General features: G+C 63.8%; 45 protein-coding genes and 2 tRNA genes (2 of these 47 only partly in view). 25 read left to right on the forward strand and 22 right to left on the reverse strand.

Annotated features, from left to right (window positions below):
- Window positions 1–765 carry the 3' portion of a phosphoribosylaminoimidazolesuccinocarboxamide synthase gene (locus tag KVO92_RS18120; RefSeq protein ID WP_217476915.1) on the forward strand. The gene continues 105 nt to the left of window position 1, outside the view, so the window shows 765 of its 870 coding nt (coding positions 106–870); the start codon falls outside the window, past its left edge; its stop codon occupies window positions 763–765.
- A 112-nt stretch (window positions 766–877) separates the two neighbouring features.
- A tRNA-Ser gene (locus tag KVO92_RS18125) sits at window positions 878–967 on the forward strand.
- Here the strand turns inward: KVO92_RS18125 and KVO92_RS18130 are convergent.
- Window positions 893–994: transfer RNA gene (locus KVO92_RS18130), tRNA-Gln, on the reverse strand. The two genes, KVO92_RS18125 and KVO92_RS18130, sit on opposite strands and share 75 nt — an antisense overlap.
- A 530-nt stretch (window positions 995–1524) precedes the next feature.
- Between KVO92_RS18130 and KVO92_RS18135 the strand changes: the two genes are divergently transcribed.
- The 5 genes from KVO92_RS18135 (at window position 1525) to KVO92_RS18155 (ending at window position 9526) form a co-directional block, all read left to right on the forward strand.
- Window positions 1525–2862, forward strand: a complete 1338-nt coding sequence (locus KVO92_RS18135; RefSeq protein ID WP_254621470.1) for a serine hydrolase domain-containing protein — start codon at window positions 1525–1527, stop codon at window positions 2860–2862.
- Between the two features lie 101 nt (window positions 2863–2963).
- Window positions 2964–4832 carry a DUF1302 domain-containing protein gene (locus KVO92_RS18140; RefSeq protein WP_217476916.1) on the forward strand — a complete coding sequence of 623 codons (1869 nt, stop codon included), beginning with the start codon at window positions 2964–2966 and terminating at the stop codon, window positions 4830–4832.
- A 2-nt stretch (window positions 4833–4834) separates the two neighbouring features.
- Entirely contained in the window at window positions 4835–6178 is a 1344-nt protein-coding gene (locus tag KVO92_RS18145) for a DUF1329 domain-containing protein (protein ID WP_217476917.1), read from the forward strand.
- Between the two features lie 100 nt (window positions 6179–6278).
- Complete coding sequence (locus KVO92_RS18150) at window positions 6279–8246, forward strand: alkyl/aryl-sulfatase (protein ID WP_217476918.1); 1968 nt, start codon at window positions 6279–6281, stop codon at window positions 8244–8246.
- Between the two features lie 308 nt (window positions 8247–8554).
- Complete coding sequence (locus KVO92_RS18155) at window positions 8555–9526, forward strand: LysR family transcriptional regulator (RefSeq protein WP_217476919.1); 972 nt, start codon at window positions 8555–8557, stop codon at window positions 9524–9526.
- On the opposite strand, the gene KVO92_RS18160 is transcribed toward KVO92_RS18155, so the two are convergent.
- From KVO92_RS18160 to KVO92_RS18210, 11 genes are all read right to left on the reverse strand, one after another.
- Window positions 9490–10788 (reverse strand): MFS transporter, encoded by a 1299-nt coding sequence (locus tag KVO92_RS18160; RefSeq protein ID WP_217476920.1) that lies wholly within the window; start codon window positions 10786–10788, stop codon window positions 9490–9492. The two genes, KVO92_RS18155 and KVO92_RS18160, sit on opposite strands and share 37 nt — an antisense overlap.
- 69 nt (window positions 10789–10857) lie before the next feature.
- Window positions 10858–12021, reverse strand: coding sequence for an acyl-CoA dehydrogenase family protein (locus KVO92_RS18165; RefSeq protein ID WP_217476921.1), 1164 nt, complete (start codon window positions 12019–12021; stop codon window positions 10858–10860).
- A 10-nt stretch (window positions 12022–12031) separates the two neighbouring features.
- Window positions 12032–13579: a class I adenylate-forming enzyme family protein gene (locus KVO92_RS18170; protein ID WP_217476922.1), complete on the reverse strand. Its 1548-nt coding sequence runs from the start codon at window positions 13577–13579 to the stop codon at window positions 12032–12034.
- A gap of 323 nt (window positions 13580–13902) precedes the next feature.
- Window positions 13903–14706 carry an outer membrane protein OmpK gene (locus tag KVO92_RS18175; protein WP_217476923.1) on the reverse strand — a complete coding sequence of 268 codons (804 nt, stop codon included), beginning with the start codon at window positions 14704–14706 and terminating at the stop codon, window positions 13903–13905.
- 135 nt (window positions 14707–14841) lie between these two features.
- Complete coding sequence (locus KVO92_RS18180; protein ID WP_217476924.1) at window positions 14842–16236, reverse strand: amidohydrolase family protein; 1395 nt, start codon at window positions 16234–16236, stop codon at window positions 14842–14844.
- A gap of 29 nt (window positions 16237–16265) precedes the next feature.
- Window positions 16266–17606 carry a nucleobase:cation symporter-2 family protein gene (locus KVO92_RS18185; RefSeq protein WP_217476925.1) on the reverse strand — a complete coding sequence of 447 codons (1341 nt, stop codon included), beginning with the start codon at window positions 17604–17606 and terminating at the stop codon, window positions 16266–16268.
- 210 nt (window positions 17607–17816) lie between these two features.
- A complete protein-coding gene (locus tag KVO92_RS18190) occupies window positions 17817–18884 on the reverse strand; it encodes a CobW family GTP-binding protein (protein WP_217476926.1) in 1068 nt (355 codons plus the stop codon).
- Window positions 18881–19504 carry a UbiX family flavin prenyltransferase gene (locus KVO92_RS18195; protein ID WP_217476927.1) on the reverse strand — a complete coding sequence of 208 codons (624 nt, stop codon included), beginning with the start codon at window positions 19502–19504 and terminating at the stop codon, window positions 18881–18883. The genes KVO92_RS18190 and KVO92_RS18195 overlap by 4 nt, the downstream gene beginning before the upstream one ends.
- Window positions 19501–20898: a UbiD family decarboxylase gene (locus KVO92_RS18200; protein ID WP_217476928.1), complete on the reverse strand. Its 1398-nt coding sequence runs from the start codon at window positions 20896–20898 to the stop codon at window positions 19501–19503. The genes KVO92_RS18195 and KVO92_RS18200 overlap by 4 nt, the downstream gene beginning before the upstream one ends.
- A gap of 179 nt (window positions 20899–21077) precedes the next feature.
- Window positions 21078–21986, reverse strand: a complete 909-nt coding sequence (locus KVO92_RS18205) for an amidohydrolase family protein (RefSeq protein WP_217476929.1) — start codon at window positions 21984–21986, stop codon at window positions 21078–21080.
- 19 nt (window positions 21987–22005) lie between these two features.
- On the reverse strand, window positions 22006–22920 hold the full coding sequence (locus KVO92_RS18210) for an amidohydrolase family protein (protein ID WP_217476930.1): 915 nt from the start codon (window positions 22918–22920) through the stop codon (window positions 22006–22008).
- Window positions 22921–23240: 320 nt separating this feature from the next.
- Between KVO92_RS18210 and KVO92_RS18215 the strand changes: the two genes are divergently transcribed.
- Complete coding sequence (locus KVO92_RS18215) at window positions 23241–24134, forward strand: LysR substrate-binding domain-containing protein (RefSeq protein WP_217476931.1); 894 nt, start codon at window positions 23241–23243, stop codon at window positions 24132–24134.
- 30 nt (window positions 24135–24164) lie between these two features.
- On the opposite strand, the gene KVO92_RS18220 is transcribed toward KVO92_RS18215, so the two are convergent.
- Entirely contained in the window at window positions 24165–25019 is an 855-nt protein-coding gene (locus KVO92_RS18220) for a helix-turn-helix domain-containing protein (RefSeq protein ID WP_217476932.1), read from the reverse strand.
- A 566-nt stretch (window positions 25020–25585) separates the two neighbouring features.
- Here KVO92_RS18220 and KVO92_RS18225 point away from each other — a divergent pair.
- Together KVO92_RS18225 and ggt are read left to right on the forward strand one after the other, a co-directional pair.
- Entirely contained in the window at window positions 25586–26482 is an 897-nt protein-coding gene (locus tag KVO92_RS18225) for an alpha/beta hydrolase family protein (RefSeq protein WP_217476933.1), read from the forward strand.
- Between the two features lie 243 nt (window positions 26483–26725).
- Window positions 26726–28393: a gamma-glutamyltransferase gene (gene ggt, locus KVO92_RS18230; protein ID WP_217476934.1), complete on the forward strand. Its 1668-nt coding sequence runs from the start codon at window positions 26726–26728 to the stop codon at window positions 28391–28393.
- 104 nt (window positions 28394–28497) lie between these two features.
- Here the strand turns inward: ggt and KVO92_RS18235 are convergent, their stop codons facing one another.
- Window positions 28498–28770, reverse strand: a complete 273-nt coding sequence (locus KVO92_RS18235) for a hypothetical protein (RefSeq protein WP_217476935.1) — start codon at window positions 28768–28770, stop codon at window positions 28498–28500.
- A 154-nt stretch (window positions 28771–28924) separates the two neighbouring features.
- On the opposite strand from KVO92_RS18235, the gene KVO92_RS18240 reads away from it, so the two are divergent.
- From KVO92_RS18240 to KVO92_RS18250, 3 genes are all read left to right on the forward strand, one after another.
- Window positions 28925–29575, forward strand: coding sequence for a hypothetical protein (locus KVO92_RS18240; RefSeq protein ID WP_217476936.1), 651 nt, complete (start codon window positions 28925–28927; stop codon window positions 29573–29575).
- An 852-nt stretch (window positions 29576–30427) separates the two neighbouring features.
- Window positions 30428–30637 (forward strand): hypothetical protein, encoded by a 210-nt coding sequence (locus KVO92_RS18245; protein ID WP_217476937.1) that lies wholly within the window; start codon window positions 30428–30430, stop codon window positions 30635–30637.
- A gap of 81 nt (window positions 30638–30718) precedes the next feature.
- A complete protein-coding gene (locus tag KVO92_RS18250) occupies window positions 30719–31720 on the forward strand; it encodes a 2-hydroxyacid dehydrogenase (RefSeq protein WP_217476938.1) in 1002 nt (333 codons plus the stop codon).
- Between the two features lie 85 nt (window positions 31721–31805).
- On the opposite strand, the gene KVO92_RS18255 is transcribed toward KVO92_RS18250, so the two are convergent.
- The 3 genes from KVO92_RS18255 to KVO92_RS18265 form a co-directional block, all read right to left on the reverse strand.
- Window positions 31806–31970, reverse strand: a complete 165-nt coding sequence (locus KVO92_RS18255; protein ID WP_217477318.1) for a hypothetical protein — start codon at window positions 31968–31970, stop codon at window positions 31806–31808.
- A 371-nt stretch (window positions 31971–32341) separates the two neighbouring features.
- Window positions 32342–33367, reverse strand: a complete 1026-nt coding sequence (locus tag KVO92_RS18260; RefSeq protein ID WP_217476939.1) for an AraC family transcriptional regulator — start codon at window positions 33365–33367, stop codon at window positions 32342–32344.
- A gap of 9 nt (window positions 33368–33376) precedes the next feature.
- On the reverse strand, window positions 33377–34291 hold the full coding sequence (locus KVO92_RS18265; RefSeq protein ID WP_217476940.1) for a GGDEF domain-containing protein: 915 nt from the start codon (window positions 34289–34291) through the stop codon (window positions 33377–33379).
- A 1019-nt stretch (window positions 34292–35310) separates the two neighbouring features.
- Here KVO92_RS18265 and KVO92_RS18270 point away from each other — a divergent pair.
- From KVO92_RS18270 to KVO92_RS18315, 10 genes are all read left to right on the forward strand, one after another.
- Complete coding sequence (locus KVO92_RS18270) at window positions 35311–37791, forward strand: TonB-dependent receptor (RefSeq protein WP_217476941.1); 2481 nt, start codon at window positions 35311–35313, stop codon at window positions 37789–37791.
- Between the two features lie 92 nt (window positions 37792–37883).
- Window positions 37884–39812 (forward strand): phytase, encoded by a 1929-nt coding sequence (locus KVO92_RS18275; RefSeq protein ID WP_217476942.1) that lies wholly within the window; start codon window positions 37884–37886, stop codon window positions 39810–39812.
- Window positions 39813–39906: 94 nt separating this feature from the next.
- A complete protein-coding gene (tolQ, locus tag KVO92_RS18280; protein ID WP_217477298.1) occupies window positions 39907–40620 on the forward strand; it encodes a protein TolQ in 714 nt (237 codons plus the stop codon).
- A 13-nt stretch (window positions 40621–40633) separates the two neighbouring features.
- On the forward strand, window positions 40634–41095 hold the full coding sequence (tolR, locus tag KVO92_RS18285; RefSeq protein WP_217476943.1) for a protein TolR: 462 nt from the start codon (window positions 40634–40636) through the stop codon (window positions 41093–41095).
- Window positions 41092–41925, forward strand: coding sequence for an energy transducer TonB (locus KVO92_RS18290; RefSeq protein WP_217476944.1), 834 nt, complete (start codon window positions 41092–41094; stop codon window positions 41923–41925). The genes tolR and KVO92_RS18290 overlap by 4 nt, the downstream gene beginning before the upstream one ends.
- Window positions 41926–41960: 35 nt before the next feature.
- Complete coding sequence (locus tag KVO92_RS18295; protein ID WP_217476945.1) at window positions 41961–43922, forward strand: PhoX family protein; 1962 nt, start codon at window positions 41961–41963, stop codon at window positions 43920–43922.
- Between the two features lie 129 nt (window positions 43923–44051).
- Window positions 44052–45038, forward strand: coding sequence for a lipid A deacylase LpxR family protein (locus KVO92_RS18300; RefSeq protein WP_217476946.1), 987 nt, complete (start codon window positions 44052–44054; stop codon window positions 45036–45038).
- Window positions 45039–45230: 192 nt separating this feature from the next.
- The gene (locus KVO92_RS18305; RefSeq protein ID WP_217476947.1) at window positions 45231–45986 is read left to right on the forward strand and encodes a gluconate 2-dehydrogenase subunit 3 family protein; all 756 of its coding nucleotides are present in this window, start codon (window positions 45231–45233) and stop codon (window positions 45984–45986) included.
- A complete protein-coding gene (locus tag KVO92_RS18310) occupies window positions 45983–47749 on the forward strand; it encodes a GMC family oxidoreductase (RefSeq protein ID WP_217476948.1) in 1767 nt (588 codons plus the stop codon). Before KVO92_RS18305 ends, KVO92_RS18310 begins: the two co-directional genes overlap by 4 nt.
- The gene (locus KVO92_RS18315) at window positions 47746–48972 is read left to right on the forward strand and encodes a c-type cytochrome (protein ID WP_217476949.1); all 1227 of its coding nucleotides are present in this window, start codon (window positions 47746–47748) and stop codon (window positions 48970–48972) included. The genes KVO92_RS18310 and KVO92_RS18315 overlap by 4 nt, the downstream gene beginning before the upstream one ends.
- Window positions 48973–49012: 40 nt before the next feature.
- Here KVO92_RS18315 and KVO92_RS18320 read toward each other — a convergent pair whose 3' ends face one another.
- From KVO92_RS18320 to KVO92_RS18330, 3 genes are read right to left on the reverse strand one after another with little or no spacing between them, the layout of a single operon-like run.
- Window positions 49013–49357: a YdbL family protein gene (locus KVO92_RS18320; protein WP_217476950.1), complete on the reverse strand. Its 345-nt coding sequence runs from the start codon at window positions 49355–49357 to the stop codon at window positions 49013–49015.
- A gap of 8 nt (window positions 49358–49365) precedes the next feature.
- A complete protein-coding gene (locus KVO92_RS18325; protein WP_217476951.1) occupies window positions 49366–49557 on the reverse strand; it encodes a YnbE family lipoprotein in 192 nt (63 codons plus the stop codon).
- Window positions 49558–49573: 16 nt separating this feature from the next.
- Complete coding sequence (locus tag KVO92_RS18330) at window positions 49574–52156, reverse strand: YdbH domain-containing protein (RefSeq protein ID WP_217476952.1); 2583 nt, start codon at window positions 52154–52156, stop codon at window positions 49574–49576.
- A 555-nt stretch (window positions 52157–52711) separates the two neighbouring features.
- Between KVO92_RS18330 and KVO92_RS18335 the strand changes: the two genes are divergently transcribed.
- Both KVO92_RS18335 and rmuC read left to right on the forward strand, forming a co-directional pair.
- Window positions 52712–53083, forward strand: a complete 372-nt coding sequence (locus tag KVO92_RS18335; protein ID WP_217477299.1) for a tetratricopeptide repeat protein — start codon at window positions 52712–52714, stop codon at window positions 53081–53083.
- A gap of 96 nt (window positions 53084–53179) precedes the next feature.
- A complete protein-coding gene (rmuC, locus tag KVO92_RS18340) occupies window positions 53180–54655 on the forward strand; it encodes a DNA recombination protein RmuC (RefSeq protein WP_217476953.1) in 1476 nt (491 codons plus the stop codon).
- 12 nt (window positions 54656–54667) lie between these two features.
- Here the strand turns inward: rmuC and KVO92_RS18345 are convergent, their stop codons facing one another.
- Together KVO92_RS18345 and KVO92_RS18350 are read right to left on the reverse strand one after the other, a co-directional pair.
- Window positions 54668–55912, reverse strand: a complete 1245-nt coding sequence (locus KVO92_RS18345) for an MgtC/SapB family protein (RefSeq protein ID WP_217476954.1) — start codon at window positions 55910–55912, stop codon at window positions 54668–54670.
- Window positions 55913–55994: 82 nt separating this feature from the next.
- A protein-coding gene (locus KVO92_RS18350; RefSeq protein WP_217476955.1) for a hybrid sensor histidine kinase/response regulator crosses the window boundary here: on the reverse strand, window positions 55995–57671 show its end. Its footprint extends 1794 nt past the window's final position; only the last 1677 of its 3471 coding nucleotides appear in the window; its start codon lies beyond the right edge, outside the window; its stop codon occupies window positions 55995–55997.

Raw genomic sequence — 57671 nt, forward strand, 5'->3', positions numbered from 1 at the left:
CTCTCGGCATTCGATGTCATCCTTGCCGAGCCGATTCCGGAAAAGGGCAAGATCCTCACGGCCATTTCCAACTTCTGGTTCGACAAGCTCGCCCATCTGGTGCCCAACCACTTCACCGGCGACAAGGTCGAGGACGTGGTCCCGGCCGATGAACTGCCGCTGGTAGAGGGCCGTGCGGTGGTGGCCAAGCGCCTCAAGCCGGTGGCGGTTGAAGCCATCGTCCGTGGCTACATCGTTGGTTCCGGCTGGAAGGAATATCAGAAGACCGGAACCGTCTGCGGAATTGCGCTGCCGGCGGGCTTGAAAGAGGCGGCCAAGCTGCCGCAACCCATCTTTACCCCGTCGACCAAGGCTGCCGTTGGCGACCACGACGAGAACATCTCCTTCGAGCAATGCGAGGCGATCATCGGCAAGGAGTTGGCCGCTCAGGTGCGCGATACATCGATCGCGCTGTATACAGCCGCGGTTGAATACGCGGCGACCCGGGGCATCATCATCGCCGACACCAAATTCGAGTTCGGGCTCGATGAAGAGGGGCGCCTGACCCTCATGGACGAAGTGCTGACGCCCGACTCCAGCCGTTTCTGGCCTGCGGACAGCTACCAGGAAGGCCGCAATCCGCCGAGCTTCGACAAGCAGTTCGTCCGCGACTGGCTGGAATCCACCGGCTGGAACAAGGAGCCGCCCGCGCCGCCGGTGCCCGCCGACGTCGCGCAGAAAACCGCCGACAAGTATCGCGAGGCCTTGACGCGCCTGACGGCTTGAGCAAGCACGCCGCCAATATTGGCGTATGGTCAACGCAACATGCTGAATAACGAGAAAAAAGCGCCCTGTGGGGTTCGACAATCGCTCGCGAACTGCTATGATGCGCGCCGCTGGAGAGATGCCGGAGTGGCCGAACGGGACGGATTCGAAATCCGTTGTACCCTCGCGGGTACCTAGGGTTCAAATCCCTATCTCTCCGCCACTATTCGAAACACTGGAAGCCCCGCCGCACTAAGCCTGCAGCGGGGCTTCTTTGTTTCCGGGGGTTTAATTTGGGGTAAATGTATCGGCAGATACAGCCCGCTCGACGCCACCTCGCTCCGGCCTGAACCGCTCATACGGGATACGATTGCGGCCATGCTTTTGGTATTGCCCGGTGTCCGTTGTCGTTGGTGATCGACCAGCTCACCGCCTGCCGTTCCATATGACGCTGCGCCCCGAGCTCCTGACAGCGTAATCGCCTCTTCTTGCTCTTACCTGTCCTGCTGTGTCACCTCAATTATTTTCCTTCGGACCGTGCGGTTCTTGCCTAGTCCTGCGCACCACCGCACCACCCGAGCGGTCCATGCCAATCCCGCGGCCGTCTTGCACAGATCCACCGTTCTGCAATCAGACCGACGCCTGCTGTCTCCCCCGCATTAGGCGGCCATTCCAAAACGGCATATCCCGCATCGCACAGTTCTATTAGTTATAGGGGAAAACGCTTGGATAGCATCATTCGAAAGCCCTTCGGGAAACTTCGCCAAAGGAACAAGAATAATGAAACCAAGCGTAGCCTTATCCCTCACCATGCCTCCATTCGGCTTGCGGAGCCTGGGACTGGGCGCGGCAATTTCTTTCATGGGCGTGCTGCAGCCTGCGCTGGCCGCGAGCCCGACCAGCGCGGGTGTCATGGAAGGTTTTCCGCCGGCCGTTGAGATGCGCGTGAACCAGGGAAATGCCTTTACGCTACCCTTTCTGCGCTGGTCCATGCGCCACGCCCGCGAAGTGTCACCGACTCGCACTATCGCTCGCTCCGAACGTCCGCTGACGATTACCGAAGGGGCGCACAAAGGCTTCGGTTCGCTGACCTTCGCGGCGGGGCAGCAGCGGATATCGCTCGATGGCTATCTAGGCGAGACCGCCACCGACGGCCTGATCGTATTGCACAAAGGCGAAATCGTGTTTGAGCGGTACTTCGAGGGGTTCGACGCGCGGCAGCCGCACGTCTGGGCATCCATGACCAAGTCGGTGACCGGATTGCTTGCCGCGCAGTTCATCGCCGAAGGCAAACTGGACCCGAACGCCAAGCTTGTGCAATACGTGCCCGAGCTGGGTGGCACAGCGTTCGGTGAGAGCACCGTGCAACAGAATCTGGACATGCAGGTGGCGGTGGCCTATCCGGAGCACGTGCCGCCAGATCTGGGGCTGTTCGCCGCGACGGGGCTGATTCCGCGAAAACCGGACATGCCCGGCGATATCTATTCGTTTCTGCAAGTCGCCAAAGCGGACGAACAAACCGCCTCGTCGCCGGTGTTCTTCTACCAGAACGGCTCGCCCGAAGCGGTGGCTTGGGCGTTGCGCCGCATCTCCGCACAGAGTTGGGCCGAACTGGTGTCCGAGCGAATCTGGTCACGCTTTGCGCAAGAGGACGCCTATGTCCAGGTCGACGCACTGGGCACCGAGATGGCCAGCGGTGGTATCAGCTGCAATCTGCGCGATACCGCGCGCTTTGCCGAGTTGGTGCGCCGTGAGCTTACTCGTGACAGGGCCGATGACAGCTTCAACCAGGCCGCCCGCAGTCTGCTGAACAGCGGCGATGCGGCGCTGTTCGCCAAAGGCAATCTGGGGCCGGGACGGCCCGGCTACGCCTACCGTAATTACTGGCTGCAGAAGAATGACGGTGACGGGTCGCTGGAGGCCAGCGGCCGTTTCGGCCAGAAAATCTACATCAACCCGACGCGTGAGCTGGTCATCGTCAAGCTGTCGGCGACGCCCGACCTGGCGCGCCGCGCGACCAGCGCGGACGGACCGGCCAAGGTGGCGTCCCGGGCGATCGACTCGCCCGCCACCTTCAACAACATGGTCAGCGCGGTACTGGACGACTTGCCGCACTGAGCCACACCTCGCACCCACCCGCAAACGAACCGCGCAGGCCACTGCGCTTCAGCGGGCTGTTGCCCGCGTAACGGACCCGACAAAAACAACGAGAGGGTTGTATGAGCTACTTCATCACGCGTCACCGACATCGTTTCGCCCCTGCCGCGCTGGCGTCGGGAATCGCGCTGGCCTGCCAGTCATCGCTGCTGCAGGCCGCCACCTGGCAGCTCGATGACGACTGGAGCCTGACTACCCACAGCACCCTGTCGCTGGGCACCAGTTGGTCCCTGCAGAACGCCGACAAAGGGCTGCTGAACAAGGCGGATGCCGCCAGCATCGGCAAGGAGGGCAGGGGCATCAATTACAACGGCGACGACGGCAAGCTCAACTTCGACAAGGGCGACACCATTTCGACGCTGTTCAAGGGCCTGACCGAGTTCGACCTGAACGGCGGGTCCCAAGGCGCGTTTATCCGCTTCAAATACTGGTATGACCATGCCATGGCGACCGGCAACGGCGACTTCCGGCGCTTCGACGATGCCGGCTGGCAGCGCCTGGCCCGTTTCAAGGGTTTCGAGGTGCTCGATGCCTACCTGTGGAAGGACTTCGAACTGGCCGATCGCCCGCTCAGCGTGAAGGTCGGCAAGCAGGTACTCAGCTGGGGCGAAGCGCTGTTCATGCAGAACGGCGTCAACGCCATCAACCCGCTGGATGTCTCGGCGTTCAACCGCCCCGGCACCGAGCTCAAGGAAGGCCTGCTGCCGGTGGAGATGGTGTCGTTCAACTACGACCTGGCTGACCGCCTCAGCGTCGAGGGCTTCTGGCAGTACAACTTCCGCCCGTCGGTGCTGGAGGGCTGTGGCACCTTCTTCAGTACCAATGATGCTCTGCAGGAAGGCTGTCAGTACAACAAGCTCATCGCCGGCGGCATTGCGACCACCGATATTTCCAGCATCGAAAACGCCGTCGACGCGCCGCCCGGGATGGCACCGGCTGCCGAGCGCTACCTGCGTCGTACATCCACCGACTGGGCGCGCGACACCGGTCAGTACGGCCTGGCCATGCACTACCTGGTCGAGCCGCTCAACGATGCTGACCTCGGCCTGTATTACCTCAACTACCACAGCCGTACACCGCTGCTGTCCGGGGTGATTGCACGTCAGGCGCCCGGCGCCGGCGGCAATCCGGGAGCCAACCTCAACACGGGTGATTACTCCACCGTCTACCCGGAAGACATCCGCCTGTTCGGTGCCAGCATCAGCACCGTGGTGGGCAGCACGGCGGTGTTCGGCGAGCTGACCTATCGCCCCAACATGCCGCTGAGCTACAACTCCGCGGACCTGATCAACCTGCTTGCCGGCCAGCGCAATAGCTGGATCATGCCGATGACCCCCGCTGAGCTGGCCGCGGCCCGTGGCAGCCGGGTGGACGGCTACACGCGCAAGGAGGTGTGGCAGTTCAGCCTGGGGGCCGCCGACAGCCTGTCCAATGTGCTCGGGGCGCAACGCCTCGCTTGGGCTGCGGAGCTGGGGGGCAACTGGATAGGCGGGCTCGATCCGCAGGACCAGCGGCTCGGACGTCCCGGCTCCTTCGGTCGTACCCCGACGTCCGACGGTAGCCCTTGCTCGACACCCTCGGCTCAGAACCCCGCCGGACTGACCGACGCTGAACTCGCCGCTGCCACCAACTGCAACACCCACGGGGTGATGACCGCGTTCTCCTGGGGCTATCGCGTGCGCATGGGGTTGAGCTACGAGGATTGGCTGCCGGCCACGGTGGTGACCCCTTCGATCAACTGGCGCCACGACGTCGAGGGTTACGGCCCCAACTTCCAGGAAGGACAGCAGGCCCTGGGCCTTGCCTTGAACTTCGACTATCGCAACGAGTACTCGCTCGAGCTGGCTTACAACAGCTTCTTCGGCACGAACGAGTTTTCCCTCATCGATGACCGCGACTATGCCTCGGTCACTGTCAAAGCGAGCTTCTGACCATGACTGCCTTCAAGACCCTCTCTTTTTCCCTCAGTCTGCTGGCCGCCTGCACCCTGGTACAGGCCAAGGAAAACGATCCGGCGCATCTGGATAACGTGCTCACGCCGGTGGGAGCCGAGCGCGCCGGCAATGCCGATGGCAGCATCCCGGCCTGGGATGGCGGTATGAAGCCGGGTGCCGCGGCCATCGGCGCCAACGGCGATTACAGCGATCCGTTCGCCAACGAGCAGCCGCTCTTCGTGATTACCCACGACAACGTGGGCCAGTACAAGGACCAACTGAGCCCCGGTCAGCAAGAAATGTTCGCCCGCTATGCGGACTACCGCATGCCGGTCTATCCGACCCACCGCAGCGCCACGCTACCCCAGGCCTACCTCGACAAGAGCCGGGAGAACCTTGGCCAGGTGTCGCTGAGCGACAACGGTAACGGTCTGAAAGGCTATGAGTTCGGCGTTCCGTTTCCACAGCCGACCGCGGGCCTGGAAGTCATGTGGAACCACCTGACGCGCTATCGCGGAGGGTCGATTCGGCGGCAGTTCGCATCGGCTACCGTTCAGGAGAAAGGTGACTACACGCTGGTCAGTTCGGACGGCCTGACCGTCTTTCGCGAAAACATCAGCGATCTCGGCCCAAACGAAAACCTGTTGTTGCTCAACCGTGTACGCACCACCGCGCCATCACGCTATGCCGGTGAGGTCACGCTGGTGCACGAGCCGCTCAATCTGGTCGAAGGCTCGCGCTCGGCCTGGCAATACAACCCCGGGCAGCGACGTGTGCGCAGGGCGCCGACGGTCGCCTATGACAGCAGTGCGCGGTACAGCTTTGGTCAGGTGATCGCCGACAGCGTCGACGGTTACAACGGCGCCCCTGATCGCTACGACTGGACGCTGCAGGGCAAGAAGGAAATGCTGATTCCCTACAACGCCTACCGGGTGGCCAGCAAGCAGATCAAGTACAGCGACCTGTTGACGCCGAACTACCTCAACCCTGCCTATACCCGTTATGAGAAACACCGCGTGTGGGTCGTCGAGGCGAATCTCAAAGAGGGGGTTCGGCACGTATACGCCAAACGCCGCTTCTATCTCGATGAAGACACCTGGCAGATCGTGGCGTCGGACATCTATGACAGCCGTGGTGAGTTGTGGCGCAACTATGAATCGCATATCGCCATGCTGCATGACGTCCAGCTGCCGATCACCGTGGCCGAGGCGACCTACGATCTGATCTCCGGCCGCTACGCGGTCAACTATCTGACCAACGAGGCGCCCAGCAAGGCGCGCTACGGCGAGACCCTGTCGAAATCGGAGTTCACGCCAGCGCAGTTGAAGCGCCTGGGCAAATAGCGGCTTGCACAGTCTGGTCAGCCGGTTGGTTGGCCAGCGCTCGCGAAGACGGCGCCCTGACCGGCGCCGACGTTGCATTCATTCATCGACGGACAAGATCATGCCCATTTTTCGCCTCAGCGCCTTGGCCCTGGCGGTTATCGCCTTGGGGGCCCACGCCGAGCAGCAGCCGATCGCTGCCAAACCCGCCACCGAGATCACCACGCAGCGCAATCAGGCGTGGCTCGAGCAACTGCCCTTCGCTGACCAGGCCGATTTCGAGAGTGCCCGCAGGGGGCTTATCGAACCATTCGACGGTGTGATCAAGCGCGCCGATGGCAAGCCAGTCTGGAACCGCGTGGCTTACAACTTCCTCGATGGCAAGGATGCGCCGTCGAGCGTCAACCCGAGCCTCTGGCGGATCGCCCAGCTCAACAACATCGCCGGCTTGTTCGAAGTACGCGAGCGCGTCTATCAGATCCGCGGTATGGACCTGTCGAACATGACCATCATCGAAGGCGACAGCGGTGTGATCATCATCGATCCGTTGATCAGCACCGAGACAGCGCGCGCCGGCCTCGAGCTGTATTACAAGCATCGCCCGCGCCGCCCGGTGGTCGCGGTGATCTACAGCCATTCTCATGTCGACCATTTCGGCGGCGTGCGTGGCGTCATCGACGAAGCCGATGTGAAGGCCGGCAACGTCATGGTGATCGCGCCGCAAGGTTTCTACGAACACGCCGTCAGCGAGAACGTACTGGCCGGACCGGCGATGATGCGCCGCGCACAGTACATGTACGGCGCGCTGCTGCCGCGCGGCGAGCGAGGGCAGGTGGATGCCGGCCTCGGCAAGGGCACGCCGATCAATGCAACGGTGACATTGATCGCACCGACCGACCTGATTGTCGAGCCGCTGGAGACGCACAAGGTCGATGGCGTGGAGATCGAATTTCAGCTCACGCCGGGCAGCGAGGCACCGGCGGAAATGAACATGTACTTTCCGCAGTTCAAGACCTTGTGCATGGCCGAGAATGCTACCCACACCCAGCACAACGTGCTGACGCTGCGCGGCGCCCTGGTGCGTGACGCCAAGGTATGGGCCCAGTACCTGGACGAGTCGCTGGTGCGCTACGGCGACAAGGCCGAAGTGTTGTTCGCTCAACATCATTGGCCAACCTGGGGTGGCGGTGAGATTCGTGACTATCTGGCCGACCAGCGAGACATGTACGCCTTCCTCGACAGTCAGACGTTGCGCCTGATCAACCAGGGACTGACCTCCACCGAGATCGCGGCCAAGCTGCAGTCGTTGCCGCCGCGGCTGGCCAGCAAGTGGTACAGCCGTGACTACTACGGGTCGCTCAGCCACAACGTGCGGGCTGTCTACCAGCGGTACATGGGGTTCTACGACGGCAATCCGGCCAATCTCGACCCGTTGCCGCCGGTGGAGGCGGGTAGCCGCTACGTCGCCGCCATGGGCGGCGCCGACGCGGTGCTGAACGGTGCCCGCCAGGCCTTTGCTGAAGGTGACTACCGCTGGGCGGCGCAACTGCTCAACCATCTGGTCTTCGCCGAACCTGACAACGCGGCGGCGCGCAACCTGCAGGCCGATACCCTGGAGCAGCTCGGCTACCAGAGTGAGAACGCGACCTGGCGCAACGTCTACCTCAGCGGTGCTCATGAGCTGCGCGCAGGTGTAGCCGAGGCCCGTGCGCGCAATGGCTCGCCAGACATGGTACGGGCGCTGACGCCCAGCATGTTCTTCGACTACCTGGCCGTTCGTATCGACGCCATGAAGGAGGCCGAGCGGGACCTGTTGATCAATTGGCGTTTTACCGACCTCGACGAGCAATACGCGCTGACCCTGCGTAACGGAGTGCTGACCCAGCGCAAGGGTTCGCGCCACGCCGAAGCCGACATCGACGTGAGCATGAGCAAGGCATTGCTCGACCGCATCGCCCTCAAGGAAACCAGTTTCCTGAAGGAAGCCACGAGCGGTGGAATCGACATCGACCGCGGGCGTATGCAACTGCTCAAGCTGCTCGGCGGCCTGGACGAGGCGAACCCGCAGTTCAACCTGGTCACGCCCTGAGTCGCGAACGAACGCCCCGCGCGGCGCTGGCCGGGCGGGGCGTTTTTGTCCGCGTCCGCATCGGCCACCGTGGCCTGCGCTGCATGCATTCCGGAGGCCACCGGCAACGCCGTCCGGATGCGTCCGATAGCGCACCTGGCGTCCAGCCTGCCGCAATGGCCGGCGGGTGAACGCCATCCTCTGTCATCCGGGCTGCCAAGGCTCCCGTGGTGTCGGTGATTCAGCGATACTAGGGCGGCGCGCAGCCCCCCGCAGATAACCGCTTCTGGGGGGCGACAACGCGCCGGCACGATCCTAGAGAGAACCGCATGACCCTCAAGCAGCTCCGTTACCTGATTGCCATCGCCGAGGCCGGGAGCTTTTCCGCTGCCGCCCGGCGGGCCTACATTGCGCAGCCGGCGTTGAGTCGGCAGATCAGCCTGCTGGAAAGCGAATTGCGCATCCAGTTGCTGGAGCGTCAGCACGATGGTGTGGCGTTGACCGATGCGGGCCGGCAGCTGTACGAGGTCGCGCGTTCGGTGGTGCAGAAGCTCGATTCGGTAAAGGACGAACTGACCTCCACCCGGGGCGATCCCAAGGGCCACGTGTCCATCTCGATTCCGGCCACCGCCTCCGCATTGCTGTTGCCGGCGATCATCGCGCGGGCGACGGAAAAATTCCCCAGCATCAGCCTGACGGTCTGCGACGGCCTGACGCGCGAGGGTGGTCAGGCCATCGAGTTGGGCAAGGTCGATTTCGGTGTGGTGCCCAACGCCGAGGAACTGGAGCACGTGACCGCCGAGCCGATTTTCACTGAAGACCTTTATTGGGTGGGGAACTCGGCCGCCGATCGCGACACCTCGCCTATCACCCTGGCCGAGGCGGGTGCAACTCGTCTGGTCATGGCGCCGCGGGCGTTGCACCTGCGCCGACGCATCGAGCAGGCGGCGATGGAAGCGGGCGTGGTGCTCAATGTCGTCTATGAACAGCAATCGGCACCGGGAATCGCCAGCCTGGTGCGCTCCGGGCTGGCGGCGACCATCTGCAACTGGCCACCCCTGGAAGAACTCTACGAGGCGACCGCCGCGCGGCTGATCGTCGAACCGCGCATTACCCGTACCGTGTCCATCGCCTACTCGGTGCACAAGCCGCTGTCGTTCGCGGCCTCCTGTATGCGAGACCTGGTGCGCGCCATCCTGCTGGAGGCGGTGCGCACCGGCCGATGGCGTGGCAGCCTGATCGAGCGTGACATCGATGACGGGTCTCAGGCCCTTGAGAGGACGGCAGGCGTTTCTTCCTGAGCTAAACGCTGCCGCGAACGCTGCGGATTCATGCTGACAAGACCGATCAGGCCCGCTGCGATCATGACCAGGCCACAGACGAGGAAACCCTGGGCGTAGCCTCCCGGATGCCCCGCACCGGCGCCTTGCACCAGCAGGCCGGTGATCACGGGCGCTGACAGACCGGCCAGCGAAGCCACCGCATTACCGATGGCGAGAATGCCGCCTCGCTGACCGCTGGGGGTGAACTCGGCGAGCATGGCCGGGCCTACCGAGTACATCACCAGCGCCAGGCCGCCGCTGAGGGTGAGGGCGATGATACGGATGCTCACCGACAGTTCGGTCAGCATCAGCGAGGCGGAGAACAGCCCTCCTGTCATGAGGCACACCGACACGAAGGCTCCTCGCGCCAGACGTGAAGGCACCCCGCGGCGCATCAGGCGCTGCGACAGCCAGGCCATGAACAGACTCAGCGGCGTCGTGATGACGACGAACAGCACGAACATGTGGCCGGTCTTCAGCGGGTCGACGCCGAGGCCGATTTCCAGGTAGCTCGGCACCCAGGTCAGGGTCAGCGCCAGCGACCAGTTAGCCGCAAAGTGACAGGCGTAGTTACCGAGCACACTGCTGTCGCTCAGCAACCGGCGATAGGGCACGGCGTGGTTGTCCTGCGCCACTTGACCGGCACGTAGACTGTCCAGCGTCCCTTCGCGTCCCAGTGCCAGCCACAACGCGCACCAGATCAGGCCGATCGCGGCGAGCACCGCGAAGTTGATGCGCCACCCGTAATTAAGACTGATCCAGGGAATCATCGCCCCGGCTACCAGCAGGCCCATGGCGCTGCCGGAATGGAGCATGGCAACCGGCAGGCTGCGACGATCATCGGGAAACCATTTGTACAACGCGTGGGTGGCCACTGGCGAGGCAGGCCCTTCACCGATGCCGAGCAGGACCCGGCAGGCCACGATCATCCATAGCGAGCTGACGAACAACATGGGGAGCTGGATCAGTGCCCAGAACAAGCCCATGCCGAGCAGCAGCGTGCGGGTGGGCCTGCGATTGGCGAGAAAACCACCGACCACCGCGGAAACAGCGAAAAGCCAGTGCAGGGCGCCACCGATCAGGCCGAACTCGGTTGGCGTCAGGCCAAGTTCCTTGGTCATCGGCACGCCGACCAGGCCAATCACGACCTTGTCGAGAAAGTTGACCAGCATCATAAAGGCCAGCAGGCAGGCGATTGTCCAGGCTTTGCGCGGATTGAAGCCCGTTTCTTCTCGGCTCATGGGATTGCTCTCTTGTTGTTCTTGAGTGCCCCGCCCGGCTTCACAGGCGGACGGGGTAAGGCGCCGCCCTTAATTGGGCATCAGGATGCCCTTGGCGATGGTATTGCGCTGGATCTCGCTGGTGCCGGTAAGCACACGCATCATGCGCGTCGCGCGGAAAAACCACTCGACGGGGTGCCCCTTGATCAAGCCGGCGCCGCCGTGAATCTGCACCGCCTTGTCGGCGATGCGGAAAGCGGTTTCGGAGGCGAACAACTTGCACATCGGCGCCTGCAGCTTGATATCCCCGCCGGCGTCGTTGTTCGCCGCCGTGGCGTACATCATGCTGCGCGCCGCGTACAACTCGGTGGCCATGTCGGCGAGCATGTGGTTGATCGCCTGGAACATGGCGATAGGCTGACCGAACTGCTTGCGCGTGCGGGCGTGCTCCAGCGAAAGGTTGAGGGCCAGACCGGCCATGCCGAGCATGGTTGGGCAATGCAGCAGACGGTTGAGGGTAATCCTGCCCATGGCCAATTTGAAGCCGGCCCCTTCGTCGCCGATGCGGTTCTCGACCGGGACGCGGACGTCCTCGAGGAGAATGTTGCCGTGGGCGCCGCCGCCGGACATCACCGAGTAATCGCTGTCGATGCTGACGCCGTCTGCGTGCAGGTCGACAAAGAAGGCTGAGATGCCCTGGGGGCCGCGGCCTGGGCCCGTGACGGCGAGCAGCACGGCGAGATCCGCATAGGGCGCACCGGATATGTAGCGCTTGGCGCCATGCAGAACGTAGTGGTCACCGTCGCGGCGTGCCACCGTGCCAATGGCGGTGGCATCGGATCCGGCCTCGGCCTCGGTGAGCGCGAAACAGATGGCCTTGTCGGCCCGGCAGATCGGGCCCAGGAAGGCTTCTATCTGGTGCTCGCTGGCGACTTTGAACAGGTGGCCGACGCGTGGCGGGCCGGACAGCTCGCCCAGTATGTGTGGCGCGAGGGGAGAGCCGGTCAGTACCGCTGCCTCCTTCACTGCACAGAGGTCGGCCACGTTCAGCCCGGCGCCGCCTAGCGCCTCGGGCAGCATGGCGTTATAGAAACCGAGTTCGCAGGAGCGACGCCAGATGTCGTTCAGCAGAGGTCTGGGCACCGGCTCGCCCCAGACGATATGTTCGCGCTGCGCCAGGGGCGCCAGTTCGTCACGCGCAAACCTGTTGATGCCGTCGATGAGGCGAGCGGCTTTTTCGCTTGGCTTGATCATGGGCGTTTCCTCAGATCCGTCTTTCGCTGTTATGCCAGTACGCTTCACGAATCAGGCGGCGCACGACCTTTCCGTTGGGGTTCTTGGGCAACTCGGTGACGAAATCCACCGCGCGGGGCTTCTTGAAGCCCGCCAGGGTGCGGCCACAGTGATCGATGATGGCTTCGGCGCTGAGTGTCTCGCCCGGCTTGAGTACGACTACCGCTCGCACCGCCTCGCCCCATTGCTCGTCGGGTACGCCGACCACCGCGGCCTCGAAGACCTGCGGCAGGGCGTAGAGCACCTGCTCGACTTCGGTGGGGTAGATGTTGAAGCCGCCGGAAATGATCATTTCCTTCTTGCGGTCGACGATGAACACGTAACCGCGATCGTCAACCGTGGCCAGATCACCGGTGAGGTAGTAACCGTCGCGCATCACCTCAGCGGTCAACTCCGGGGCCTGCCAGTAGCCCTGCATGATGTCCGGGCCCTTGACCACGATCTCGCCGATTTCCCCTGGCTTGACGTCTTCGAACTGCTCATTGACCACGCGCAGGTCGGTTTCGAAGTAGCAGCGCCCGCAGGACGCGAGGCGGCGCTGGTCGTCGTTCTCGATCAGATGATCCTGCTCGGTGAGCACCGTCACCAGCGAGCAGGTTTCGCCGGCGCCATAGCCCTGCGCGAGTATCGGCCCGAACAGGGCGATAGCCCTCTTGACCAGTGCCGGAGCCATGGGGGCGGCGCCGTACATCACCAGACGCAGGCTGGAGAGGTCGAAGCGTTCGACGTTGGGGACGTTCACCAAGCGGTTGATCATCGCCGGTACCAGGAACAGGCGAGTCACCCGCTCCCGCTCGATGGTCTCCAGCAGCAACTGATCGTCGTAGCGCTCCAGCAGTAGGTTGCAGGCACCTAATGCCAGGAGGGGCATGATCTGCATGCCGCTGGCATGGGTAATCGGACCGACGTGGGCCATGACATCGCCGGGCGCCGCGCGGCGGGTGGGGCTGGCGATGCTCTTGCGGATCAGCGCTTTGCGATTGCCGAACGACAGCATCGCAGCCTTGAGCACGCCCGAGCTGCCGGAGGTGTAATGCAACACCGCCAGCGCATCGTCCGCCGGGTCGCTGGACGCCGCGGCTTCGCTGCCGCGCTCCAGCACGGATTCATAACTGGTGTCGCCGTTATCGTCATCGAGCGACACGATCCAGCGCAGGCGAGGCAGCTCGGCGCGACGCCGTTTCAAGGCGGCGGCGAACCGCCCATCCGCGATCACCGCCTGGCTGTGCGAATCGTCCAGTACCTGGATGATCTCGTCCAATGACAAGCGGGCATTGATGGGCACCTTGACCATCGCCGACTTGTAGAAAGCGATTTCCGCCTCCACCAGCTCGACGCGGTTGAGCGCCAGGATCGCCACGTGCGCGCCCTCGTCCAGACCCAGGGTCTGTAGGCCGGAGGCCAGGCGGTTCGTGCGTCGCTCGAGCTGAGCGAAGGTAATGCGCTGACGGGCGTCGACCAATGCTTCATGGTCGGGCCAATAGAGGGCGCTACGACTGATGATTTTTCCAAGGTTCAATTTATTGTTCTCATCGGCAGGACAACGTATCCCGATGCTATCCAAGCGATTTCGCTGAGAACTAATAGAACTGTGCGATGCAGGGCATGCCGTTTTGGAATGGACCAGGGCGTGCGGTTCGAATCGATGTCCATGAGCATCGATAAGTCCGTCGCGCCAGGCGTCCAGTGAGCGTGGCTGGTTTTTACCGCGGCGCAGCTTCTGAGCGATCTTCATCCCTGTCGATGCGCTGCGATTTGCCGATGGGAAAGCGCGTCGCCGGCGCTATCACAATCGCCGGGGGAATGGCGCCCTCGTTTAAGGGCGCCTTTGGAGTGTCGGGCTCAAAAGTGCGCTTTGAACAACAAGCTGGTGGTGTTGTTATCGGTGTTGAATGCCGAACTGTCTCTGATGCCGTATTTGTTGGACCAGTACAGGTATTCAATACCGACATAAAAGGTTCGAGGCGCAAGGTGCATGGCTCGACCGACGTCATATTTCAACTGCGGGTTGAATTGGAAGTTCCTGGACACATAGTTGGGGGTGCCCTTCTTGCCGACGTCATTGACGGCCCAGTCGAAGTAACCGTCGAACAGTATTTCGGACGTGCCGACAGGAAACGTCATCGCCCAGACCGGGGTCACCTGCCACTGTCCGGAGGCTTTGCCCCTGATACCGTCGGGTTTGCGGTAGTAGATATTCAGCGCCACGCGATCGAAGCCCGGTATCGCCAGATCGAAGCCGGGGCCGAGCAGATAGGCTTGGTTGGCCTGGCCGGCGTCGCTGCTTTCGCCGCGCTCGTATTGCGCAGCGATGAGCACGTCCTTGATCGGGCCGAGGGAAAGGTCGCGCCCGGAAACCTTGCCCAGTGAAAGGCGTGGGGCGAACTCGCCGTAATAGGTATGCCCGGCGTCTCCGTTCAGGCCGTTGTACCACTTGTTATCGACGAACAGAAAAACGTCTCCCCATGCCCAGCCGCTGGCGTGCTCGAAGGTCAGGGTCTGTTGTATGTCTCCCGCATCGACCGAGAAGTTCTTCCCATAAAGGTAGGAGATGCTGTTGTCCTGCCACAGCAAGGCGTTGTCAGCCAGCGTCTCGCCGGCGAGCGTGATCCCGGCCATCAACGTAGCCGCAAGTGTCGTTTTCATGAGGTGTTGCTCCTGCCGTGCCGTGTACGCGCTCGGTGGCGAGCGGTGCACGGCGCTGCTTGATCGGGTACCGGTTCGCCAGATCGATGGATCTGGTCGAACCGGGATTGCAGGTGGTCGCTTGGCGGCGTTTGCTCAGGCGTCATCCAACGCCGAAAGCAACAGCTGCACGCCTTCGTGTGCCTCGGCGCGCAGCTGCTCCAGATCCAGCCCAGGAATCACACCGTCGTCGACGACCAGGCGGCCACCGACGATGCTGTAGCGCACGGTGATCGGCTCTCCGGCAACCACGGGCGCCAGGGCCGGGTCGTGGAATCCGAAGAAGCGCGGATGATCGAGGCTATACATCACCAGATCTGCCGCTTGGCCGACTTCAAGGGTTCCGACGGCGTCCAGCCCCAGCACCCTGGCGCCTCCCGCGGTGCCCCAGTGGATGACATCCTCGGCCACGGTCGCCGACGCACCCTGGGCCGCCCGGTGAATCAACCAGACGGTATGCGCCTCGCCGGTCATGCTGCCCGATTCGTTCGACGCCACGCCGTCGACCCCCAGCGAAATGGGGACTCCAGCGGCGTCCATCCGTGGCACATCCGCGATGCCGCTACCCAACCGGCTGTTGCTCACCGGGCAATGGGAAATGCCCGTACCGGTCTGCGCCAGCATGCGGATTTCCGATGGCTCCATATGCACCGCGTGGGCGAACCAGACATCCGGCCCGAGCCACTCGTGTTCGGCGACGAATTCCACCGGCAGGCAGTTGTATTTCTCGCGGCAGAAATTCACGTAGTTCTGCGTTTCCGACAGATGCGTGTGCATGTGCAGGCCCAGGCCGCGAGCCGTTTGTGCCAGCTCGCGCAGCAAGCCCGGTGGCAGGGAGAAGGTGGGGGTGGTGGGGGCCACGACGACGCGGCGCATCGCATCGGGCGTAGCTTGGTGGTAGCGCGATTTGAGCCGCTCGATGTCGGCCACCATGACGTCCAGCGTCTCGGGTTTGAGCGCAGTCTTGGAAAAGCCGGGATGCGCATGAGCCGACTCCAGCGCGCCGCCCCGGCAAAGGGCGAAGCGCATGCCGAATTCGTCGGCGATCTCGAACAGCGCATCGCCGGTTTCCGTGGTGCCCCCCAGGTGATACAGGAAATGGTGATCGGCACAGGTAGTGGCGCCGGAGAGCAGCAGCTCGGCCATGCCCAGCCGGGCTGCGACGCGTACCAACTGCGGGGTGAAGCGTGCCAACCGCGGATAGGGAACGCTGGCGAGCCAGCCCTCGAGGTTATGGTTGATGCCATCGGGGACCGCTTTGAGCAGGTTCTGGAACAGGTGGTGGTGGGTATTGACCCAGCCCGGATAGACCACGCAATTGCTGGCATCGATCACCCGTTCGCCAGGCTGGGCCACCAGGTCGGCGGCCATTGCGGCGATGCGGCCATCACTGATGCGGATATCCACCCGCTCGGCGCGGGCTCGCGCGCCACGCAGGCCGGTCATTACCGCCAGTGGGTTTTTCACGAGAATGTTTTGTTGTGCGTTCATGAACAGGTCCATAGATGTCGAGAGTGGGCTCAGAGACTGTGCGAGGCGTTTTCCAGCGCTACCTTGGCGGGCCGGCTGACGCCGTTGAGCAGCGCATTGAGGGTGACCGCAAGCAGGCAGGCGATAACCACGCTGCTGTGTAGAAACGGCTGGCTCCACTCCGGCAGCTGCTCGAACAGCGCCGGCGTCAGCACGGGCACCAGCGCCGCGGGGATGGTGAAACCGACGATCAGCACGTTGTAGCGGTTGCGCTCGTAGTCGACCTTGGCCAGGGTCTGGATTCCGGCAGCGGCCACCACCCCGAACATCGCGATAGCGGCCCCGCCGAGGGCGGCGCGCGGCGTCGAGGCGATGATCGCGCCCAGCTTGGGCGTCAGCGCCAGCAGGCACATCAGCAGTCCGCTAACGGCTACCACCCAGCGGCTGCGCACCCCGGTGAGAATCACCAGGCCGACGTTTTCCATGAAGGCGATAAAGGGAAAGGCGGCGAAACAACCGGCGATGGTGCTGGCCAGGCCGTTGGCGCGCAGGCCATTGATCACCTGCTTCTCTTCGATGGGCTTGTCGACGATGTCGCCGATGGCCAGGAACAGGCCCATGGACTCGACCATCTGCACGGTCATTACCACCACCATGGTGGCAATGGGAATGAGGGCGAAGGTCGGCACGCCAAAGTAGAAGGGATACGGCACCGTGATCCAAGGGGCCTCCTGCACACTGGAAAGGTCGCCCATGCCCAGCGTTCCCCCCAGCAGCGCACCCACCAGCATGCCGATCAGCACCGCGAGGTTGCGCAGCATCGGACCGCCGAAGCGATTGACCAGCAGAATGGTCACCACCACCGCGGTGGCGACCGCGAGGAACGACGGCGCGCCGAAGTTGCTCACATGACGCCCCCCGCCGATCCACTCATAGGCCACCGGAAACAGCTGCAAGCCGATCACCGTGACGATGCAGCCGGTTACCACCGGCGGGAAAAAGCGCCGCAGTTTGCCGACGAAAGGCGCGGCGAGGATGGTGAACAAACCCGCCCCGATCACCGCGCCGCAGACCCCGGCAAAGCCGACTTCCGGGTTGCTGGCGATGGCGATCACCGGTCCGACGCTGCTGAAGGCAACCCCCTGCAGGATCGGCAAGCGTACGCCGAACTTCCAGAAGCCAACGGTCTGCAACAGGGTGGCGATGCCGGAACAGAACAGCGTGGTACTGATCAGCACCACCGTATCGGCCTGGGACATGTGCAGCGCCGAGGCGATAATCAGCGGCACCGCGATGGCGCCGATGTAGCAGACGGCCATGTGTTGCAGGCCGAGGGTGAGCATTTGCCGTAATGGCAGGATGTTATCTACCGGATGCGTGGCGGAAGTCATGGTGTTGCTCCTCTGTATCTTGTTTTTGTGCGGTAAAGAGGGATACCCATTCAGTCTGCTAAGAGCCGCTGACAACTGTTTCCATGCATTCCCGAGCAGCTCGCCAGCCTCTGCCTGCAGACGCTGACGAACCACCCCAACCCACCAGGCGGCGGACTATCCAACCGGGAGCGCAACACCGGCTTTTCTGTTGAAGGCTCTCAACCCATTTCAACTGGCTAGGCAGGCCTGGAAACCCTCGTTCAAAGCGGCTCGGTCAAGATTGCGTCCGATAAAAACGATCTTGCTTGAGCGGGGTTCGTTGCCCCACGGCTGCGCAGCGCGAAACTCGATCAGGCTGTGCACGCCCTGAAGTACGTAACGTTGGTCCTGGCTCTTGACGGCCAGCACGCCCTTCATGCGAAACAGCGTTTCGGCCTGCTGGGTGCGTAGTTCGCTGATCCAGGCATGAAAGGCGGGCAGGTCGATATCGGCGTCCACCGCGAAGCCCACCGAGGTCACGCTGGGATCGTGCTCGTGCGTGTACGCGTCGTCGTGGTCGTGGTCAGCATGGTGCTGGTGCTGGTGCGGCTGCTCGGCGTGATGCTTGTCGGCACCGATTTCCATCAGCTTTCGCGTGGACTCGAACGCACCGATGCCGAAGATCTTCGACAGGTCGATCTGTCCGTAGCTGGACGTCTCCAGGTCAGCCGTGGCGTTGAGGCCCCGAATCGTGAGGATCAGATCGTCGACCTCATGGGGATGAACGAGATCGACCTTGTTGACCACGATGCGGTCGGCGCAGACGATCTGATCCACTGCCTGGTTATCCATACCGTCCAGCTGCAGATCCTTCAGGTGCTGACCGACGTGTTTCGCGTCGACCATCGTGACAATGGCATCGAGCTCCACCTCTTTTGCGATCGGGTCGCTGATGAAGAAGCTCTGCGCAACGGGGTAGGGGTCGGCCATGCCGCTGGTTTCGATGAGGATGTGATCGAGCCGCTCCGGCCGCGCGACCAGCTCGCGCACGATGCGCACCAGGTCTTCGCGGACCTCGGCCGTGCAGCACACACAACCGTTGACCATCTCGTAGATTTCCTCGGTTTCGGAGGACAGCACCAGATCACCGTCGATGCCCACTTCACCGAATTCGTTTTCGATCACGGCGATCTTGCGTCCGTGGTTCTCGCGCAGGATGTAGTTGAGCAGCGTGGTTTTGCCGGCACCCAGGAAGCCGGTGAGTATGGTGACCGGGATCTTGTCGTTGCGGCTGGGGGCGTTGAATGGCGTGTTCATACGATCTCCTTGGCGGTGGGAAGCGGGTCGGCGATCGCGCTGGCCGTCGGGGCGGATTCGCCCCAACGCAGTGCGGTGCCGGCATCGAGGCCGAACAGGTCGAGTACCCGACCTAGGGTGTGGTCGATCATCTGGGTAAGGTTTTCCGGCCGCGCATAGAACGCCGGCACGGGCGGAGCGATGATGCCGCCCATCTCGGTGACGGCCGTCATGTTGCGCAGATGGGCCAGGGTCAGCGGTGTTTCGCGGGCCATCAGCACCAAGGGGCGGCGCTCCTTGAGCGTGACGTCGGCCGCGCGCGAGATCAGGCTCGTAGAGGTGCCGGTCGCGATCTCCGCCAGCGTCCTCATCGAGCAGGGCGCGACGATCATTCCCAGCGAGCGGAAGGATCCGCTGGAAATACCCGCTGCCAGGTCATCGGAGCGATGGTAGTGACTCGCACGGGTGATCACGTCCGCCAGCTTGTAGTCGGTCTCGTGCGCCATCGTCAGCAAGGCCGCGCGGCTGACGACCAGGTGGGTTTCAACGTTCAGCTCCGCCAGCACTTCCAGCAGACGCAAGCCGTAGATGAAGCCGGACGCACCGCTGATGCCGACGACCAAACGCCGATGCGCAGTCATGCCAAGCTCCTCGGCGGATAGCCGTCGAGCAGCTTCTGCGCACGTGCGACCACGCGCTCATCGAGGCGCGCACGAATTCCGTCGAAGCCTGAGCCGCGTGTGGCATCCAGGCCCATGCGCGAGGTCGTGCCGTCGACCGAGGACGACGGGTCGAGAGGACTCCCCGGCAAGCCATCGACGATGAACAGGTCCTGATGCGGCTGAAAATGCGTGGCCAGCGCCCAGAGCACCTGGCTGTCGTCGGTGATGTCGATATCGCTGTCCACCGCGATCACCGTTTTCAGATACGGATCCCAGCCCAGCAACGCCAGCATGATCTGACGCGCTTCGCCGTCTCGGTTCTGCTCGAGTGCGACGTAGCAATGAAAGTGGGTGCCGGAATTGGGGTAGTGCACGGCCGTGACCGCCGGGAAGCGTGCCTTGAGCTGCGCGCTCATTTCCGCTTCGCGTGGCAGGCGCGCCAGCGTCAGGTGCTCTGCGTAGCGCCCACCCATCACGTCTACCAGCCAGGCATCGCGGCGGCGCATGAGCGTGTCGATTCGCAGCACGTTGTTGGTGGAACGGTCCGATGAATAGCCGCTGAACTCACCGAAAGGGCCTTCTTCGGCATAGGCGGCCGGATCGATGGCGCCTTCCAGGACGAACTCGGCGTAGGCCGGCACGCCGATGCCGTAGCGTGGGGTCCGGACCAGTTCCAGCGGAGCGCCGAACAGGCCGCCGGCAATGGCGCGTTCATCACTGCCGAAGGGCACGCGTGCAGCGGCAGCCAGCATGAAAAGCGGGTGCGCACCCACCACCATGGCCACGTGCAGCTCGTCGCCACGCTCGCGGGCGGCTTGCAGCATGCGCCAGAGATGTCCGCGCGAGTGCAGGCTGGTAGCCAGCGCCTGGCGAGCGTGGCGCATCGAGCGGTGATAGCTCATGTTGCACACGCCGGTGACGGGGTCCTCGGCGATGATGATCGCGTTGGTGATGTAGGGGCCGCGGTCGCTGTCGAAGTGCTTGAGCATGGGCAGCAGCGCCAGGTCGACCGCTTCACCCTCGAACACTTGGTCCAGGACCGGGCCCTGCTCGATATAGCGAGGCGCGATGGGGCTGCTGGCGCGGGCTTGAAAGGTCGCGTGCAACTGCGCGGGTTCTACGCCGAACAGCCTGGCAATGCGTGTCCGCGAAGCGAACACATTGGTGACCACCGGCACGCCGAGCCCGCCCACCTGTTTGCCGATGAGCATGGGGTGCCGACCTTGCGTGGCCAGCGTGTCGACGAGCGCGGTGAGATCCTGATCGGCGGACAACGCTTCGTCGATCGTGAGCACGTCGTCCGGGAACAGACGGTTGTAAGCGGTGGCGAAATCATGGAAGTCCTGGGTTTCGCCGAAAGGGGTGATCGCCATGTAACACCTCGAAAAAAGCAGGCGCGCAGGCGCTTGGCGATAAGGGACGCGTCGATGCAAGGTGACGGAATCTTGCCCATGACAGGCTGTCGCCAGCCTGCCGATCGAGGTCCTGCCCCTCCTTTAGTGCGGGAGGGGCGTTATCCCAAGGTCACGCAGTGCGCCTGAAAAGGACACCATCAGCTCAAATAGGTCGTGGTCAGGCGAATGTCCGCTTCAACCAGGTCCTTGGGTGGCTTGGTGGGTTCGATGCCGACCAACCGGGCGATGTTGTTGCCCAGGTAATCCTCCAGATGGTCTTCATCGATGCCCAAGCCATGCGGCGCCGGCGAGCAGAGCACCTCCAGTTCGCGCAGCCACATCCCCGGCTCGTTGGGTGGGGAGTCGGTACCGAACACGATCTTGTTGCGCGGCAGCTCCTTGGCGAACTCGACGATGCGGGACTGGAAGCACCAACCCGACTCGCAGTAGACGTTGGGGGTGTCCATCGCCATCCAGAACGCCTCGAACGAGTAGTTGCCCCCGGTCTGGATGCCGAAGTGACCGATGATGAAGTTCACCATCGGGAACTCGCGGATGATCGGGTAGAACATGGTGGGGATCGTGTACGGGCCGTCGCCGGTATGGATCAGCACCACGATGTTGTACTTGGCGCAGACCTTCATTGCCGGGCGCAACCAGTCGAGTGCGCGGTCGGGCCGGTAGCCGTGCATGTTGGCGTGCAGCTTCAGCATCTTGAAGCCGTACTCCTTGACGTGGAACTCCAGCTCGGCCGCGCCGTTTTCCGGTCCCCAGCGTGGGTTGAAGGTGAAGTTGCCGATGAAGCGATCCGGGTAGTTCACGCACAGCTCGGCGATATAGGACATGTAGTCGCGAATGCCCTCGCGGCCACGACGGTTGCCGTCACGGTAGCCGGTGTTGCCCGGCGGCGGCTGGATGAAGCCCATGTCGATGCGGCGCGGCTTGCCGTTGATCATGTAGGGGCCGTCCATCAGCTTGAGCATGCGCTCGCCGGTGAAGGGCGTGCCGGTGTGGCGCCAGGCCTCGTCGACCAGGTTGGTGGGGTGCAGATGGGTATCGATGATCATTGATCGTTCTCCTGGCGGGTCACGCGCTGACCGGGCGCTTGAGCAACGCCTCGGCTTCGGCCACGGTCTTCGGTGGCTCGGTCGGCGTCAGGCCGATCATCCGAGCGGTGTTGTTGCCCAGGTAGTCTTCCAGGGTGTCTTCGTCGAGGTTCAGGCCCTGCGGCGGTTCATGGCAGAGCACCTCGAGCAGGCGCAGCCACATCCCCGGTTCGTTCGGTGGTGTATCGGTGCCGAAGAGGATCTTGTGCTTAGGGAGCACCTTGGCGAACTCGACGATGCGCGACTGCAGGCACCAGCCCGACTCGCAATAGACGTTGGGCAGTTCCATTGCCCACTGCATGGGTTCGAAGACGTAGACCCCGCCGGTCTGTACGCCGAAGTGCGCCATGATGAAGTCCACATTGGGGAACTCCTTGATCATGGGGACCCATTCGGAGGGGATGCTGTAGGGGCCGTCGCCGGTGTGCAGCTTGACCGGTATGCCCAGCTCGGCGCATTTCTCGAAGGCGGGGCGGACCCAGTCAAGGGCACGATCCGGACGGTAGGCATGCATGTTGGCCTGCATCTGGACCATCTTGAAGCCGTGCTCCTTGACGTAGCGCTCGATGGCTTCGACGCCGTTTTGCACGCCGCAACGCGGGTTGTAGACGAAGCAGCCGATGAAGCGGTCCGGATAGGTCTGCACCATTTTCAAGGTGTAGGCCATGTAGGCGTCGATGGACTCGCGACCCGAGAGTTCGCCGTCGGTCCATGTGTAGATGGTGTTGCCTTGCGGCGGCTGGATAAACGCCTTGTCGATACGGCGCGGCTTGCCGTTGATCATGTAAGGGCCATCCATCATCTCGAGTAGACGTTCGCCCGTGAACGGGTCGCCGTCATGCCTCCAGGCGAGGTCCACCTGATCGGTGGGGTAGCAACTGATATCGATGATCACTGTCGATCTCCTGATATGTCTGGGAAGGCTTCTTCCGTTCGCAGCAGTTGCGTCTCAAGCAGTCGGCCCTTCTATGCGCGTTGCTGCGCATTCCCTCACCTGTTGCGTCAAGCGATGTGCTGCTGGGGCTGAGTATCAGAAGATCGGGCGGGCGCCGTACAATACTGTTTGCTGCCCATGGTGATAGGTTTCCGATATTGGCTAAGGCCGGCGTTGCTGGTTACAACGGGCGTGCCAGGTTGGGGTGCGGTTGCCACGACGGTCTTTACTGGCGAGGGCGCTGGCGCTGGTGCGCCAAATGATAAGAAGGTGTAAGTCACATGGACTTGCGACTGCTTCGTTACTTTTCGGTCCTGGCCGACGAACTTCACTTCGGCCGCGCGGCCACACGGTTGAATATTTCGCAGCCGCCTCTGAGCCAGCAGATACGGCTGCTCGAGGACGAACTCGGCACGCCGCTGTTCGAACGGACGCACCACCGCGTCGAGCTCACTGCCGCCGGGCGCGTGTTCAAGGAGCAGGTTCCGCTCGTGTTCGAACAGCTGAACAGGGCGCTCGATCTGACCCGTCAGACTGGCCGGGGGCAGTTGGGCGAGCTGGAGATAGGCATGATCAGCTCGGTCATGGTGGGCGTGTTGCCTCAGGTGCTTCACCTGTTCCGCGAGCGGTATCCCGGTGTCGACTGGCGGCTGCATGAGATGACGCCCGCGTCGCAACTGACCTCGCTGAAAGAAAAGCGTCTGGATCTGTGCGTGTTCCGGGTTGGGCACGACGATCCCGAGCTGCGCAACGAGTTGCTCATGTACGAGCCGATACGCGCCGTCCTGCCGGCCGCCCACCCCCTGGCGCGCCAGGAGACGGTGGCACCTGCCGACCTTGCGGGTGAGCCCTTCGTGATGCTCAAGCTCAAGCAATCGCGCTTTGCTGACTTCCTCCAGCAGTGCTGCGTCGACAGAGGCTTTACGCCCCAGATTCGCCAGCAGGTGATCGAAGTCCAGACGTTGCTCAGCCTGGTTCGGGCTGAATTCGGTGTGTCGCTATTGCCCGCCTCGCTGGAGGAGCTGGCACCGGAAGGGGTGGTCTTCCGCCGGCTGGCGCCTGCGCTGCCCGAGGTTCCCTTGTATATCGTCTATCGTGCCGACGACGAATCGCCCGTGCTCAAGCTGTTCCTCGAGACACTTCGAGAGCTCGTATCGGCCGGACGGCGAGCCTGAACGGACTAGCCTCCTCAGCGAAGCCGGCCGTTATCGCTGCCGATCCGCGGATTGATGCTCGCTGCCGCTGCGCGGCTGCGCCAGCGGCTCGACGATGTAGCGCGCATTGACCGACTTCGAAAAGGCGTAGGAGAGGTTGACCCCGAAGAAGCCGCTGTAGCATCGAGACAGATGCGAGGCGTCGGTGAAGCCCGCCTGCCTGATTGCCGAAGCGGTAGGCACACCAGACAGCATCAGCGTGACGAACTGGATCAACCGGTACCACAGGCGATGCCTGCGCAGCGGCGCTCCGACGTGCAGGCTGAACAGCCGTATCAAGCCGGATTCCGACAAACCGACTTCATGTGCCAGCGCGCTGACGGAAATATTCAGTGAGGCGGTATCCCTGAGCCGCTCGATGACGTGGATGATTCGCGGGTCGGTGGTTGCCGGGCTGGCGTTGGAACCGTCATGGATCAGCGCCTCCATGCGGCGCTGGGCCTCGGCAAAGCCCGGCGCGTCATCGCGCAGCCGGATAAGGCTGTCGGCCAAACGTGCCTCGTCCACGAGGTTGTAGTAAACCCCCGCGATGGTCGACGTCATTCGGCGCTTCAAGACGTGGAAGTCCGGCTTCGTTGCATCCAGGTAACAGGCCGATATCACGCCCCCCTGGTTCTCAATGCTGATCCGGGTGCCCGCAGGAATGAGCAAGCTCTTTGCCGGTATCCAGCGTCCGTCGCCCGGGAGCTGGAACCTGACAGAGCCTTCAAGACATACCAGTAATGACGAAGCGGCCGAATGCAGATCCCTGATGCGCAACTGGGTGCGTCCCAAGTAGATGTAACGCCTGCTTGAAACATAGACCAGCGCAGGCCCTGACCGCTGGCTGGAACCCGAATGGCTCATGGTCCGTTACTTGTTATTGTTGTGAGTGGGCGGGTTGCCTCAACCAATAGGCAGTCACGCTTATCAACTCGCTGGGTATCGAGCTGCGGCTGAGTATAGTGTTCGCTTTTGGTCTGTCAAAAGTACTACGGGTAACTGCAATGGCGTCCTGGCTAAAACAGCCGGATGCTTGCCGAGCTAAGTTTCGGTAGTTGCTCGCTGAAGTTATAAAAAGTTATTCACTCCGCTTATCGTGTCGAGTCGTTTATCGGGCGCGGCGTTGCGCGAAGCTGGCGCAGAGGTCCATGAACGCTGGGCTGGCGGCCGCTCGTGCCGAGCTCATCGGCAACCGCGCGTTCTAATGCCCGATTATTTCAACGGAACTTTTTGGGCTTCCGATAGTTACGTCGGCCTGGTCTGAAAAGACCACGCGACGAGTTCGGAAGTGAAGGGTGCTTGTACGAACTGAGCGTGTTCGCCGATTGTTGCTCTCCTGTCGCCCTTGTTAATTTTTGCTCGGGCAGGCTTGCCGTATGCCTGCGAGTTGCTGTGGAGAACTGGTGAAAACAATAACAAGAGGCGAACTTATGAAGATCAAAACATCGATGGTGAGAACTGCGCTGCTGATCACTTCGCTACTGGCGAGTGCCTATGCGTTTTCCGCTCCGGGCCCGTCCGCGCCTTGCACCGATTGCGCACGCGGGCCTAATCCGACCGTTGCTTCGCTCAAGAGCAGAACGGGGCCTTTCAGCGTCGCCAAATTTTCAGTGTCCGGGTTTCTCAAGGGCTTTGGTGACAGCACCGTGCATTACCCCACCAACACCAGCGGAAAGATGGGCGCCATCGCGGTCATCCCGGGTTACTTGTCGTACGAGAACAGTATCGAATGGTGGGGGCCACGCCTGGCTTCGCATGGTTTCGTGGTCATGACCATGAACACCAGCACCATCTACGATCAGCCCGATAGCCGCGCCAATCAGCTCAGTCGCGCGCTGGATTACCTCATCGAACAGAGCAACAGCCGCACCAGCCCGATTGCCGGCAAGATCGACAGCACGCGCCTGGGTGTCATCGGCTGGTCGATGGGCGGCGGCGGCTCGCTCAAACTGGCAACCGAACGCTCGCTCAACGCAATCATTCCTCAGGCGCCTTACTACGCGGGGCTCAACAGCTTCAATACGATCAAGACGCCCACGATGATTCTCGCCTGCGGTGCCGATGTGGTTGCACCGGTGGCGGCGCATGCGTCGCCGTTCTATAACCGAGTCCCCGGCACCACTCCGAAGGCGTTTCTGGAGATCTACGGCGGCTCGCATTTCTGCGCTAACTCGGGCTATCCCAACGAAGACTTGCTCGGCATGTATGGCATCTCCTGGATGAAGCGCTTCATCGACTTCGATCACCGCTACGATCAGTTCCTCTGCGGCCCGAACCATGAAGCGAACCTCGCCATTTCCGATTACCGCGAGAACTGCGACTACTAGACCGGCGCGTTTGGACAGAAGGATGGTCCAGCTCGCCTCTGAGCCCGAGAGGCGAGCGCTTTGCGGCCCGATGCCGAGCGGCACGAAGAATGCGCCTCATGGACTCACGACGCGGGCGTGCCATCCGTCGGCGGCCCGTTCCGCGCCCGGGTTCGCTTCGATACTCGTCTATCTTGTTGATTGTTCACCGTAAGCGTTCGCTTCCCGGCGCCCGGCTAAAACCAACAAGAAGGATCGAGCAACATGCGTTCACCTCTCTTCGTCGTCCTGACCGTTTCGTTTGTCTTCCACAGCCATGCCGCGCTCGGCGCCACCCTCGAAGGCGCGGCGGTCGCGGCGCCAGACGCCTACAGCGCCAAGGTCGCGGCAGACGTGCTCCGCGCCGGAGGCAATGCAGTGGATGCGGCGGTGGCAACCGCCTTCACGCTGGCGGTCACCTATCCGGAAGCCGGCAACATCGGCGGCGGCGGGTTCATGACGCTGTACATGGATGGCAAACCCTACTTCCTCGATTACCGCGAGGTCGCGCCCAAAGCGGCCAGCAAGCGCATGTACCTCGATGACAAGGGCGAGGTCATCGAGAACCTGAGCCTGGTCGGCGCCAAGGCAGCTGGCGTTCCGGGCACGGTGTTAGGGCTGTGGGAGGCGCACCAGCGTTTCGGCACGCGACCCTGGAGCGAACTGATCACGCCCGCCATCGGCTACGCCCGCAAGGGCTTCAAGGTGGCCGATCAGCAGTTCCAGTACCGCGAGGATGCCATCGGGCTGTTCAACGGGACGACCAACTTCGAGACCTATTTCGGCGACATGCGTCCTGGAAGCAACTTCCAACAGCCGGAATTGGCCAAGACGCTGGAGCGCATCGCCGATCAGGGCGCGGACGATTTCTACAAGGGCAAGACGGCCGATCTGCTGGTCGCGCAGATGCAGCGTGACGGCGGGCTGATCAGCAAAGAGGACCTGGCCGACTACCGCACCCGGTGGCGCGAGCCGATGCGCATCGACTGGCGCGGCAAGAGTCTTTACACCGCGCCTCTGCCCAGCTCCGGAGGGATCGCGCTGGCCCAGCTCATCGGCATCAAGGAACAGCGAGCCGCCGATTTCAAGGACGTCGAGCTGAACTCCGCACGCTACATCCACCTGCTCGCTGAAATCGAAAAGCGGGTGTTCGCGGACCGCGCTGATTATCTCGGCGACCCGGACTTCTCCGATGTGCCGGTCGCGCAACTGACCGCGCCGGACTATCTGGCGCGCCGCGCCGCTGAGATCAAACCAACGGAAATCTCGGCCACCGAACAGGTACGGCCGGGGCTGGAACCGCGGCAAACCACCCACTTCTCCATCGTCGATGCCAACGGCAACGCCGTGAGCAACACCTATACGCTCAACTGGGATTTCGGCAGCGGCGTCGTGGTGCAGGGTGCGGGTTTCCTGCTCAACGACGAGATGGATGATTTCAGCGCCAAACCGGGCGTTGCCAATGCGTTTGGCGTGGTCGGCAGTGACGCCAACGCCATCGAACCGGGCAAACGCATGTTGTCGTCGATGAGCCCCAGCATCGTCGTCGAGGACGGTCAGGTCAGCCTGGTGCTCGGCACGCCGGGTGGCTCTCGGATATTCACCTCGATCTTCCAGGTTCTGAACAATGTCTATGACTTCAAGCTACCGCTGAAGGAGGCCGTGGCGGCACAACGCGTTCATCACCAGCTGCTGCCCAAGGACACCATCTACTACGATGCCTATGCGCCGCTTACCGGAGAGGTGGCGGACAAGTTGAAGGCGATGGGGTATGTCCTCGAGGATCAGGGTTGGTCGATGGGCGACATCCAGGCCGTACGCGTGGAGGGCAAGACCCTGCAAACCGCGTCGGATCCGCGCGGCCGAGGTGTTGGGATCGTCGTCAAACCCTGAAGATCGGCCGATCAGCCGCCGCGTGTGCGGCTGATCGGTTGCTGCCGGGAGAGAGAGGCCGGGCAGGGCGTGATAACGCGTTCGCGCGACAGCGCCGCGCAGGGCTAGCGCTGTTTCGCTTCGCGCTGCTCGTCCCGCTCCGCCGGCGCGGGGTGCTCGTCGTCCTGGTCCAGAGCGTCTTCGCCGACCTGGTCGGTCATGCGCGGGTCGGGATCGGGACCGGCCGGATTCTGATAACCATGCGCGGAGGCCTCGCCGTTGCGGTCTTGCTGAGACTGATGGGCGTCCTGCCGCTCGCTCGCAGCGTCCTGGTTGGCTGTGACGCCGGTCGCTGTCAGCGCCGCCATCAGGGCAAGGGTCAGGGAAGCGGTCTTCATCGTGCGTCCTCCAGTCGGGGCCTGCTTTGAGGTTCCGACCTGCCACCCCGGTGATTGTTCGAGCCAACCGTCCGGTGGGCGGCCATCGGCGTGCGCGTTGGCACTGCCTGGTGTTCCTGCTGTCTGAGCAGTTCACCACGCACCGAGGCTACCGATGATCGAATGGCTGAAAGACAACCACCAGCTGATCTCGCTGATCATCTCCGCCAGCACCTTGCTGGTCTGGGTGTTCTATGCGCAGCTGCTACTGCTCAACTTCCGTCGCCAGCGCAAGCCGAGCCTGATCATCAATCGCGGCGCCGGCCGGGGGTTGAGTTCGCTATGCCTGATTTCAAATATGAGCGCCGAGCCCATGTTCATCAATCAGCTGGTGGTCTGTCTCGAGACCTCCAAAGGCCCTCTGGAACTCGATGTGACCGACATCCGGCAGAGCATCGATGACGAAGACGGCGACTCGCCTGATCTGCCGATCTACCAGACGACGCATCAGGGCCCATTGCGCAGCGGTGACTTCATCCACATCGGCACCTTCCAGGGCATGTTGCGGCGCATCGCCGAACGGCACGGTATCGAGCTGGACGGCCACAAACCCGCTGGCGACTGGGTGTTCCATACGCTGGAGATTCGCGCGGTGGCGTTCTACGGCCCGGAGCGCCACCCGATCGGCGTGCTGCGGCGATTTCAGCTGGGCGACAACGGGGGGCCGGCTTGCGCGCTGATTCCCGAGAGCCCGTTCACCCATCAGCTGTTGTCGCGCCGTGAGCGGCGCCGGGTGCGCCAGTGGCTGAGGGAGTCGCTCGGATAAACCACCGCAGCCGGGCGCAAGGCCTCGTCATCATCGGCACGCGACCTTTCCATGCTATTCGCCAGCCAGCTCCAGCCCGACCGTAACGGCCTTGTCCATTCACACCGCCGGTCTGCTGTGCAGTTAACGTCGCGCCCTACTGCTGTAGGTGTAGCGGAAAAGGCTGCTTCTGCAGGAACAGGCTCTGCTTGGCGCAGGGCTCTGTGGCCTCTGTCGCAGGTAGAACCTGCTCCTACATCAAGCGCGTGGCGTGGGTGTTTGGGCGGCCAACACGGCGACTTCTGCAGGAACAGGCCCCGCCTGGCGCAGGGGCTCTGTGGCCTCTGTCGCAGGTAGAACCTGCTCCTACATCAAGCGCGTGGCGTAGGTGTTTGGTGGCGGCCAACACACCCTTGTAGGAGCAGGCTCTGCCTGCGACTTCTGCAGGAACAGGCCCCGCCTGGCGCAGGGGCTCTGTGGCCTCTGTCGCAGGTAGAACCTACTCCTACATCAAGCGCGTGGCGTAGGTGTTTGGTGGCGGCCAGCACACCCTTGTAGGAGCAGGCTCTGCCTGCGACTTCTGCAGGAACAGGCCCCGCCTGGCGCAGCGGATCTGTGGCCTCTGTCGCAGGTAGAACCTGCTCCTACATCAAGCGCGTGGCGTGGGTGTTTGATGGTGGCCAATACGCCCTTGTAGGAGCAGGCTCTGCCTGCGACTTCTGCAGGAACAGGCCCCGCCTGGCGCAGGGCTCTGTGGCCTCCGTCGCAGGTAGAACCTGCTCCTACATCAAGCGCGTGGCGTAGGTGTTTGGTGGCGGCCAGCACACCCTTGTAGGAGCAGGCTCTGCCTGCGACCGGAATGCCGCCGCGCTGATGGGGTTGTACAAGTTTCGCCAGCGGACCGGTGCCAGTACGGATTACACCGACCTGCGGGTCGATAACTTCGAGCGTCGGTTGCTGACCGACTTCATGGTCTCGACCGATTATCTGCGCCATCAGCACGAGGCCAATCCCAAGGTATCCTTCGTTGGCTACCGTCTGCCCTGCAGCAACCCCTACGCAAGGTTCGACGGACTGGCCTGATGATCCGCCGCGCCAGCATTCGCGGCACAGGCAATGCTGCGGCGCCAGCGCCGCCTGAGACCTTTTCGCAGGAGGTGGGCCATGCGCGTCGCGGTGTTCAGCACCAAAGCTTATGATCGTCGCTTTCTCGAGCAGGCGAACCAGGCGTTTGGCCACGAGCTGGTCTACTTCGAACCACCGCTCATGGCGGAAACGGCCACCTTGGCCGCCGGTTTCCGGGGTGTCTGCGCGTTCGTCAATGACCGGCTCGATCATCAGGTGCTGCGGCAGTTGCAGGCCGGCGGTACCGAGCTGATCGCGCTGCGCTGTGCGGGCTTCAACAACGTCGATCTGGTCGAAGCGGAGCAGCTCGGCATCACAGTGGTGAGGGTCCCAGCCTATTCGCCGCATGCGGTGGCGGAGCATGCCGTGGCCTTGCTGCTGAGCCTGAACCGCATGACCTTTCGTGCTTACAACCGGGTGCGCGAGGGCAATTTCTCGCTCGACGGGTTGCTCGGCTTCGATCTGTGCGGCAAGACGGTCGGTGTGGTCGGCACGGGCAAGATCGGTTTGATCTTCGCCGACATCATGCACGGCTTCGGGTGCACGGTGCTGGCCAGCGATCCCGTTCCCAGCCCGGACGCCAAGGCATTCATGCGTTACGTCCCGCTGGAGGTGCTGCTGGCCGAGGCGGACATCATCTCGCTGCACTGCCCGTTGACCCCGCAAACCCATCACCTGATCGATGCGTCGGCGATAGCCCGGATGAAAGAGGGCGTCGTGCTGATCAATACCGGGCGCGGGCGGGTGGTCGATACGAAAGCGGTGATCGATGCGCTGAAAAGCGGCAAGATCGGCCGGCTGGGATTGGACGTCTACGAGGAGGAAGAGCAGCTGTTCTTTCAGGACCTGTCACAGCGTGTCATCGGCGATGATCTGTTCATGCGCCTGACCACCTTTCCCAACGTGTTGATCACCGGGCACCAGGCGTTCTTCACCCATGAGGCGATGAGTCAGATCGCCGAAACCACGCTGGCCAATATCCGCGCATTCGAACAGGGTGACGCGCTGCTGCACCAGATCTGCGCTGATCGGCTGGTCTAGACCGTGCGCCCGGGTTGGGCGTTGGGGCTAAGCTGAGGGTCAGGGTGCAGCGCAACAGCCGATACCGCCGGGCAGCGGCCGCGTCTCAGCGTGTCAACTCGCCGATCAGCATGCCGCACGAAACGCGGAAGATCTGATCGCCGCGCCGGATCGTGAGCGGTCTCCTTTCCGCGATCACCGCGCCATTGCCGAGCATGCGATCGATGTGCGTGCGCAATTGATGGTATTGCCTGGTGTAGTCCCGCTGCAAGGAGCCCCCCATGAGTGCCTGGAGTCGATCAGTTGATGGGTAAGACCCACGACGAAGCGATTTGTCTCGCCGCTCCTTGCGTTCATTGCCAGTGACCCGGCCGGCGGTGCGCTACTGCTGCGTTGTGCAGGGTGCTAGTATCACAAGGCCATTACGGCTTTGCCTTCGTGAGGTTCGCGCAATGAACGAACATGCCATCCCGGTGCTTGTCGCATTTCTGGCCCTGGCCGGCGTTGCCGCGTTTCTGCTGCGCTGTGCCTTCACCGCCTTGAACGATCGACGAACCGCGCGCGGCACTTCGCCTGTACGGCGACCGGCACCGGCCAGGCGGACCGGGCACTGATCATCGCCGCATTCGCGCGCAGCCGGCATCAGCTGTCGAGCAACTGGCGCAGGGCGCTCGGTGCGAAGCCTGTCCAGCGCTTGAACGAACGTCGGAAATTGGTGGTGTCATTGAAGCGCAGATAGCCTGCTACTTCCTCGTTGCTGTAGCCCTTCATCTGGTAGAGATACAGCGCCACGTGCTTGCGCACCTGATCGATCTGGTCCTGGAAACCGGTGCCGTGCTTGTGCAGCTTGCGTTTGAGCGAGGCGGGGCTCATGCCGAACGCATCGGCGACGCGCTCCAGATTCAGCGGCTCGCGGATGTTCGCGTACAGGTGGTCGTACAGCTGGTCGATGAAGCTGCCCGGCCAGCCAAGGCTTTCGAGCTGTGCGCCGCTCGCCTGATGCGCGACCTGCCCGGCGATGGCGCAAGCGCCGGGCCAGGGCTTGTGCAGGTACTCCAGCGGCAGGCTCATCATGGTCATCTGGCTGGCGAAGGTCAGCGGCTCGCCCAGATGCACCCAGTACTGCTCGACATGCCGCGGTTGCGGATAGGCGAGGTGGAAGCGCCACGGCAAGCGCTCGCCGGACAGCCGTCTGCTCATCGCGACCACGGCAGTCAGGCTGGCCTCGGTGAGAAAGCGCTGCTGGTCGCCGGCGCCACAGCTGTCGGTCCAGTACAGGTACGCCTGCTGCCCGTCGAGCAGCAGGCGGGGTGTGAACAGCGGACAGAGCAGGGCACGGAACTGCTGCAGCTGTTCCAGTGCCTGGTGCAACGTGCAGGCATGGGTCAGGGCGTGGCTGACCTCGCCATAGTGCCCTGGTAGCAGGCGCTGGCCGAACAAAAAGCTGCTGTCGTCGGCCCCAAGCAATCGCTGTGCGTTGTCGATGAGCGTCAGGAACTGCCGCGGGCTGATCCGTGCCTGGCCGCCGACGACGTCCTCATAGAACAACCCGCTGCCGCGCAGCAGCTGGTGGCTGTCGATCCCGCGTGACAGCGCCAGATCGATCAGCACGGCTGGCTGGTGATGGGCGGCGATAAAGCGCGTATCGCAATCGTAGCCGGGCGTCATGGCCGTTCCTCAGGCGCAGCGTGGTAGCTGCTGCTTGGTTTTCGCCAGGTTCAGGTTGAGGCGCTTGAGCAGCTGTTCGGCGTCCTCGTCGAAGGCCATCACGGTGCCGGTGCTGGCCTTTAGGTGCACGCGCTCGCCGTGCTGGGCCGTTCGGTGCGCCAGGCTGGCCACGGCCTGTTGCAATTCCGCGGCAATCAAGCGGGCCTGGGTCTCGCCGGTGTTCGGCAGTACGGCGACGAAGCGATCCCCGGCCAGGCGGCAGAGCAGGTCCTGACGGCGCAGGTTGAGCAGCAGCAACTGCGCGATAGCCTGCAGGACGGCATCCCCCTCGGCCTGGCCGTAGCGCTGATTAATGGTGTTGAAATCGTCCAGGTCCACGACCACCAGCGACAGCGGCTGCTGTTCAGCCTGGGCGTGACCGAGCGCCAGCTGCACCTGCTGGCGCAGGTATTCCGCGGCGCCCAGCGGGGTGAGCTTGTCGAACAGGCGGTGCTCGCGGAAGCCCTTCTCGCGTTTGCTCATCTGCTGGCTGATGGCGCGCTGTTCCTGGTTGAGGTGGTAGATGCCGAGGGTCAGCAGCAAGAGGCCGATGGGCATCGGCGCGGTCTCCAGCCAGTTGTCCCAGACCGCCAGTTCCGGCAGCTGGATGAACTCGTCCAGGGTATCCATCCACCAGGAGAAGAAGACGCAGGCCAGGCCCAAGGCCAGCAGCCGGGTTACGCGACCGGCCGGGCGGCTGTGCAGCAGCATGATCAGCCAGGCCAGCGCGAGCACGGCTGAGCCGCCTTCGCCGGCCACGTCCGTCCAGTTGATCTCGGCCCAGGGCTTGATCTGGCCGGTCGCCAGATAGACCTGCAGGCCGAGGTTGGCGACGAAGGCGAGGCCGAGCAGGGTAAGGGTGTGGAGCTTGAGCAGGGATTTCATCGGGTCTCCGTGGCGAGGCGCGCGCCAGTGTGTGAGGGCACGGAAACAGATGAATGTGACGGTTGGATGAATGGGGTGGGGGTTGAATTGGCTCAGGTATTTTTAGGGCTAGGTTTAAAAGGCGCCGCTGCTTAGGTTCAGCGTTAGGCTTATTGGTGAGTGGGCTGAGAGCTTGGTTTCGCCCTGCTGGGCGAGTCCCTTTTGGCAGCCGCCCCAAAAGGAACCAAAAGGTCTTGCCCCTGCATCCGGGTCTCGCTTCGCTCGACTTCCCTCACTCCATCGCTGCTCCGAGGGTCGCCGCGCAAGGGCCATCCATGGCCCTTCACGGCTCTCGCGGCATCCATGCCGCTCGCCCCCCCTACGCAGCGATTCCATTCGGCCTTCTGATGGGGCGTCCGGCGGTGTCTGATGGTTCGCTTGTCAGCAAAGAAGCAAAGCACCCCGCGTCTCGTAGGATGGGTGCAACCCATCAAGCTTTTGCGATGGGCTTCGCCCATCCTACGTTGTGAATCCCACCCAACAATGCCGAGGCTTTTGGTCTCTACAGACCAACAGACGACACCGAATGCCCCATCAGAAGGGTGAGCGGAATCGTTGCGTAAGGGGTTGAGCCGCATGGATGCGGCGAGAGGCTTAAAGGGCCAGGGATGGCCCTTGTAAGCCGACCCCTGAAGCAACGATGGAGCGAACGAACCCGAAGCGAAGCGCAGGGCCGGATGCAGGGGCAAGCGTTTTTGCTTACTTTTTCCGCGTCTGGAAAAAGTGAGTCGCCCAGCAGGGCGAAACCAGCGTCCAGAACCGCGCGAAAACGAGCAGCGGCACGAACCGCTACCTCACATAGACCCCACCCAGCGGCCACCAAACCAGGTCAAATCAGCTCAATTCCCACCCCAAACTCCCCCAATAAGCCCCCGCTGGCGCCCCAGCATCACCCGCTGTCACAGAACCGCCATATCCCAACCCTACCGTCCGCTCCAGTTCCGGGATGGACCCGGTAATCAGCGTTCGGGGGATTGTTCATGAGCACACACCGCAGCGGCATCCGCCATGCAGGGTTCCGCATCAGCCTGCTGGCCCTGGCCGTCAGCGCCGGTTCGGCCTGGGCCGAGGAGCCGCTTGTCATGGAACACGTCGAAGTGATCGGCCAGGCCGTCAGCATCGACGAAGCATTGAAGGAACAACGCAACTCCGACAGCGTGAAGAGCGTGGTCCACGCCGACGGCATCGGCCAACTGCCGGACGACAACGCCGCCGAAGCCTTGCAGCGCATCCCCGGCCTTTCGGTCGAGCGCGACCAGGGTGAAGGCCGCTTCGTCAGCGTGCGCGGCATCGCGCCGGACCTGAACAGCGTCACCATCAACGGAACCCTGGTGCCCTCGCCGGAAAGCGGTCGTCGCGCCGTGGCGTTGGACGTGCTGCCCTCGGAGCTGGTGCAGTCGCTCTCGGTGGTCAAGACGCTGACCCCGGACATGGACGCCAACTCCCTCGGCGGCACCATCGAGGTGGAAAGCCTGTCGGCGTTCGACCATGACGGGCTGTTCTACAGCCTCAGCACCGAAGGCAGCTACGACGAGAACGTCGGCAAGACCAGCCCCAAGTTTTCGGGCGCCATCAGTAACCGCTTCAGCCTGGGTGATGGCGTGGACAACTTCGGTGTCGCCGCTGCTCTGAGCTGGCAGGAGCGCGACTTCGGCTCCGACAACGTGGAAACCGGCGGCAAGTGGGATTTCGAAGACGGCGCCCGGCTCGAGGAGTTCGAGCAGCGTGACTACGAGATCACCCGCGAACGCGCCGGGGTTGGCCTGAACTTCGACTACCAACCGGACGACGTCAGCAGTTACTACCTGCGCACCCTCTACAGCCGCTTCAAGGACAGCGAAACCCGCAACGCCGCCGGGGTCGAGTTCGAGGACGCGCAACTGGCCGGCGAGCTGGGCGATGCCGAGGGCTGGCGAGAGGTCAAATCGCGTGAGGAAACCCAGACCATCCAGTCCTACGTGTTCGGTGGCGAGCGGATGATGGGCCTCTGGACGCTGAGCGGGCAGGTCGGCTACAGCGAGGCGCGCGAGCGCAACCCGGGCGGCATCTCCGGCGCGACCTTCGAGGGCGACTTCGCTGACGTCGGCTTTACCAGCACCACCAAACCGCGGCTGAACGTCGATCCGTCCTTCTACGATCCGGCCAGCTTCGAGCTGGACGAGGTGGAGTGGGAAGAGAGCGATGCCCGCGACAAGGAAAAGAATATCCGCCTGGATCTGGCCCGCGAGTACGACATCCAGGGCTATGCCTCCCAGTTCAAGTTCGGCGGCAAACTCAGCCGCCGCGACAAGACCAACGACGTCGACGTCTGGGCTTACGATGACTTCGATGATCTGACCCTGGCCGACTACCAGCACGGCACCGTCGACTACGGTCTCGGCCGTTTCGGACCCGGCATCAGTGCCGGCGCCCTTGAAGACCTCATCGGCGGCCTGGACGCGAGCGCGTTCCGGGACGAAGAAGAGTCGCGCATCGGTGACTTCGACATGAGCGAAGACATAAACGCCGCCTACTTCATGAACACCCTGGACCTGGACAAGTGGCGCATCATCGCCGGCCTGCGCTACGAGGGCACCGAGTTCAGTGCCAAGGGCACCGGCATCCGCGAAGGCGAGTTCGAATCCATCTCCAGCGATAACCGCTACGACCATTGGCTGCCCGGCCTGCATGTGCGCTACCAGCTGACCGACGACACCCAGCTGCGCGCCGCCTGGACCAATACGGTGGTGCGGCCCACCTTCGAGCAGTTGGCGCCAGGCTTCGTCATCGATGGCGACGAAGCGGAGTTCGGCAATCCCGACCTCAAGCCGCTGGAGTCGATGAACTACGACCTCGGCATCGAGCACTACATGGGCCGCGCCGGCGCGGTGTCGGCGTACCTGTTCTACAAGGACATCGACAACTTCATCTACAACACCGACGTGGCCGGCACCGGCCAGTGGGCTGACTTCGACCAGGCGCTGAGCTACGAGAACGGCAGCAGTGCCAAGCTCTACGGTGTCGAGCTGTCCTACTCGCAAAAGCTCGACTGGCTGCCGGCGCCCTGGAACGGCGTATTGCTCGGTGCCAACGCCACCTTCAGCAAGTCCGACGCGGATATCGAGGGGCAGGGCAGCCGTCGCAGCATCGACCTGCCGAACCATTCCGACACCGTCGGCAACCTGATGGTCGGCTGGGAAAACGACGTCTTCAACATGCGGCTGGCAGCCAACTACAAGTCCGAATACCTGGCGGAAGTGGCCGGCATCGACGACGAGGCCCACGACCTCTACGCCGACGAGCAGCTGTTTCTCGACTTCAAGGCCGGCTACTTCATTACGCCGAACCTGCAGCTGACGGTCGAGGCGCTGAACCTCACCGACGAGTCCTACTTCGTCTACACCGGGCGCAGCCATTACAACGCCCAGTACGAGGAATACGGCCCGACCTACAAGCTCGGCCTGACCCTGACGCACTTCTGAATCCGACCCTTACCGACACTTTTTCGCCGCCCCGACGCCGTTCCGTCCCCCTTCGGACCGGCGCCGGTCAGCGGCTGCTGAATGGAAAAACCATGGACGTAACTTCGTTTAAACCCCTCTGGCTGAGCCTTTGCGTTGCCCTGGCGGCCTGTCAGTCCGGAGCCGGTCAGCCATCGGCCGACCGGGCCACCCCGCACCTGCGTATAGCGAGCGCCACGCCCGTGGACGCTGAAAGCGCCCAGCTGATCGGTACCGACAAGTTCTGGCCCGGCGCTTCGCAGCTGCTGGTTCGCCCGGATTCGCGCGGCGTGGAGTTGCTGGACGTGCAGGGTGCGCGACTCAGTGGCGTCGAAGGCCGCTTCGAGGGCCTGGATCACCGCGTCAGCAAGGACGGTCTGCTGGTCGCCACCCTCGATCGCAAGCGTCAGCAGGCCGTGCTGCTCGGGCTCGATCGCCAGCATCGGTGGAGCCAGCCGCTATACGTGCCGAAGACCCGCTTCGCCATCGAAGGGCTGTGTCTGTATCGCGACGCCGGGCGCAATGGCTACCTGTTCCTGGTCGGTGAAGAAGGCATCGGCGAGCAGTGGCTGGTGGCGGCGGGGCAGCGGTTACTGGCGACGCCAAAGCGCGTACGGGGCCTGAGCCTGCCACCGGAAAGCAGCTACTGCCAGGTCGACGACCGGACCGGCGAGCTAGTGGTGAACGAGGAAAACGTCGGCTTCTGGCGTTATGCCGCCGACGCCGAAGCGCCGTTGCTGCGCCAGCCCGTGGACATCGTGCAGCCGTTCGGCGGCATCGCCGAAGCCGCTGCCGGCATGGCGCTGGTCCCGGGTGGCATGTTGGCGCTGGACCCGGAGGCGGGTGCATTGAACCTGTACGGGCGTGACGGCGATGCCTGGCGTAATCATGCGGTGATTCCGCTGGAGGGGTTCGACGAGCCGGAACAGATCAGCGCGCGACTGGGCGAGCAGGGGCTCGACCTGCTGCTGACCGACGAACGCGGGGCGCATCTCGCGCGCCTGGACTGGCAACCAGAAGCGCCGGCCGCGACGCCGGTGATTCCGATGCTGCCGGCGATGGTGCAGACCGATCCGGTGCCGCACCTGGGGGATGCGGCGGATGATCCGGCGATCTGGGTCAACGCGGCGGACCCGTCCAACAGCCGAGTGCTCGGCACCGACAAGAAAGGCGGGCTGGCGGTTTACGACCTGTCGGGCAAGCAGCTGCAGTACCTGCCGGTGGGGCGGTTGAACAACGTCGATGTGCGCACCGGCTTTGCCCTTGGTGGCAAGCGGGTCGATCTGGCGGTGGCGAGCAATCGCGATCACAACAGCCTGCACCTGTTCGCCATCGAGCCGCGCAGCGGCCAGGTCAGCGGCATCGGTGAGATCGACACGCCGTTCCGTGAGATCTACGGCCTGTGCCTGTTCAAGGATCCTCAGGGCGCGATCCATGCCATTGCCAACGACAAGGACGGCACCTTCCTGCGGTACCGCCTCGACGGTTCGAGCGGTTTGCCGCGCGGTGAGCAGGTGCGCGAATTCAAGCTGAGCAGCCAGCCCGAAGGCTGCGTCGCCGATGACCGCAACCAGCGCCTGTTCGTGGGCGAGGAAGACGCGGCGGTGTGGACGCTGGATCTGCGCCGCGACGCGGCGGCGCTGGAAAAGGTCATCGATGTGGGCGGCCCGCTGCACGCCGACGTGGAAGGCATGGCCATCTACAGCGGTACGGCCGGCGATTACCTGGTGGTGTCCAGCCAGGGGAACGACAGCTACCTGGTGCTCGAAGCGCACGCGCCCTATGCCGTGCGCGGCGCCTTCCGCGTCGGCCTGAATGCCGAGCGGGGCATCGACGGCGCTTCTGAAACCGATGGCCTGGAAGTCACCTCGGCCAACCTCGGCGGCATCTGGAGTCGCGGCATGCTGGTGGTGCAAGACGGCCGCAAGCGCATGCCCGAGGGCGCGCAGAACTACAAGTACGTGCCGTGGACGGCGATCGCCGAAGCGCTGGGGCTGGACTGACCCTGGCGTGAGCCTGTCGGGTTACGCCGCGCTGTCATCGAAACGTAACCCCAATGCAATCCAATGAGCGCCGTTGCATGGGACGGCCGGAGGAATACAGATGCAAAGCGAACACATGTCGGTCTTGGGCCTGATCAGCGAAGCCAGCCTGGTGGTGCAGCTGGTGATGGCGACCCTGGTGTTGGCGTCCGTCGCCAGCTGGTACCTGATCATCCAACGCGGCGCCGCGCTGCGCCGCAGCGAACGGCTGCTGAAGAGCTTCCTGCAGCGCTTTCGCAGTGGCGGCGAACTGACCCAGCTCTATCGCGAGGGCAATGAGCAGTCGCTTCCCCGCGAAGCGGCGTTGCAGCGCATTTTTCTTGCCGGCTATCAGGAATTCAGCCAGTTGCAGCGCCAGCCGGGTATCGCCCCCGAAGCCGTGATCGAAGGCGTCGAGCGGAGTCTGTACGTGGCCATCGCCGAGCAGGAAGAGCGGCTCGAAAGCGGCCTGCAGTTCCTCGCCACGGTCGGCTCGGTCAGCCCCTACATCGGCCTGTTCGGCACCGTCTGGGGGATCATGAATTCCTTCCTCGGGCTGTCCATGGTGCAGCAGGCAACCCTCTCCACCGTCGCGCCGGGCATCGCCGAAGCGTTGATCGCCACGGCCATCGGCCTGTTTGCCGCGATACCGGCGGTGATGGCCTACAACCGCTTCTCCGCCCGCGGCCAGACGCTCAGCGCGCGCTACTACAGCTTCGCCAACGAACTGCAGGCGCGTTTGCATCGCCGCCTGCATGCCGGGTCGCCGAGCATCGCCGCAGCCGCCTGAAGGGAGCCTCGCCATGCTGGTCAAACCGCAGCGCAAACATGGCCCCAAGGCCGAAATGAACGTGGTGCCCTACATCGACGTGATGCTGGTGCTGCTGGTGATCTTCATGGTCACCGCGCCGATGCTGGTGCAGGGCGTGAAGATCGAGCTGCCCAAGGTCGCCGCCGAGGCGATGCCCACCGAGAACGAGCGGCAGATCCTCACGCTCTCGGTCAAGGCCGATGGCGGCTTCTACTGGAACCTGGGCAGCGAGCTGAACGCCGAGGACCAGACCGACAGCGCCATCGACCTCGAAGAGATGCGCGAGAAAGTCGCGGCGATCATCGCCGAGCGCGGCGACACCCAGGTCTACGTGCGCGCCGATGAAGCGGCGGACTACGGCCGCGTGGTGGCCGGCATCGCCGAGCTGCAACGTGGCGGGGTAGTCAATCTCGGCCTGATCACCGAGGCGCCGGCCGGGCAGCCCGCACCATGAGCAGCTTGAGCATGCCCCTGCCCAACAGCCTTCCCGAGGTTCGACCGCAATGGCGCAGCCATGCCGGCGCGGCGGCAGCGACCTTCGCGCTGCATGCCGCGGTGATCGGCCTGCTGCTGCACGGCTGGACGCCCGAGCTGACGCCACCCAGCGCGACCCAGGTGCTCAAGACCCAGCTGGTCAGCCTGCCCACGCCGCAGCCGATACTCGAGGTGCCCGTCGAACCGGAGCCGGTGCCCGAGCCGGTCGAGGCGGCCATCGAGCCGGTCCTCGAGGAACCGCAGGTGGATCCGCGAATCGAACAGCATCGGCTCGAACAGGCCGAGCTGGCGTACAAGCGAGCCGAGCAGAAGAAGCAGGAAGAGGCGGCGCGCCGGGAACAGCAACGTCTACGCGACGAGCAGCGCGAGCAACAACGCCAGCGTGAGCGGCAGGAACGGCTCGAAGCCGAGCGTCGCGAGCAGCTGGCGCGCGAGGCGCAGCAGCGCGAACAGGCGGCTCGGGCCGAAGCAGCTGCCGCCGCCGAACGCGCGCGACAGGCCGAGGCCGCCGCGGCTGCCAGCCGCCAGTACCTGCCGATCGCCAAGGACGCGCCGGACTATCCGCAGCGTGCGCTGGACAAGGGCATCGAAGGCACCTGCACGGTGAGTTACTCGGTCAACCCGCAGGGGCGGATCGAAAACCCCAAGGCCCTGGAGGATTGCCATCCGCTGTTCATCCGGCCATCGCTGACGGCTGCGAAAAGCTTTCGCTATCAGCCGCGGATCGTCGACGGCCGCGCCGTGACCGTTCCCGAAGTGAAGAACACCTTTCATTACCGCATCCAGTGATGCGCAGCAGACCCATTTGCCAGACGAGCCATCGAATGAAACAGGACTTCCAGAGTTTCCACGCCAACCTTTCCGCCCTCGACGACCAGGCCATCAACCCCAGCGCCAATCCCTCGCTCGGGCAGCTGGTCGATCAGGGCCGGCGCAACCTGCTCAAGGGCGGCATGGGCCTGGCCGCGCTGGGCTTTCTCGGCGGCACGCTGAGTGCCTGCCGTAGCGCCGGGCAGTCCGATTCGCTGATCGGCTTCAGCGGGATTCCCACCCAGCTCGACCCGACATTCGACCGCGTGCAGGTCGCGCCCGGCTACAGCGCGCGCACCTTCTTTTCCTGGGGTGATGCCGTGCTGGCCGACGCGCCAGCGTGGAACCCGGATGCCAGCGACGACTGGCAGGCTCAGCTCAAGCAGGCGGGTGACAACCACGACGGCATGCACTTCTTCCCGTTCCCCGATGCGCCTGACAGCCACGGTTTGCTGGTGATGAACCACGAATACGTCAACCCGCCGCTGCACCCCAACGGCATGACCTTCGTCGAGGGCAAGCGCCCGCTGGACGAGGTACGCAAGGAACAGGCGGCCCACGGCCTGAGCATCATCGAGGTGAAGAAGGATGCCCAGGGGCAGTGGCAGCGGGTCATGCCGTCGCGCTACAACCGTCGCCTGTCGGCGATGACGCCCATGGCGGTGGGTGGTCCGCTGGCCGGCCACGAGGCGCTGAAAACCGTTGCCGACCCGAGCGGGCGGGAGATCATCGGTACGCTCAACAACTGCTCCAGCGGCTTCACGCCCTGGGGCACCTACCTGATCTGCGAGGAGAACTGGCACAACTACTTCGTCAATCATGATGCGGCTGACCTGGCCAAGCGCAGATCGCACAAGCGCTACGGCATCGCTGGCGAAGGCTTGAGCAAGCTCTACGGCTGGGAAACCGCCGACCCGCGCTTCAACGCCACACCGGATCCGTCGCAACCCCACGGCGGCTACGTGAACGAACCGAATCGCTTCGGTTGGGTGGTCGAGGTCGACCCGTTCGACCCGCAGAGCAAGCCGGTCAAACGCACTGCCTTCGGCCGCTACTGCCGCGAATGCTCGGTGCTTTCGCTAGGCGAGGACGGGCGCATGGCGTTCTACTCGGGCGACGACACCAAGGGCGAGTACGTCTACAAGTTCGTCCCCGCCGGCCGCTACGTGCCGGGCGCTGATGAGGCCAACCGCCAGCTGCTCGACAGCGGCACGCTCTACGTGGCGCGTTTCAATGCTGACGGCCGTGGTGAGTGGCTGGCGCTGGTCCATGGCCAGAACGGGCTCACGGTGGAGAATGGTTTCGCCGATCAGGCCGAGGTATTGCTCAACGCACGCGCCGCTGCGGACCGGGCAGGCGCGACGCCGATGGATCGCCCGGAGTGGGTGGCGGTGCACCCGCGCAGCCGCGAGGTCTACGTGACCCTCACCAACAACGACGGCCGCGGCGTGAAGCAACCGACCGACAAGGCCAACCCGCGGCCGAACAACCTGCACGGGCAAATCCTGCGCTGGAACGAGAAAGACGCCGACCCGACCGCCACGGCCTTTACCTGGGAGGTCTTTCTGCTGGCCGGCGAACAGCCCGGCGCCCTCGACGCCAACGGCCAACCGGTACCGCCCAACCTCACCGGCACCATCAATGGCGATATCTTTTCCTCGCCCGACGGCTTGGCGTTCGACGGGGCAGGCCGGCTGTGGATCGAAACCGACTATGGCGACAACGAGCCCGCGATGCAGGCCATGGGCACCAACCAGCTACTGTGCGCCGACCCGCGGACGCGTGAGGTCAGGCGCTTCCTGGTCGGCCCGCGCGGGTGCGAGATCACCGGCATCACCTGGAGTCCGGACTACCGCGCCATGTGGATCAACGTCCAGCACCCGGAGTTGAGCTTCCCAGCCAGCGACGGCAAGACCCGCCCGCGCGCTTCGACCGTGCTCATTACCAAGAACGATGGGGGCGTTATCGGGACCTGAGCAGGCATCGCTCCGGTGGGCTAGGCTGGCTAACAAGGCCGGCCCGCCGTCAGCCGTGAACGATTGGCGGTCCGCTGCGCTCTAACGCATGCATACATTCTCTGTTGCATGTAACCAAGGAGCTGGGCCATGGCAATTTCGCGCGTACACGCTCGCGTTTCCCTCGCCGTACTTGTCGCTTGTGTTCCTGCAGTCAGTCAAGCTGACCTGTATTCCCTCAAAATCGAAAACGACATCATCTCCACCGGTAGCGATGGCCATTACACCAATGGCTTCGAGCTGATGCGCTCATTCAAGCCCGAGGCCGATCACTGGTCGCGCCAGTTCGCCGATGTGCTGCCGGGCTGGAGCGCTGACGAGGTCGACAACGTCGCCTACCGGCTGGGGCACCAGATCTATACGCCGAACGATATCGAGCGGGCGGACCTGATCGAAGACGACCGTCCCTACGCCGGGTTGCTGTTCGCCGGGATGTCGATCTTTTCTGACCATCAGCACGACGGCTGGCGCGGTGCCAGCGGTTTGCATCTGGACGTGGGTATCGTCGGGCCTGCCGCCGGTGGCAAGAAGATCCAGCGCCGCGTCCATGACGTCACCAACAGCGACGAGCCTCGCGGCTGGGACAACCAGCTGCGCAACGAGCCTTTCGTCAACCTCGCGTACCAGCATCGCTGGTGGCTGCAGCAACGTTTCGCCGGGCTCGAATTCGAGTACGGGCCGAGCGCCGGCTTTTCGTTGGGCAACCTCTACACCTACGGTTCTGCCGGGCTGGGGCTGCGCATCGGCCAGGGGCTGGCGCGCAGTTTCAGCATTCCCGCGGTGGCGCCTGCGCAGAGTGGCAGCCTGTTTTTCGACCAGGGCGGCGGCTTCGCCTGGAACCTGTTCGCCAACGTCGAAGGGCGCTACATGGCGCAGAACATGCTGCTCGAGGGCAATACCTTCAAGGACAGCCACTCGGTGGATCCGAACGAATGGGTCGGCGACGCCAAGGCCGGTATCGCACTGACCTGGAACAGCTGGCAGGTGGCGTTTGCCGGTGTCTGGCGCACCCGTGAGTTCCAAGGGCAGGACAAGCACGACCAGTTCGGTTCGCTGACAGTGTCGACCTGGTTCTGACGCGTCATCGAGCGGGATCCGCGATGTAGAGCGTCTGCATACGGTTTTCGATGAAACAAAATGTTTCGTTTGGCGGTCCCTTTCAAAACCCAGGCGAAACGAACGGGTAAGTGCACGCCACTTGCCCGTTCATGCCGCCGGGATTGAGTGCATGGCCAGTTCGGTCTGTACATCACCCTCAAGGGACCCCGCATGAATGACAACCCTTCCCGTGGCCTGACACGTCGTCAGCTGATTGTTTCCTCCATGACCGGCCTTGCCGTAGGCGCCACCGCCACCGCCACGGCCCGTACTCTGACCGGCATCCCGCCCTGGCAACCCTTCGATCACAACGGCCCCATGCACTACGACTCGCCGGGGTGGCGGTTTTTTACCGAAGACGAGGTGCAGGAGGTGACGGCCATCGTCGACCGCCTGATCCCGGCCGACAACCTCAGCGTCAGCGGCAGCGAGGCCGGCTGTGTGGTGTTCATGGATCGCCAGTTGGCCAGCAGCTACGGCGATGCCAGTCGTCTGTACATGGCCGCACCGTTCCAGCAGGGCACGCCGGAGCAGGGCGACCAGTCCCCGTTCACGCCGCGCCAGCGCATGCGCCTTGGCCTTGCCGGGCTGGCAAAGCTCTGCCAGTCGCGCCACGGCCAGCCCTTCAGCGCACTGAATGCAGAGCAGCAGGACTCGTTGCTCGGTGAGCTGGAAAAAGGCGGCATCGACCTCGACGGCATGGACTCGAAGCTGTTCTTCGAGCAGGTGCTGGGCAACACCATGGAGGGTTTCTTCGGTGACCCGATCTATGGCGGCAACCGCGACATGGTGTCCTGGAAGATGATCGGCTTTCCCGGCGCGCGCTACGACTATCGCCCCTACATCGAACTGCATAACCAGAGGCTGGATCTGGTGCCGCTGTCGATCGTCGGCGGGGAATCCTGGAACGCGAGGGAGTCGAAATGATCCAGAAACTTCCTGCTACCGACGTGGTGGTCATTGGATTGGGCTGGGCGGGGTCGATCATCGCCAATGAACTGGCCGATGAAGGACTCGATGTCATCGCCCTGGAGCGCGGCCCCTGGCGCGACACCGCACGGGATTTCAACATCGCCTCGGTGACCGACGAGCTGCGCTACCTGCGCCGCCAGGAGCTGATGTTGCGGCCGATGCAGAACGCCGTGACGGTGCGCAACAACCCATCGCAGACGGCGCTGCCCATGCGCGAGTGGGGCTCGTTCCACCCGGGCAACGGCGTGGGCGGCGCGGGCAACCACTGGGCCGGCATCACCTTTCGGTTCCAGCCCGAAGAATTCCGCCTCAAGAGCCATCTGACCGAACGTTACGGTGCCGATGCCATTCCGGACGAACTGGTGCTGCAGGATTGGGGTACCGACTGGGCGGAGATGGAGCCGCATTACACGGCGTTCGAACGCCTGGCTGGTACCTCGGGCAAGGCCGGTAACCTCAACGGCGAAATCCAGCCGGGCGGCAACCCCTTCGAGGGCAGTCGCTCGATCGAGTACCCGACGCCACCGCTGGCGCAGCCCTACGGCCCGACATTGTTCGCCGATACCGTACGTGAACTGGGCTACCAGCCGTTCCCGGTGCCGTCCTCGCTAGCTTCGCAGGCCTACACCAACCCACTCGGGGTCACCATGGGGCCCTGTACCTTCTGCGGCTTCTGCACCAATTTCGGCTGCGCCAACTATTCCAAGGCCAGCGCCATCGTCAACGTGCTGCCGGCGTTGATGCGCAAACCCAACTTCACCGCGGTGACTCATGCCGAGGTGTTGCGCGTGACGCTGGATTCGACCGGCAAGCGTGCCACCGGCGTCATCTATGCCGATACCTCGGGCAACCAATACGAGCAGCCGGCGGAGCTGGTGGTGGTCAGCGCCTTCACCTTCGAAAACGTTCGATTGATGCTGCTGTCCGGGGTCGGCAAACCCTACGATCCGGTGAGCAACACCGGCACCACCGGGCGCAACTATGCCTACCAGACCGCCAATAGCGTGCAGCTGTTTTTCGATGACAAGAACTTCAACCCGTTCATTGGTGCGGGGGCTGTCGGCATGGGCATCGATGAGTTCAACAACGACAACTTCGACCACTCCGGGCTGGGCTTTCTGGGTGGCGGCAGTATCCGCGTGACCCCCGTCGGCGCCTCGCCGATCGGCACGCGACCGGTGCCGCCAGGCACGCCGCGCTGGGGCTCGACATGGAAGCGGGCCACGGTGGAAAACTACCTCAGCACCATGTCCATCGGTTGCGAGGCGAGCAGCTACACCACCCGGACCAATTACCTGTCGCTGGACCCGACCTACACCGACCCGCACGGTCGGCCGTTGCTGCGAATTACCTTCGATTTCTCGGAGAACGACCGCAAGATGTCGCGCTTCTCCATCGACAAGCTGGCCGAGATCGCGGCGCCGATGAATCCCCGGCATATCGTCAAGACCTATCAGGACGGGCATTGGAACAGCGGGCCCTATCAGTCTTCGCATGTCGTCGGCGGTTTCGTGATGGGCGCCGACCCGTCCACCAGTTCGGTCAACAAGCATCTCCAGGTCTGGGACGTACCGAATCTGTTCGTCGTGGGCGCCAGCGCCTTTCCACAGAACCCCGGCTATAACCCGACCGGGACGGTAGGCGCGCTGGCCTTCAAGGCGGCCGATGCCATACGCAGGCTCTACCTGAAGAACCCAGGGGAGATGATCGCCCTATGAAGATCTTTCCCACGTTATGCGTCGGTATGCTGAGCCTTGCCACGGGCCTGGCGCAGGCCGGCGATGGCAGCGATTCTCACGACCTGGTGGCCCGAGGGCGTTATCTGGCGGTACTGGGCGACTGCACCGCCTGCCACACCCTGCCCGGCGAGCCAGCCTTTGCCGGGGGCGTGGCGATCGATACGCCATTCGGCACCGTGCTGGGCGCCAACATCACCCCGGATCCCGACACCGGGATCGGACGCTGGTCGTTCGAGGACTTCCAGAACACCATGTCCAACGGCCACGCCCGCGGCGGCAAGCGGCTCTACGCGGCGATGCCCTATACCGCCTACACCAAGGTGACGCGCGAAGATAACCGAGCGCTCTGGGCCTACCTGAACGCCCTGGAACCGGTGCGGCACGAGGTCGAAACCAATCAACTGCCGTTCCCGTTCAATGTCCGCGCCAGCCTGATTGCCTGGAACTGGCTGGTCTTCGAGGAGGGCGAGTACCAGCCCGACCCGCAACGGTCGGCTGAATGGAACCGCGGCGCCTATCTGGTGCAGGGCTTGGGGCATTGCGGCAGCTGCCATACGCCAAAGAACCTGATCGGCGGCGACAAGGACGACGAGTTCCTCGCCGGTAGCAACCTGCATGGCTGGATGGCACCGGATATTACCGCCAACAGCCATAGCGGCATCGGCCGCTGGAGCGAGGCGGAGATCGTCCGCTATCTGAAGACCGGCGCCAATCGATTCGACATGGCGTCCGGGCCGATGGCCGAAGCGGTGGAGCATTCCACCCAGCACTGGAAGGATGAAGACCTGGCCGCCGTTGCGATATACCTCAAGAGCCTTGGCGACGACGAGCCGTATGCGCCCGAGCCGCGCCCGGCGGACGACACGCGCATGCGTACCGGTGCGTTGATCTACGAGGATCAATGCTCGGCCTGTCATACCCCGGACGGTGAAGGCATCACCAACCTGTTCCCCAAACTGGCGCAGGCGCCGTTGGTCAACAGCCGTGATGCAACATCCCTGATCAGGGTGGTACTGGCGGGCAGTCGCGCGGTGGGAACCGATGCGGCGCCAACCGCGCCGGCCATGCCCTCGTTCGCCTGGAACATGTCCGATCAGCACATCGCCGACGTGCTGACCTACGTGCGCAACAGTTGGGGCAACGCAGCCGAGCCGGTCTCCACGGATGAGGTGAAAGCCTTGCGGGAGGAGCTGACGCCTTAGAGGGAGCAGCGGCGGGGTGCCTGTGCACCCCGCCGCGTGCTTACTTCTTCACCCAGGTGCCGTTCAGCTGGATGACCTGGCCTGACGGGGTTTTCTCGATGGCTTTCTTGCCGGCGATGGCTTCGACGTCGCTGACGCTGATGCCGTTTTTCTGTGCCAGGCGATGGTATTCGGCTCGCCGGGCCTGGTTGATCTGGCTGGCGATCTCTTCGGCCTGGCCGCCGCCTTGTACCACGCCCAGATAGCCGTCGGGCTTCTCACCGAGTTGACCGCTGGCCTTGGCCTGGCCGAGCGCGGCCATGGCCTCGTTGAGCGACATGGCGGCGGCTGGCAGGGCCAGGCACAGGGCCGCGAGCAGGGTTCCGAGTTTCAGGTAGCTTTTCATGAGAGTCCTCAGAAGAGTCCGCTGTCTTCGTTGATGATGGAATCGAGCTGCTTGTCGACCTTGATGTAGATCTCGTGCTCGATCTTGACGTTGAGGTTGATGTTGATCGGCTCGTTGGGCACGGCCAGTTCCACTCGAGGGGTGCAGGCGCTGGCGAGCAGGGCCAGCATCAGGACGCTGATTGAATGGCGCAACCGCATAGCGGGGTTCTCCTGTTCACGGTCGGGTTACAGTGCCTGATCTCAGCCGTTCCTGCACGCGTCGCTGAATGGTTTCGCTGACGCGGTCGGAGAGTTGCAAGCTGGTTAACAGGGCCGGAATGTCTTCTTCCAGATTGATCGAAAAATTGATCGGCCGACCGCCCTCCAGGGCCGGGTTGCGGCCTTGCAGCCGCAGGCCCAGGTCCAGCTTGCCATCGGCTGAATAGTGCACATCGCTGGCGAGCAGCGAGTAGTGGAAGTCATCCAGTGCTTCGGTCACCAGGCGCATGGCCGGGTTGGCCTGGCCCAATGCCTGGATCTTCGCCGAGCGGAATTGCAACGCGCCTCCGGGCTCCCGTGCCTGGAGCGAGCCCTTTTCGACGCTGATACCAGCGGCACTACGCTGCACCTCAAGCTCACCGTCGATCACCCCGGTACCGGAGAGGCCTTCGGTCGGGTAGGCCTCGAGCAGCAGGGGCAGCTGCAGGCCCCGCAGGTGCGCGTTCAACCGTTGCGATGAGGCAGCCAGGTCGATCGCGCGGGGGTCGAGCCAGAGTCGCCCGCCCAGCAGACGCACCTCGGCCTCACGCCAGGACAAGCGACCCTGGGTCGGCTCGTCCAGCGGGCCGAGGAATTCGCCAACCAGGTGCAGCGGGCCGAAGGTAAAGCCGGGATTGACCTCGCGCACGGTCAGCTCGTTGAGGTCGAGCCGCAGCTGGTCACGTTGCAGGGTGAGCGACAAGGCGGCGTCCAGTCCGCTCAGCTCGGTGCGGTCGTAGATGCCACCGACCCCTTTGGCCGTGAGCGACGCCGACACGGCGAGTGGGCCGCTGGGCGGGACCTCGACGCGCGCCTTGCCTTGCAGCCGGCCGTTGTTCAGTTCCAGCACCTGAGGCCAGTCGACCAGCGTTGCCGCCAACGGATTGCCGGCGCGCAGGAACAGTTCGGGCAACACCGCATCGAGGCGGGTCGCGCCTGAGGCGGGGTCGTAGTGCAGGGTCATCGGCAGGGCCAACCCGGCATCATTGCTCAGCGGACCGTCGAGCGAGACGCCCGATGGTTCTGCCTTGATACGGCCGCTCCAACGCCAGGCCTGCGGACGCAACGCCGGCTGCTTCAGTTCGCCGATCTTCAGCGCGGGCTTGCCCGTGACGGCGAAGTGCTCGAGCTGGCCGTCGACAACGCTCACCTCGACGCTCGTCCCGCCCAGTTCGGCCAACAGCCGGCTGGCCGTTACCTCCGCTGCGGCCAGGCTGTCGACCGTGACCCGCGAGCCCTTGTCGAGACGGATGGTCGCGGCCTGCTGCGATAGCGTACCGCCAAGGCGCAAGTCCGCCTCGAGGCCCTTCAGGGAGAACGCCGGCCCGGCAAACACCGGGCTGCGCAGGGTCAGTCGGGTATCGCTGAAGGTGGCCAGGTAGGGTGCCCTGGTTTCGACCAGGAGGCGGCTGTTCAGCGTGAGCGGAGCGGGCCCGCTGGCCGCGAGTTGCAGGGACAATGGGAGCGCTGGCGTAGCGCCGTCCGCGCTGCTCGGCGTGATCTTCAGGCTGATGGCGCTGGGCCGCAGCCGCTCTGGCAGGACCGCGACCCGTTCGGCGACGGGTAGCAGGTTGAGATCGGCCGCCAGTTCGGTGGGTATCCAGATGCCACCCTCGACGCGTGCGCCGAGGTCCAGTCGTCCCTGCATCTGGCCGATGCCCGGCACCGGCCATGGCGCGGGCAGATTCGCCGAGAGGCGCAACTCGCCCGCTTGCACACGGAAGTCCTCAACGATGGTTGCCGGGTCGATACTCAGGTCCCAGGCGCCGCCGATGCGCATCTGTTCGGGGAGCTCAGGCAGTTCAGGAGGGGTGTAGTCCACCCAGTCGGCCAGCCAGTCCAGCAGCCAGGGCGCTTCGGGCAGTTCGGTCGAGCTCAGCGCGCCGCGCCAGCGCGTCAGGCCGCTGCCAGGCGTGAACTGGTTCTGCATGGTCAGCCGCGGCTCGCCATCGAGCAGCAGCCGCAGGTCGAGGAGGGTGTCGGCGGCCTGCTCGCGCGCCTCGGCGGTCAGTTGCAGGCGACGATCGCCGTGCTGCAGATCGAGCTGCAGTTCGGCTGGCAGGATCGCTTGGCCAGCATGACGCCAGCTGACCTGACCGGTTTCGAGGCACCGGCCACTGGCGCAGGGCAGCTCGAGTGTCAGGCTGTCGATCAGGCCATCGCGTGGGACCCAGGCTGCCCAGCGTTGTAACTGCTGCCGGTCGGGCAGGCTCGGCGAGGCGACGTCCGGCTCGCGTTCCTTGGCCGGCTGCCATTCGATGCGCGCTTGGGCCACCCGTAGGGCGCCCAGCGGTAAAGGGTGTCGCCAGCTGTCGACAGGTAGCTGCAGATCATCGATCAGCACCGTCAGGCGCTCGCCGTCGGCGCGTTGTTGGGTCAGGGCGAATTGTCGCAGCCCGATACCGTTCGTCGACAGGCGCACACCGTCGACATCGAACGCGACGATGCCCTGTTGTTCCTTGAAGGCATCCCAGCGAATTGCCGCATAGAACGCCAGCAGCAAGCACGTCACGAGCACGCCAAGCGCTGTAAACAGCAGGGTTCGCCGCAGCCGGGTCATGGTGGGTTCCGTCTACTCGGGGCGTTCAGCATAAGCCGTCGGCCGTTGTTGGCGAACCCCGAAGCGGGGTAGGTGAGGGCGACCAGCAGTCATGCAAAAAGTTCCAGCAGGCGCTGGGAAAACCGCATGGATACTGGCGTTTGCGCTCCATTCGCAAAGCTCGCGCCAGACTTGTGCACATTCGTCGGCGCGCCTTGTCAAGCGCTTATGACCAACAGGCACAAACGCTGTAGCGACATAGATCGATAATAACTTACTGAAAAATAAGGAAAAATTTCTTTGGTGAAAAAACCGCCAGTTTAACCGCAAGCCAGTGCTGATAGGCGCTAGGGAAATTTGTAACCCTGTTTTCCACCGACTTATCCACAGGTTCTGTGGATTAAATATTTGTGTGAGTCAGTTCGCTTTTTTTTGAATTTTTCAAGACTTTAACTCTGTGAAAAAAGGAGTAGAGTGCGCGCCCTTGTTCCCCCGAAGCTCTCGGTGATCATGAGAACGCGTCCTCGCGCATCGACCTCGATCGATAGCACTTCAACTCCACGCCTGCCTTTGCGCATGGCGTTGTGGCTGCTGGACAGCCAGCGTCTAGGACAGACCAAGAGTGTCAAACGAATCGCCGGACGGATGCTCAAGCAGCCGGCCCGCGAAGGTGTGGTGGAAGCCCAAAGCCGTCTCGGACGGCTGCTGTGCACCGATTGCGACAGCCAGCGCGATCGGCGCATCGGTTTCGAGCTGCTGCGTCAGGCGGCCCGCGCGGGCGACTGCCAGGCGCAACTGGAGCTCGGCCAGCTGTATTGCCAGCCGCAGTATCGCGAACTGGCCAAGGCGCGGCACTGGCTGGAGCTGGCTGCAGCGCAGGGCTCTGCCGAGGCCTCGCGCGCGTTGCAGGGGCTGCCAGGCAAACGTCGGGTCGCGCCCCTGCGGTAGCCCGCAATTCTGCCCGCAATGGCCGTGACAGAGCGTCCGGCCTGACCGGCGCGAGCGGGCTGGCTATACTGCCCGGCAATTCAGCCGGAGTGACCCATGCCCCTCGATCCCCTCTATCTATCAGCCGGGCTAGGCGCGCTCTGCATGCTGCTGGCCGCGGCGGCGGCGGTGATGCAGGGACGCCTGTCCCGGCAACAGGCCGAGTTGTCGCTGCTCGATGAGCGGCTGAGCCAGGCGCTGATGGCTCAGGAAGGTCTCGGTGCCCAGCTGGAGACCAGTCGTCTGGAGCACGCCGAACTGCAAGCCTCGCGTGCTGCGCTGCAGGCCGAAGCGGCGGTGCTGCGCCGCGAGACCGAGTGGTTGCAGACCCAGCGCCTGGAAACCCGCGAACTGATCGACGATCTCCAGGCCGAGCGCGACGCGCAGCAGGCCGAGTTGCGCGCGCTGAGCGCCGCCCATGCGGCGGTGAATGCCGAACTCAATGAACAGCAGAAGACCCACGAGCAGCGTCTGGAAGATCTCCAGCGTGCCCGCGACGAGCTGCGCGCGCAGTTCGCGGAGTTGGCCGGCAAGATCTTCGAGGAGCGCGAACAGCGGTTCGCCGACGCCAGCCAGGAGCGTCTCGGGCAACTGCTCGATCCGTTGAAAGAGCGTATCCAGGCGTTCGAGAAGCGTGTCGAGGAGAGCTATCAGCACGAGGCACGCGAGCGATTCTCGTTGGCCAAGGAGCTGGAGCGGCTGCAACAGCTCAACCAACGGCTGGGCGATGAGGCGACCAACCTGACCCGCGCCCTGCAGGGCCAGAAAACCCAGGGCAACTGGGGCGAGCTGGTGCTCGAGCGGGTGCTCGAACACGCCGGCCTGGAGAAGGGTCGCGAATATCACACCCAAGTCAGCCTGAAGAGCGCCGACGGCGAACGCTTCCAGCCCGACGTATTGATCCAGCTGCCCGGCGACAAGCAGGTGGTGGTCGATGCCAAGGTCAGTCTCACGGCCTATCAGGCGCTTACCTGCGCCGAGGACGAGGCCAGTCGCGCACTGGCCCTCAAGCAGCATGTGCTGTCCTTGCGCAACCACCTCAAAGGCTTGTCGCTCAAGGACTATCAGCGCCTCGAAGGTTTGCAGAGCCTGGATTTCGTCTTGTTGTTCGTGCCGATCGAGGCCGCCTTCGCCGCCGCCTTGCAGGGCGATCCGGAGTTGTTCCAGGACGCCTACAGCAAGCACATCGTGATCGTCAGCCCGACGACATTACTTGCCACGCTGCGGGTGATCGACAGCCTCTGGCGTCAGGAGCGGCAGAGCCAGAATGCCCGCGAGATCGCTGAGCGCGCCGGCGCGCTCTACGACAAGTTCGCCGCGTTCATCCAGGATCTGGACGAGATCGGCAGCCGCTTGCAGCAGCTGGACAAGGCCTATATCGGTGCGCGCAACAAGCTCACCGACGGGCGCGGCAATCTGGTTGGCCGCGCCGAGCAGTTGAAGCTTCTGGGCGCGCGGGCCAGCAAGCGTCTGCCGGTCGACTGGCTGGAGCGCGCCGGCGCCGACACGCCCCTCGAGCAAGCCGAAGACTGACGGCGAGCGGGCTCAGGGCAACCACAGCACCGCGAGCCCGGCGAGCAGGCCGGCCCCCATGAACGGCACTGTCAGCAGCGCCAGCGTCCGTCCACCGATGAACAGGATCAGTCCGGCTTTGACCAGGCTATTGCTGAGCGCGGCGAGGAAGATCCCGCGGACTGCGACCGTTTCAGCAAGGTCGCTTTGCGCGCTGCTCGACAGCGACAGGGTGATGGCGTCGACATCGGTCAGCCCGGACACCAGCGAGACCAGGTAGATGCCCGTATCGCCCAGCAACTGCTGCGCGCCCTCGACCAGGAACAGGATCACCACCAGCAGCCCGGCAAAGCGCAAGGCCGGGCCCAGTTCGAAGGGGTTCTTCAGCGGCGGTTCGGCACGGCTCTCCGGTTGCTGCCGCGCGCGCAGATACAGAAACAGCGCGCCCGCCGCATAGATCAGGCCGGAGGTCAGCATCGGTGCGAGCAGGGCCGGCAGCAGCGACCGGTTGATCACCGCCACTTCCAGCAATACCCGCGGGAACATCAGCGCCGAAGTCGCCAGCAGACCCGCCGCCAGGGCCGGGCGCAGCTTGTCGGCGTCCAGGCGGGCGAGGGTGACGGTCATCGCAGTGGAGGAGACGACACCGCCGAGCAGGGCCGTGATCATCAGCCCATGGCGGGTGCCCAGCAAGCGGATGGCGACATAGGCGGCAAAGCCGATGCCGGCGATCAGTACCACCATCCACCAGGTTCGGTAGGGGTTGAAGGCCTGCCACAGGCCATAGCCTTGGTCGGGCAGCGCCGGCAGCAATACCACGGAGATGAACAGCAGCTTCAGTGCACCGCTGAGCTCCGCCTCGCTGAGCTTATGCAGCGCTCCGTGCAGGCGTGCCTTCAGGCTCAACAGCAAGGCCACCACGATGGCGACGGAGGCTGCCAGCAGGCGGCTTTCGACGACAGCCAGACTGCCGAGCAGGAAGGTCAGCAACAGGGCCACCTCGGTGGTCATGCCGCGGTCCGCGTTGGAACGGGAGTCGACCAGGTAGCCGGTAATGGTCAGCAGTCCCAGCACAACGAACATGGCGACCCAGGCGGAGGCGCCGAACGACTCGATGCTCAGCGCGGCCAGCCCGCCAAAGAGCCCGGCGAGGCCGAAGGTACGGATGCCGGCCAGCTCCTGCAGGTCGTTGTCGCGACCGCTCCAGCTGCGCTCCGTACCGATCAGCAGGCCGACGCCGAGGGCGGTGGCCAGGTTCAACGACAACTCATAGGGCATATGCGCGACACACCGGCGGCCAGGGATAAGCTCAGTCTAGTCGTCGCGCTGTCAGCGGAACTTGCCGTGGCGCAAGGCCGCGTCAGTGCAGCGGCACATGGCGGCTCATCAGCGCCCGCAGGGCGGCGGGCTTGACCGGCTTGGCGAGGTAGTCCAACCCCGTGGCATGGATAGCAGCGACCAGCTCGGGGCGGCCGTCGGCGCTGATGACCACGCCGGGTATCGGTTCGCCGAGGCGGGTGCGCAGCCAGGCCATCAGCTCCGAACCGGTTTCGCCGTTGTCCAGGTGATAGTCCACCAGCACCAACTGCGGCCGTACGTCCTCGTTCAGCAGCGCCTCGCATTCGGCACGGTTGCTGGCGGTCCAGACCTGGCAACCCCAGCGCGACAACAAGCTGTGCATGCCGACCAGAATGCTGTCCTCGTTGTCGATGCACAGCACCTGGATGCCGGTCAGCGAGGTTTGCTGCGTATCGCCGTGGCCATTGGGCTTGGCCTGCCGCACGACGTTGCTGGCGATCGGTACCGTCACGCTGAACACGCTGCCTTTGCCGGGCCAGGACCGTACCGAGAGCGGATGATCGAGCACTTGGCAGAAGCCATCGGCGATCGCCAGGCCCAGTCCCAGGCCCTTTTCCGCGCGGGTCTGGTGGCTATCGAGACGTTTGAACTCCTCGAAGATGACGCGCAGCTTGTCTTCGGCGATGCCCGGGCCGCGGTCCCAGACTTCGAGGCGTAAGGACGCACCCTGACGCCGCACGCCGAGCACTACCCGACCCTTGGCATAGCGGAAGGCGTTGGTCAGGAAGTTCTGCAGTACGCGGCGCAACAGGCGGATGTCGCTGTCGACGCGCAACCGGCTGCCATGGACCTTGAAGTCGACGCCCTGTTCGACCGCCAGCATGCTGAACTCGGTGGCCAGCGTGTCGAACAGCGTCGCCAGCGGGAACGGATTGCGCTCGGGGGTGATACGGCCATTCTCCAGGCGCGAGATGTCCAGCAGATCGGAGATCAGGTCCTCGGCCGAACGCAGCGAACTGTCCAGATGGCGGACCAGATCGCGGGCTTCGGCCGGCAGGGCGTCATGCTGATGCGACAACGCGGCAGAAAACAGGCGCGCGGCGTTCAGGGGCTGCATCAGGTCGTGGCTGACCGCCGCCAGAAAGCGCGTCTTCGACTGGTTGGCCGCCTCGGCGGTGCTCTTGGCGGCAGTCAGCGCCTTGTTCAGCTCCGACAATTCCTGGGTCCGCGCGCTGACGCGCTGTTCGAGACCTTCGTTGGCGTCCTTGAGGGCACGTTCGGCTTCGCGGAAGGCGGTGATGTCACTGAAACTCATGACGAAACCGCCGCCGGGCATCGGATTGCCGATCAGCTCGACCACACGGCCATTGGGAAAGGTGCGTTCGGACGTGTGCGCTCGGCCCTGGCGCATCCAGTACAGGCGCTTGGCCACGTGGGTATCGGCGTCACCGGGGCCGCACAGGCCGCGTTCGGCGTTGTAGCGGATGATGTCGGCGATCGGGCAGCCGATGTAAACCAGGCCCTCCGGGTACTCGAACATTTCCAGGTAGCGGTGGTTCCAGGCCACCAGCCGCAGCGACTGGTCGACCACGCTGATGCCCTGGGTGATGTTCTCGATCGCCCCTTGCAGCAGGGCGCGGTTGAACTGCAGCACCTCGGAGGCCTCGCCGACGATGCGCACGACATCGTCGACCTGCATGTCGCGGCCTTCGAGTGCGGCCTTCACCACGGCGCGCGT

Source organism: Stutzerimonas stutzeri (assembly GCF_019090095.1).
Lineage (GTDB): Bacteria > Pseudomonadota > Gammaproteobacteria > Pseudomonadales > Pseudomonadaceae > Stutzerimonas > Stutzerimonas stutzeri_AN.

Coding starts and splice junctions, on each gene's coding strand:
- KVO92_RS18305 (WP_217476947.1), top strand. CDS start 45,231: ATGAATGACAACCCTTCCCGTGGCCTGACACGTCGTCAGCTGATTGTT.
- KVO92_RS18140 (WP_217476916.1), top strand. CDS start 2,964: ATGAGCTACTTCATCACGCGTCACCGACATCGTTTCGCCCCTGCCGCG.
- KVO92_RS18310 (WP_217476948.1), top strand. CDS start 45,983: ATGATCCAGAAACTTCCTGCTACCGACGTGGTGGTCATTGGATTGGGC.
- KVO92_RS18295 (WP_217476945.1), top strand. CDS start 41,961: ATGAAACAGGACTTCCAGAGTTTCCACGCCAACCTTTCCGCCCTCGAC.
- KVO92_RS18270 (WP_217476941.1), top strand. CDS start 35,311: ATGAGCACACACCGCAGCGGCATCCGCCATGCAGGGTTCCGCATCAGC.
- tolR (WP_217476943.1), top strand. CDS start 40,634: ATGCTGGTCAAACCGCAGCGCAAACATGGCCCCAAGGCCGAAATGAAC.
- KVO92_RS18135 (WP_254621470.1), top strand. CDS start 1,525: ATGAAACCAAGCGTAGCCTTATCCCTCACCATGCCTCCATTCGGCTTG.
- KVO92_RS18145 (WP_217476917.1), top strand. CDS start 4,835: ATGACTGCCTTCAAGACCCTCTCTTTTTCCCTCAGTCTGCTGGCCGCC.
- KVO92_RS18165 (WP_217476921.1), bottom strand. CDS start 12,021: ATGATCAAGCCAAGCGAAAAAGCCGCTCGCCTCATCGACGGCATCAAC.
- KVO92_RS18325 (WP_217476951.1), bottom strand. CDS start 49,557: ATGCGGTTGCGCCATTCAATCAGCGTCCTGATGCTGGCCCTGCTCGCC.
- KVO92_RS18320 (WP_217476950.1), bottom strand. CDS start 49,357: ATGAAAAGCTACCTGAAACTCGGAACCCTGCTCGCGGCCCTGTGCCTG.
- KVO92_RS18155 (WP_217476919.1), top strand. CDS start 8,555: ATGACCCTCAAGCAGCTCCGTTACCTGATTGCCATCGCCGAGGCCGGG.
- KVO92_RS18190 (WP_217476926.1), bottom strand. CDS start 18,884: ATGAACACGCCATTCAACGCCCCCAGCCGCAACGACAAGATCCCGGTC.
- ggt (WP_217476934.1), top strand. CDS start 26,726: ATGCGTTCACCTCTCTTCGTCGTCCTGACCGTTTCGTTTGTCTTCCAC.
- KVO92_RS18335 (WP_217477299.1), top strand. CDS start 52,712: ATGGCGTTGTGGCTGCTGGACAGCCAGCGTCTAGGACAGACCAAGAGT.
- KVO92_RS18175 (WP_217476923.1), bottom strand. CDS start 14,706: ATGAAAACGACACTTGCGGCTACGTTGATGGCCGGGATCACGCTCGCC.
- KVO92_RS18225 (WP_217476933.1), top strand. CDS start 25,586: ATGAAGATCAAAACATCGATGGTGAGAACTGCGCTGCTGATCACTTCG.
- KVO92_RS18160 (WP_217476920.1), bottom strand. CDS start 10,788: ATGAGCCGAGAAGAAACGGGCTTCAATCCGCGCAAAGCCTGGACAATC.
- KVO92_RS18345 (WP_217476954.1), bottom strand. CDS start 55,912: ATGCCCTATGAGTTGTCGTTGAACCTGGCCACCGCCCTCGGCGTCGGC.
- rmuC (WP_217476953.1), top strand. CDS start 53,180: ATGCCCCTCGATCCCCTCTATCTATCAGCCGGGCTAGGCGCGCTCTGC.
- KVO92_RS18260 (WP_217476939.1), bottom strand. CDS start 33,367: ATGACGCCCGGCTACGATTGCGATACGCGCTTTATCGCCGCCCATCAC.
- KVO92_RS18180 (WP_217476924.1), bottom strand. CDS start 16,236: ATGAACGCACAACAAAACATTCTCGTGAAAAACCCACTGGCGGTAATG.
- KVO92_RS18265 (WP_217476940.1), bottom strand. CDS start 34,291: ATGAAATCCCTGCTCAAGCTCCACACCCTTACCCTGCTCGGCCTCGCC.
- KVO92_RS18250 (WP_217476938.1), top strand. CDS start 30,719: ATGCGCGTCGCGGTGTTCAGCACCAAAGCTTATGATCGTCGCTTTCTC.
- KVO92_RS18330 (WP_217476952.1), bottom strand. CDS start 52,156: ATGACCCGGCTGCGGCGAACCCTGCTGTTTACAGCGCTTGGCGTGCTC.
- KVO92_RS18195 (WP_217476927.1), bottom strand. CDS start 19,504: ATGACTGCGCATCGGCGTTTGGTCGTCGGCATCAGCGGTGCGTCCGGC.
- KVO92_RS18185 (WP_217476925.1), bottom strand. CDS start 17,606: ATGACTTCCGCCACGCATCCGGTAGATAACATCCTGCCATTACGGCAA.
- KVO92_RS18240 (WP_217476936.1), top strand. CDS start 28,925: ATGATCGAATGGCTGAAAGACAACCACCAGCTGATCTCGCTGATCATC.
- KVO92_RS18200 (WP_217476928.1), bottom strand. CDS start 20,898: ATGGCGATCACCCCTTTCGGCGAAACCCAGGACTTCCATGATTTCGCC.
- KVO92_RS18205 (WP_217476929.1), bottom strand. CDS start 21,986: ATGATCATCGATACCCATCTGCACCCCACCAACCTGGTCGACGAGGCC.
- KVO92_RS18220 (WP_217476932.1), bottom strand. CDS start 25,019: ATGAGCCATTCGGGTTCCAGCCAGCGGTCAGGGCCTGCGCTGGTCTAT.
- KVO92_RS18315 (WP_217476949.1), top strand. CDS start 47,746: ATGAAGATCTTTCCCACGTTATGCGTCGGTATGCTGAGCCTTGCCACG.
- KVO92_RS18275 (WP_217476942.1), top strand. CDS start 37,884: ATGGACGTAACTTCGTTTAAACCCCTCTGGCTGAGCCTTTGCGTTGCC.
- KVO92_RS18215 (WP_217476931.1), top strand. CDS start 23,241: ATGGACTTGCGACTGCTTCGTTACTTTTCGGTCCTGGCCGACGAACTT.
- KVO92_RS18290 (WP_217476944.1), top strand. CDS start 41,092: ATGAGCAGCTTGAGCATGCCCCTGCCCAACAGCCTTCCCGAGGTTCGA.
- KVO92_RS18150 (WP_217476918.1), top strand. CDS start 6,279: ATGCCCATTTTTCGCCTCAGCGCCTTGGCCCTGGCGGTTATCGCCTTG.
- KVO92_RS18235 (WP_217476935.1), bottom strand. CDS start 28,770: ATGAAGACCGCTTCCCTGACCCTTGCCCTGATGGCGGCGCTGACAGCG.
- KVO92_RS18300 (WP_217476946.1), top strand. CDS start 44,052: ATGGCAATTTCGCGCGTACACGCTCGCGTTTCCCTCGCCGTACTTGTC.
- KVO92_RS18245 (WP_217476937.1), top strand. CDS start 30,428: ATGGGGTTGTACAAGTTTCGCCAGCGGACCGGTGCCAGTACGGATTAC.